A 56308-nucleotide genomic window follows, 5' to 3' on the forward strand; every position below is an offset into this window, starting at 1 on the left:
GGCGTGCTGATCGTCTCGATCGTGGCCGCCCTGGCGCTGTTGCTGTGCGGCGGCGGTGGAACCGCCGCCTTCCTCACCCTGCGCAACGCCGAGAGTGGCGAGGGCGCGAAGGAACCGGCCGAGGCGGTGGACGCCTTCCTCATCAGCGTCTACCGCGAGCGGGACGCGAAGAAGGCCGCCAGCCACGTCTGCGCCGCGTCGCGGGACGACAAGAAGATCGCCGCGAAGGTGGCGGAGGTGCGCGGGTACGTCGAGCAGCACAAGAGCTCCCGGTTCTCCTGGCCCACCCCGAAGGTGGACAACCAGACCGGCGACCGGGCCACGGTCAGCACCAAGGTGACCATGACCACGTCCGACGAGAAGGTCACCGACCAGGACCTCCGTTTCACGGTCGTGCGGAAGACCGGCTGGTGGGTCTGCGAGATCGCCTGACCGCTCGGGCGACGGGGCCGGCCCGGACCACCGGGGGCCGGCCGCCGTCGCCCGGGCCGCCGGGTGGATAGGCTCGACGGGTGCGAGCAGCTGAACGGCGGGCCGACCCGACCGGTGCCGAGTGGCCGGCACGCCTCCACGTGGTGACCGGCAAGGGCGGCACCGGCAAGACCAGCGTGGCGGCGGCGCTGGCCATGGCGCTGGCCACCGAGGGCCGGCGCATCCTGCTGGTGGAGGTGGAGGGGCGGCAGGGCATCGCCCAGCTCTTCGGCACCGACCCGCTGCCGTACGCCGAGCGGCACCTGACCACCGCCCCTGGCGGCGGCGAGGTGTGTGCCCTGGCGGTGGACGCCGAAGAGGCCCTGCTGGAGTACCTCGACATGTTCTACAAGCTCGGCGCCGCCGGCCGGGCGCTGCGCAAGTTCGGCGCGATCGACTTCGCCACCACCATCGCCCCCGGCCTGCGCGACGTGCTGCTGACCGGCAAGGTCAAGGAGGCCACCACCCGCACCGCCGGTCAGCGCCGGGTGTACGACGCGGTGGTGCTGGACGCGCCGCCGACCGGGCGGATCGGCCGGTTCCTCAACGTGACGGCGGAGACGGCCCGGCTGGCCAAGGTGGGCCCGATCAAGACCCAGAGCGAGGGGGTCGCCGCGCTGCTGCGCTCCCCGATGACCACGGTGCACGTGGTGACGCTCCTGGAGGAGATGCCGGTTCAGGAGACCGTCGACGCGATCGCCGAGCTGACCCAGCTCGGCTTCCCGGTGGGCCGGGTGGTCGTCAACGCGGCCCGGCCGCCGCGACCCGCGGGCCGGGCGGTGAGCGCGGCGGAGCTGAAGCGCGGTCTGGTCGCCGCCGGGCTGCCCGCCGACCGGAACACCGTCGCCGGGCTCGCCGCCGAGGCGCGCGACCAGCAGATCCGCCGGGAGTTGGAGGACTCGCTCCGCACCGAACTGGTCGAGTTGGGGCTCACCCTGACCGAGCTGCCGCTGCTGCCCGACGGGGTCGACCGGGCGGGCCTCGAGACGCTGGCCCGGGCGCTCGTCCGGGCGGAGTGACGCACACTGCAGCCAGCACGGCGCGGAGATCCCCCGAAGCCCGATACGCTCGATTGGTGCCTTCCGAAGACGCGGCGCCGCAGCTGGACGTCGACCAGATCCTCGCCGACCCCGGCGTGCGGATCGTGGTGTGCTGCGGGGCGGGCGGGGTGGGCAAGACGACCACCGCCGCCGCGCTCGCGCTGCGGGCCGCCGAGCAGCACGGTCGGCGTACGGTGGTGCTCACCATCGACCCGGCCCGCCGGCTGGCCCAGTCGCTCGGCCTGACCGAGCTGGACAACACTCCCCGCCAGGTCAAGGACATCGACGTCGAGGCCAGCGGGGGCGAGCTGCACGCCATGATGCTCGACATGAAGCGGACCTTCGACGACGTGGTGCTCCAGCACACCGACCCGGCGAAGGCGGCGGACATCTTCGCCAACCCGTTCTACCAGGCCATGAGCTCCACGTTCGCCGGCACGCAGGAGTACATGGCGATGGAGAAGCTCGGCCAACTGCACGCCCGGGGCGAGTGGGACCTGATCGTGGTGGACACCCCGCCGTCCCGCTCGGCGCTGGACTTCCTGGACGCGCCGGCCCGGCTGTCCCGCTTTCTCGACGGGCGGATGCTGCGGCTGCTGCTGGCGCCGGCGCGCAGCGGGGGCCGGAGCATGTTCAGCCTCGTCACCGCGAGCTTCGGCATGTTCTCGAAGGTGGTGCAGAAGGTGCTCGGCGCCCAGCTGCTCACCGACCTGTCCGGCTTCGTGGCCGCGCTGGACTCGATGTTCGGCGGATTCCGGCAGCGGGCCGAGCAGACGTACCGGATCCTGCAGGCGCGGGAGACGGCCTTCCTGCTGGTCGCGGCTCCGGAGCCGGACGCGGTTCGGGAGGCGGCGTACTTCGCCGGGCGGCTGGGCGAGGAGCGGATGCCGCTGGCCGGCCTGGTGCTCAACCGGGTGCATCGGCCGGCGTTCGACACCCTGGACGCGGCGACCAGCCTGGCCGCCGCCGACCGGCTGGCCGAGGCCGGCGGGCACTCCGGGACTGTCGACGTGCTGCGGGCCCACGCCGCGCTGGCCCAGCAGGCGCACCGCGAGCAGCGGGTGGCGGCCCGGTTCAGCGAGGCGTTCCCGCAGGTGCCGGCGGTGTCGGTGACGGCGCAGCCCGCCGACGTGCACGACATCGACGGGCTGCGGACGATCGGCGCGGCGATCAGCCGGCCGTGACCGGCGTCAACCGGCCGTGACCAGGACCTTGTCCTTGCCGGGCTTGTCCTTGGCGTTCTTCTTCATGGCCGCCTCGAACATCTTCCGCCAGCTCGCGACCTGGGGGTGCCGGCGCAGCAGGGCCCGGCGTTCCCGCTCGGTCATGCCACCCCACACCCCGAACTCGATCCGGTTGTCGAGCGCATCGGCCAGGCACTCGTACCGAACTGGGCAGCTCCGGCAGATCCGCTTCGCCACGTTCTGTTCAGCGCCCTGTACGAACAGCGCGTCCGGGTCCCCGTTCTGACACGCCGCCAGCGACGGCCAGTCCGTGATCATGCCCATGTGTACACGTCCCCCCTTGCAGTACCTACCGACGTCGCGCGACCAGCCGTCGAATACTCCTGCCGTCCGCCCGACCCCCCGGGCGGCCCGGACGACGCGTGGCTCGGTCACCGCCACCATCATGCTCTGTAGTCGGCTGATTACGCAACGTTGTCGGCAAAATCCACCATTACGGACACTCCCGGCTTCCCGGGCCTTCGGCCCCCGTCTACCCGGCCGGGGTACGTGAAAACGCCGCGCCGCTCCTCCGATCGGTGAAGACTCGTCGCCGGATCCACGCAACCTCGTACCAGGGTTCGTGCGTTTAGCACAACGAGGTCGGCGCGCGCAGGAAATGGGAGAAAGACGCCCCAGCGCCCCTCATTCCCTACTCGCGTACTCTGTCGAGGTGACCTGGATGCGGAAACGTGACCACAATGTGCTGACCAACGCCGCATCGCTACTCATCTGTGGCCTGCTGGCCGGCGTGGTGGTCGCGGCGGCGGCCTTCCCCGCGGTAGCGATGTCCGGGCTGGCCGCCAAGGCCGGCGCTGAGACCTTCGGAGCGCTGCCCAAGGAGTTGACGGTGGGCCTCCCGCCCCAGATCAGCTACCTGCTCGCCTCCGACCGCAAGACGCCGCTGGCCACCATGTACGACGAGAACCGGCGGAACGTGAAGCTCGCCGACATCTCGCCGTACATGCAGAAGGCGATCATCGCCGCCGAGGACCACGAGTTCTACAAGCACAACGGCGTCGACCTCAACGGCATCGCCCGCGCCTTCGTCAACAACCAGTCCGGCGCCAACTCCCAGCAGGGGGCGTCGACCCTGACGATGCAGTACGTCCGGCTGGCCATCGCGTACTCGGCCACCCACCCGGCCGACGTGGTCGCCGCGACCGAGGACACCAGCGCCCGCAAGCTCAAGGAGATGCGCTACGCCCTCCAGGTCGACAAGGAGCTCTCCAAGGACGAGATTCTGGAGCGCTACCTGAACATCGCCTCCTTCGGCAACGGCGCGTACGGCATCTACGCCGCCAGCCAGGTCTACTTCGGCAAGCCGCCGAGCAAGCTCAGGATCGACGAGGCGGCCATGCTGGCCGGCATGGTGAAGGCCCCGACCACCAACGACCCGACCACCAAGGCCGGGTACCCGCTGGCCCTCGCCCGGCGTGACTACATCATCGGGAACATGGTCGACATCGGTGCCATCACCAAGGAGGAGGGCGAGGCCGCCAAGGTCACCAAGATGGTGGTCAAGGACAAGAAGACCCCGAACGGCTGCGTCGCCACCAACAAGAAGGAGTGGGGCTTCTTCTGCGACTACTTCTACCGCTGGTGGCTGCAGCAGGAGACGTTCGGCTCGACCTCGTACGACCGGGAGCGGCGGCTCAAGAGCGGCGGCTACACCATCGTCACCAGCCTCGACGTGCAGGCGCAGAACGGCGCCGACAAGGCGGTCCGCAAGGGCCTCGGGGTCAACAGCAAGGCGGCCCGGATGGTCTCGGTGATCGAGCCAGGCACCGGGCGGGTCCGGGCGCTCTCGGTGAACCGGAACTTCAAGCTCGACGACCCGAAGAAGCCGCAAAACAAGATCAACAGCGACCCGAAGAAGGCCCAGAAGAAGATCCGGGGCAGCTACCCCAACACGGTGAACCCGCTGCTCACCGGCGGTGGCGACATCAGCGGGTATCAGGCCGGCTCGACGTTCAAGATCTTCACGATCGTCGCCGCTCTGGAGAAGGGCATCCCGCTCAGCTACACGATCAACTCGCCGAAGCAGTTCAAGTCGGAATACATCATCGACAGCGGCAGCAACGCGGCCTGCCCGGGCACGCACTTCTACTGCCCCACCAACTCGGTGGAGTCGATGGCCGGCGTGCACAACATGTGGAGCGCGTTCGGCAGCTCGGTGAACACCTTCTTCGTCCCGCTCCAGCAGCAGGTCGGCTCGGAGAACGTGATCAAGGCGGCGCAGAAGTTGGGCATCCAGTTCCGCTCGGCCGAGGACGCCAGGTTCGCCGGCAACAAGGAGGCGGCGCACCAGTGGGGTGCGTTCACCCTGGGCGTCTCGGCCACCACGCCGCTGGACCTGGCCAACGCGTACGCGACCCTGGCGGCCGACGGCAAGTACTGCGAGCCGATACCGGTGCAGGAGATCAAGGGCCCGGACGGCAAGAAGCTGGACATCGCCAACCCGCGCTGCGAGCAGCGGATCAGCACCGAGGTCGCCCGGGCCGCCGTGGACGCGGCCCGCTGCCCGGTCGGCGACCGCTCGTCGACCTCCAAGTGCGTCGGCGCGACCGCCCGCAACGTGCGCAGCACCGTCGGCAAGCCGGTGGCCGGCAAGTCCGGCACCACCGACTCGGAGAAGACCTCCTCCCTGGTCGTGATGACCAAGCAGTACGCGGTCGCCGGCATCCAGGCCGACCCGGACTGGCCGCAGACCAACCAGAAGATGGGTCACAACGTCCCGACGGGCATCAACCCCCCGGTGTACGAGACGCTGCGTGACGCCATGAAGGGCAAGAAGGGCATCGAGTTCACCCCGCCCAGCGGCAAGATCATGGAGGGTGACCAGCGCTCGATCCCCGACGTGAAGTGCCAGGACCTCGAGACCGCCAAGGACCGGCTCAAGGGCGTCGGCTTCGACGTCGTGGTCTCCTCCAGCCGGGTGCCGTCGAGCTGCGGTGCCGGCAAGGCCGCCGGCACCAGCCCGAACGGCCGCACCATCAAGGGCGGCGTGGTGACCATCGAGGTCAGCAGCGGCAGCAACAAACCGGTCACCCCACCGAACAACGACGGCACCGGTAACGCGCCCGGCCAGGGAGGCCGCCCGGGTCGTCCCGGCTGACCCCACCGGACCTGGGCCACGATGCGACGGGCGGGCATCCCTTCGGGGGTGCCCGCCCGTTCCCGTTCCGTCACTGACCATGGATTTGGATCACTGCAACCGGGACACCACCCAGCAGGGGCGCAACCACGACAGTCCCGGCCGGTGCGACCCGGACGGGCTCAGCTGTCCCGTAGCGCGTCCTGGACAGCAGGGTCTGCGGGCGAGCGGACCGCCGGCGGCCTGCGCCGCGCAGCGTCCCACGCCGCCTTCCCGCTGGCGAAGTAGTCGCGGGCCGCCTTCTCCGCGAGCAGAGTGGCAGCGCAGCCGGCACAGCGGGCGGCCACCCCGTCGACGTCGAGGCCGAGGCGCCGGCACAGCGTCACCGCCCGCGACAGGTGGTAGGACTGCGTCACGATCAGCGCCCGGGTGACCCCGTACACCTCACGCGCCCGGGCACAGCTGTCGTAGGTGTCCAGGCCGGACGGGTCACCCACGACGCGCCGCGGATCGACGCCGAGCTCCGTCAGGTACGACGTCATCACCGCCGGCTCGTCGCCGGACGCGCCGCCGCCGTCCCCGGACACGAGGATCACCCGGGCCCGCCCGCCGCGCACGAGCGCGGCGGCGGTCTCCAGGCGGCCGGCGAGCCGTTCCGCCGGTCTGCGGCGGTCCGCCGCCACCTCGGTCCCCAGGACGATGACGACGTCCGCGGCCGGCGCATCGGCCTCGCCGTACACGTGACCGTGCGCGGCAATCTTCGTCCACAGCCAGGGGGCGCTGACGAGAAGCAGTACGACGACGCCTGCGGCGGCCAGGCGCGTCAGGCGTCGCCGTCCCCCGAGCAGACGACGCGCCCGGCCGATCCGCGCGGCCGGGGGCGCCACGTCAGAGGCCGAGCTGGCGGCGCACCTCGGCGGCCACCCGGCCCCCCTCGGCCCGGCCCGCCACCGAAGCTTGGGCCGCCTTCATGGCCTGGCCCATCTGGGCCTTGCCGCTGAACCCGCCTGCGGCGAGCGCCCCCGCGACCAGCTCGGCCAACTCCTCGTCGGAGAGCTGCTTCGGCAGGTAGCGCTCCAGCACGTCGCCCTCGGCGATCTCCTTCGCGGACTGCTCGGCGCGGCCCGCGTCGCCGAAGGCTGTGGCGGCCTCGCGCCGCTTCTTCGCCTCCTTGGTCAGCACCGCGAGCACCTCGTCGTCGGTGAGCTCGCGCTTGACCTTGCCGGCGACCTCGGCGGTGCCGACGGCGGCCAGGGCCATCCGCAGGGTGGAGGTGGTCAACTCGTCGCGTGCCTTGAGTGCGGCGCGCATGTCGGCGGTGAGGCGGTCCTTCAGCGTGCTCATGAACGGTGAAACTACCCTGGTTGGCATGCGAAAGCGCACACTATTCCGGTTCGCCCTCGGGACCGCCGCCGCCGGAGCGGCAACCCTGGCGTACGCGTCACTCGTCGAGCGCAACATGTTCACCCTGCGTCGGTTCGATGTCCCGGTGCTGCCGGCCGACGCCGAGCCGCTGCGGGTCCTGCACCTGTCGGACCTGCACATGATGCCGGAGCAGCGACGCAAGCAGGAATGGGTGGCGTCGCTCGCGGCGCTGGACCCGGACCTGGTCGTGGTCACCGGGGACAACATGGCCGACCCGGGCGCGGTGCCCGGCGTGCTGCGGGCCCTGCACCCGCTGCTGGACCTGCCCGGCGCGTTCGTCTTCGGCTCGAACGACTACACCGGGCCGGTGTTGAAGAACCCGTTCAGCTACCTCCTTCCCGACCGGGAGTACACCGAGGGCGTCGAGCTGCCGTACGAGGAGTTGCGTCACGTCTTCACCGGGGCCGGCTGGGCGGACCTGAACAACGCCCGGACGACGGTCAAGGCGGGCGGCCGGCTGATCGAGCTGGTCGGGGTCGACGACCCGCACGTCGCGCGGGACGACTACCCCGCCGTCGCCGGCCCGGTCTCCGCCTCGGCGGACTTGTCGATCGCCCTGGCCCACTCCCCCGAGCCGGCCGTGCTCGACCGGATGGCCGCAGACGGCTTCGGCCTGCTGCTCGCCGGCCACACCCACGGGGGCCAGGTCTGCGTGCCCGGCTACGGGGCGCTGGTGACCAACTGCGGGCTGCCCCGGTCGATGGCGAAGGGCCTGCACCGCTGGCCCGGCTCCGACTCCTGGCTGCACGTCTCCGCCGGCCTGGGCACCCACCCGACCGCACCAATCCGGTTCGCCTGCCGCCCGGAGGCAAGCATCCTCACCCTGATCCCCCGCTGATCCCCCGCTGACCCACGGCCCAGCCCGGCCCGACCCGGCTCGACCGGCCCGGCCCGACCCGGCCCAGCCCGGCCCAGCCCGGTCGCCGAGCCGGGTCAGGGTCCGGGTCCGGGTGTGATCTGCGCCCCTTTGGAGCTGCCCCGCGTGCGCTACCGCCGGCCGGTCCGGGCACCGCCTCGGGCTGTCCGGCGGGCGGTCAGGCAGGGGTTCGCCGGGCGCATCCGCTGCCCTGCGCGGCGGGCCGACGAGGGTACGAGGCTGGTTGGCGCGCCCTTGGAGCTGAGTCGCCTGCGACATCGGCTCCGGTCAGCCCAGGGCCCGGCGGGGTGCCGGGCTGCGGACGGGGTACCGAGTTTGACCACCGGACGGGGTGGGCTACTATTTGTCCGCACGCCTCGGGGTGTGGCGCAGCTTGGTAGCGCGCTTCGTTCGGGACGAAGAGGTCGTCGGTTCGAATCCGGCCACCCCGACAGAGGTCAGAGGGCACATCCGATCGATGGATGTGCCCTCTCGTGTTTCCGTACAGCAGTCGAGTACAGCAGCGGCCTATCGCAGGCTCTCGCCGAGGCGCTTGAGGGCGTCGCGGGTGGCGTCCGAGGACGCCTGGGAGTAGATCTCCATCGTGACCGAGACCTCGGCGTGCCGGAGCACCTGCATGATGACGCGCGGGTGGACGTCCAGGTCGACGAGCAGGGTCACGCAGGTACGCCGGGCGTCGTGCACGGTGATCTTCCGGACGCCGGCTCGGGCGCAGCGGGCGTCCCAGGAGCGGTTGAAGTTGCGCGGCCACACGGGCGTTCCGTAGCGGGTGGTGAACAGCAGCCGGGAGCCCTGCCAGGCGATGCCCGCCTGATCGCGGTCGTTCTTCCTCGCACTCTGGCGGAGGTTGAGTGCCGCCGTGCAGATGTCCGGCAGCGGAAGCGTGGCGTCCGAGGTCGGCGTCTTGGTCTCGCGGTGCAGCAGTTGGCCGCCGACCCGTGTGATGCCGGGACGGGTGGGGTGCCTGGTCGTCGGCATCCGGCGAGTTGCCGCAGGCAATCCCCACCCGTCGAGGTGTGCGAATCCGGGCCATCGTGGACGGCAGACAGGCCGTGCTGGGCCGCTCAGCGGATTCCGGGGGAACCGGCACGGTGGCCGGTGCGATCGAGAGCCGGCGGGACGTGGCCCGCACCAGCGGCAGGAAGGCAGCGACGGGATCGGACGGTTGCTCGACAGCGCAGCTTCACTGAAGCTCGCAGCCACGGAGCGTCAAGGGGCCACGTAGCTTTCCGAAGCTCGATCGCCGGTCACCGGAAAGTCATATTCGGCGCGGTGCGGCTCCCTCCTGCGGTAGAGGTCGCGCAGCAGGGAAATCTCGGCACCGTGATGGATCAGCTCCCTGTTGACGTGCAGGATTCTGTTCGCCATGGGAAACCGTTCGGGACCCAACGTGGGCGGATTCTCCAGGTCAGCGTCCGAGAGGTCGCGGACCCCCGCGTTCCATTTCCCATACATTTCATCGAGCTGTTTCAGCGCCTCGTCAGCGGTCCCCGCGTAGGCGAATGTCTCGGAGTCGACGTCCTGGCCGCCGAAGTACCATCCGACCCGATAGCCCAGGCACGAGACGATAATGTGCGCCAGCCGCCAGGCAATTGTGGTCACTGGCGCCGGATCGGGGCCAGGGAACACGTAGTCCATCGTCCATTCCCGCAAACCTTCCGACATCGTTGCGGCCGACGTGCCACGTGGACGGATACTCCAGCAGCCGCGCACCGGCTCCCAGAAGTACTCCTCGTCGGTAAGACCCTCCAGCCGTGGCCGCAGGTTCTTGCGCCAGTACCAGTCCAACTGCTCCGAGAGCTGCTCGCTGCTTGTCACTTCTGCACACTACATACGACGGAGACCCTGACTGCGACCCTCGCGGACGCCAGGCCATTGTCTGCCGCGTGCCCGGTCCGTGCCCGATGCAGGGGGCAAGATGGGTCAACGGCGGCGCGGTCTGCAGCCGCGTGTGCCCGCCCCGTGCCGGACCGAGGCGTTCGTGGCCACCCAGCGTGTAGATCAACACGATTCCCAAGCTGCCATTTCGGCCGAAGTCTCTGCATGCTGACAGCCCGGATTGACGCCCGCTACTGGAGCGATACGCTGTGTGACTGTCGTCAGGGTTCGTTCAACTTGGAGGGAGGCCGCTGGTGGGTTGGGGACAGTGGTTGATCTTGGGGGCGGTGATCCTTCTCGTCGGGTGGGGCGTCACCTTTTGGGTCATCGAACGTCAGGCAGGCACTCACAAGGCGCGCTACTCGGATGGCTGCGCCAAGCCCTTCGCCGAGAAGGCATTCCGCGCCGATGGGTCTCGCAAGAACATCCTGCCGCGACCCGGGGACGGAGAGGTCGACGATCTAGAGCACCTTCTCGAACATCGAAGGGACCATGGGTGACTAACTGAGTGACGATCGGGGTGTACCTGGCCGCACGGCTGTGGACGGCTGTGGACGCAAGTGCCGGCATGCAACGCGGAGCCTGGCAGGTTGATGCATCCTGATCGTTTGCCTGGGGGTCAAGGAGTCAGGGCCTGGCTTGCCGTCGGGCGCGCGGTCGTTTGGATGGCAGCCGCTGGCTGTCCTTAGGATCGGATTATGCCCGTGCCGATAGATGAGCTGATCGCTTACAGCGAGGGACGCTTGGACGACAGGGACGTTAGCCGTTTCCTGAGGGCCTACGAGCGCGATTGCGGCAAGCTGAGCTGGGTTGGCGAGAAGGCGGAAGCGTTCGACGAGGTCGACCGGGATGGCGCGCGCCAGATCGGGCTTACACACGCGTTTCTAGCGCCGGGACCATGGGTGACGCCTGCAGTGGAACGGCAATTCTTTGCCGAGGTCCGGTGGCTGATGTCCTGGCTGGAGGAGATCTCAGGCAAGCTTGGACTGGTGTTTGCGCTTCGCTATCACGACCGTGATCTCGGTTGGATACGCAGGGGCGTCACCGACAACGCGATCAGCGAAGGGCTGATCGCCGTTTGGGAGCGCGACTTGGAGCGCCTGGAACGCGACTCCCCGAGGCGCTGAGTAAGGCCCTCGGCTCGTGCGGTCAGGGCTGGTATCGACGATCGCGGGCAGTCACCCCACACCCGTGAGGTGGCTGTCGACAGCAACGGTGACAGCAACGAAGCGGGAGGAGGACAGCCGCCGACAGCCGTGCGCGGACAGTGGCCCGAGGTCGCAGATGCGGATGGACCCTGCCAGACGAAGCGCCCAGAACTTACAAGCGAGGGTTGAGAACGGTATTCGCTGAGGTCGGAGACACCTTGTGTATGCATGGCACTACGTACTGTGATCTGGTTGGGGTGTACCGTCCGATGTGGTGGCTGGTCGCCTAGAGGCCGGCAGGACGCCAGCTAGCCCTCTACCTGGGAGCATCGCTGATGCCTCGTCGCGCCATACCTGTTGACCCGTCGATCGGTGACCGCATCCGGGCTCGTCGTGGGCTGCGCGGCTGGAGCATTCGGCACGCCGCCAGCCGGGCCGGCATCTCCCACACGTCGTGGTCGCGGATCGAGCGTGGCCAGCAGCGTACCGACCGGTACATGATGGTGGACTTGGCCGCTGCCCTGGAGTGTTCGGTGGTCGACCTGACCGGACAGCCGTACACGCCTGCGGATCGGCAGCTCGACGCTGCCCGGATCGATGCGGAGCGGGTGTGGCGGATCATGATGAACACGCCGATGGCCACCCGGCGTGATGCTCCCGCCACGGTCGAGCAGGTGCGCCGGGAGGCCGGGCTCGTGCGTGGCCTGTACGGACGGTGTGACTACGCGGGTGCCCTCCGCCGGCTCGTCGACCTGGTGCCGGCGATACACAGTCTGACTGACCGGCGTGCGGCGCTGGCGGAGATGGTGCCGGTGTACGGGGTGGCGATGGGTTCCCTGCTCAACGTCAGTCATCCGGCTCATGCCTGGCTCGCGGCGGAGCGCTGTGCGGAGGCGGCCGGGCTGCTCGACGATCCCGTTGCGGCAGGGGTGGCGGCGGCGAACCGGGCTCGGGTGTCCGCCTACTCCGGGGCGTACGGGCCGGCGCGGGCGCTGTGTGACGCGGCGGGTGCCGACCTCGCGGGCAGCGGGGCGGATGACGCCTTGGACGTGCTCGGCTTCCTGCACCTGGCGCGGGCGCATCATTTCGCCGGGCTGCGTGAGCAGGCTGGTGCCGAGGATCATCTTGCCGAGGCAGCGCGGATCGCCGTGCACACCGGCGAGACGGAGAGCTGGGACCTTGCCTGGGGCCCACGGAATGTGGCTCTGTGGCGGATGGCTTTTCAACTTGACACGGGTCGCCCGGAGGCGGCGATGCAGACGGCTGCGGGTGTGGACCTGACCGGGCTGCCGGCGGTGCGGCAGGTGTACTTCTGGCTCGACCTGGGCCGGGCCGCTGAGGCTGTCGGCCGGGACCGGGAAGCGGTGCGGATGCTGCTCGCGGCGGAACGGGTCGGCCCGCAGCACGCCCGGTCGTCGACGTCGGCCCGAGAGACGGCGCGGGCGTTGCTGCGTAGGGGTGCCACCTCGCCAGAGTTACGCGGACTATGCGAGCGGATGAGCATGGTCGTGCGGTAGTCGGCCGATAGTGGTGCGTAAGCGTTCCAGCGACCGCAAGTGCTTTCCGTAGCGTTCTGATCACGGACGCGGCTGCACGAATCCGTACTGGTACGACTGCCGCCGCGCCCCTGAGCCGGCGCGGCGGTGGCGGTCCTTCCCAGAGCCCACCGCCGCGCCCTTTCTCAAAGGGGTTGCAGGTGGGCGGTACGCAGCGCGATCGGGGGCCGAGCCGGAGCGAGCAGGCCGAAGCAGAGGAGCGGGAGGCGGCGAAGCAGCGGCTTCTTGCGCAGGCCGAGGCCGATCGGATACCGGCTGAGGGGACCACTCGGGCGGTGCCGGACCGGCGGTGGCGTCGTGGACAGTGACCTGCTTCCGGTGGGTCGTCGGGTGGCGTACTGGCGGGGGCGGCGGAAGTTGTCGCAGCAGGTGTTCGCCGACCGGCTGGGTAAGTCCAAGAGCTGGGTGGACAAGGTTGAGCGTGGTGTCCGCTCCCTGGACAAGGTGTCCACGCTCCAGGACATCGCCGCCGTCCTGCGCATCGACACGGCGATTCTGCTCGGCCAGGACGCGCAACCCGCCGACGTATCGCAGCGGGCAGAGGGTGTCGAGCGGATCCGCATGGCTCTGTCGGCGTACGAGATCGCCCTCGGCCGGCAGGCGGCCCGCCGGCCTGTCCTGCCGGCCGACCGGCTGGCGGGGAAGGTCGGCCACGCGTGGATCACCTACCAGCACGCCCGCTACCCCCAGTTGATCGACTTGCTGCCGCCATTGTTAGCCGACGCCCAGCGCACCCACGCCCATGACCCTGGGGCGGGGCGGGTGCTGCTGGTGGAGGCGTGCCGGGTGGCGGCTGCGCTGTTGTTGAAGCTCGGCGAGGACGATCTGGCGTGGTTGGCCGTCGACCGGGCGATGGCTGCCGCCACCGGACATCCGCTGCTGGTGGCCACCACGGCGGTGCAGCTCGGTCAGGTGCTTCGGGCCTCGGGCCGGGCGTCAGCGGCGAAGTCGGCGACGCTGACCGCCGCGTACCGGATCGCCCCACCCGACCCAGACGAAGGCCCACCACCGGTGCTGTCGCTGTGCGGGACGCTCCTGGTCCAAGCGGCCATGTCGGCGGCACGGTACGGCGACGACCAGGCCGCCGCCGACCTGATCGACGAGGCTGCCGGCATGGCCGTCCGGGTGGGTGAGGGCCGCGACCACCACCGGACCGGCTTCGGGCCGACAGTGGTCGACCTGGCCCGGGTCACCGCCGCTCTCGACTTGGGCGACGCACACGCCGCGATCGTCTGGCACGAACAGACCGCCACGGGCGACGGCTGGCGGTGGCTGTCCGCCGAACACCGGGCCGCGCACCTGATCGAGGCCGCCCGCGCCTACCTTCACGCCGACGACCCCACCAACGCCGGACTAACCCTGATCGACGCCGACCGCACCGCACCTGCAGAAATCCGCCACCGCCCCGCCGCCCGGCAGGTGCTCGCCCAGGTGGCCCGCGACCGGCGCGCCCCGGTAACGGTGATCGAGCTCGCCATCACGCTTGGGATCACCTGAGCATGACCGCGCCGTTCATGTCCCTGGCGCAGATCCGCAACCGGCTGATCCTCACGGCCCGCGCGATCCTCCGCGACCACCGTCCCGGACCCGATGGCTGCTGCCCGATTTGCCGGACACTGGACTGCCCGGTAGCGACCTCCGCCCGCAACGTCCTCCACACCGCCGAGGAAGTACAGCAGCGAAGTACAGCAACCCAGCCGGCCACACCCGACCGTGACGAGCCGCAGCAGGCCGAATGACCTCGAACGACACCCGATCCGACCGGCTCGCCGAGAGTTCGCGGACGAAGAGGTCGTCGGTTCGAATCCGGCCACCCCGACAGAGGTCAGAGGGCACATCCGATTGATGGATGTGCCCTCTAGTGCTTCCTGAGTGACTAACTGAGTGACTACCGGTCCGGGGTCAGCGCAAAGATGCGATCCATGGCGACCGCTCCGCTCAGCAGTACCGGCCGCAGTTGGTGCCGGTAGACCTTCTCCGTGACCGTGGTGCCGGAGTGCCCGCACAGGTCGGCAAGGTCCTCCAGACTCACGCCGCTACTCGACAGCACCGAGACGAAGCTGTGCCGCAGCTCCCGGGGCGTCCAGTCGGCAGCGTTACGTCCGGCCTGGGTGGCGACCCGCCGGAACGCTCGCCGGACGTTGGCGAAGTCCAGGGCGCCACCGACCGAACTCGTGAACACTAGGTCCCCCGGCTGCCAGCCCTTCCCGGCATTCTTCCGGTCCCGATCTTGCAGCGCCCGGTGTTGCCGGAGCGCGGTCACGCACCGGAAAGGCAGGGCGAGGGTACGACGGGACTTCCTGGTCTTCGTGTCGCCACCGGCCCGAACGGAGTGCCATACCGCGATCGATGGCGGGACAGGCGGGTCGGCGTCGGGTCAGCCGTCCAGGTCGACATGCTCCCAGGTGAGCGCGCGCGCAGTTCCTCGGTCCGTACGCCGGTCAGCAGCCTGTTCGCCGCGCTCGAGGTCGCCACCGGAAAAGATCACCGCCGACGCCTGCTACGAGCGGCACCGCACCAGCGAGTTCCTCGCCTTCCTCAAACAGATCACCAAGGCGCACCCGCGAGGGAAACTGCATGTTGTGGCCGACAACTACGCCACCCACAACCACCCGAGCGTCAAAGCCTGGTTCGCCAAGAACCCACGGATCACCATGCATTTCACTCCGACCAGCGCATCCTGGATGAACATGGTCGAGATTTTCTTCGGCATCATCACCCGCCAGGCCATCCGCCGCAGCACCTTCACCAGCGTCAGCGACCTCATAACCGCGAACCGCACATTCATCGACGCCTACAACCAGCGCTGCGAATCGTTCCGCTGGAGCAAAACCGCCGACCATATCCTCAGCAAAGCCAGCCGTCGAAGAACTCAGATATACGAAGCTAAAAGGCAACCACGTACTGGATGAAACCGCGGTTTTCGGCGACCTGGTCGTACAGCCGCCGGGCCGTGTGGTTGTCCTGCTTTGTATTCCAGTACAGCCGATCACAGCCTTGCTGGCGAGCCCACGCCTCGGTGGCCCTGATTAGCGCCCGGGCAACTCCCTTGCCACGCGCGTCGACAGCTGTGAACAGGTCTTGCAGATAACACACGTCGGGCGAGGTCGTGCTGGCGTGGACCAAGAAGTGGGCAATACCGACCAGCCGACCATCCAGCCGCGCCCCAAGCGCGTGCACTCGGTCACCGCGCCGGAATTCCTGCCAGGCATTGTCATACCGCTCCGCGGGCCACGTGCGTCCATAGAAGGCGTTGTAGCCGCAAAACAGCTGCTCCCACACCGGACGGTCATCTGACTGGAGCGTGGTGACGCTGATCATCGGTCCCCCTCATCCAGGGAACAGGGGCGTGATCCCGTCAGCTCGTGAGCTCGTGGCCGCTCCGCGCATCATCGTCCGGGACGCAGCACCACCTGTGTGGCAACCGGACCGTACAGTGCCCCACGTTTAGCGTCAAAACATTTCAGGCACACGACACTAGCCTTTAGGCCCTCGGCCTCGCCGAGATCGTCGACGGCGGAGTCAAGGTGGATCTGCTGCGGCACGAGTTTGTCGGGCCAGGTCGATGCCCGGTAGTCGTCGACCCGTTGCAGGCCGATGAAGAGTCCGCCTCGCCGATCAGTCCGACGAAGTCGTCACCGGACTTGGCGTGGATGTCGGGCCCCGCCTTTCCGGCCCGGCGCTTCACGCCGGGCCGCCGCCGCCACCCGGTCGCGCCGCCGAGAGGTGGCCGGTGACGGCCGGCAGCCGCGACAGGTTCCGGGCCACCGCCGGCAGTTTCTGGCCCACCCGCCCCGTCTGACGGTGCCGCCATGGCTGGCGGGCCGGCGACCTGACGGGTCAGTACGCGTACGTGACCGAGATGGTGACGTTGGAGCAGGAGTTGGCCAGGCTGGTCAGGGCGTTCTTCTCGGCCGTGTCGACGGTGAGCCGCCAGCGGGTCTTGGTGGCCACCCACTCCTTGACGTAGCGGCACCGGGCGGAGCTGTACGACGGCATCCAGGTGGCTGGGTCCTGATCGCCCTTGGACTGGTTGACGTTGTCGGTCACGGCGATCAGCGGGCGGGAGTCGCCCAGGTCGTTGGCGTACGCCTGGCGGCGGCTGGTGGACCAGTTGCGGGCACCGGAGTCCCAGGCCTCGGCGAGCGGGACCATGTGGTCGATGTCGACGTCGCCGGTGGCCGTCCAGTAGGCGTTGTCGTAGTAGGAGTACCAGCGCCCGCCGGAGAGGGTGCACGTGCCGGTGATCGTCGGCGCGGAGACCGCCTCGGCGAGCAGCACCTCGTTGCGGGTGTTGCAGCGGTCGCCGTCGGCGTCGATCCAGTGCGGGAAGAGGTCCCGGCTGTAGCCGGTGCGTACCTCGGTGGCCACGGGCAGGGCCGCGACCGCGGTCCGCAGTGGGGCGGAGTAGCTGGCGGCCCAGGCGGGGTTGGCCAGTCCGACGGTGGCGGCGAGAGTGGCGGCGGAGGTGGTCGCGGCCACGCGAAGCGTACGGTTCATGGTGCTCCGTCCGGATCGGGAAGCTATCGTCCGTCATTTATATAGACAGGCATGGCATTCCCACAACCAGGACTCCCAGGCGAACGTTCCGCGGACCCGCCGTGTGGCATCGCCCCGACCGGGACCGGTCACCTGGTCAGAGGTCGATCACCCAGTGCCGGGTACGGAAGACCCGGCCCCGGAACGGCGTCTCGCGCTCACCGAGGAGAACGAACCCGAGCGACCGGCAGATGCCGTTCGAGGGACCGTTGCCGACCTCGGGGAAGGCGTGCACCCGCGACCAGCGCCCGTCCTCGCGGGCCTCGTCGAGCAGCAGCCGGACCGCCCGCTTGGCCACTCCCCGCCCCTGGTGCTCCGGCAGCACCATCCAGCCGATCTCGCCGCCGGGCTCGCCGTCGATCTCGTGCCGGTGGAGGGTCACCGTGCCGGCCACCGTCGACGGGTCGGCCGGGTCGGGCACGATCATCCTGATCAGCCCGACGCCCCGCGCCATGAGGTCGATGTCGTGCCGGAGTTGGCCCGGCACGGACTCCGGCGGCATCGGCCCGCCGAGGTCGGCCATCATCACCGGATCGCAGCGCATCCGGCGGTACGCCTCGGCGTCCCCCTCGTGGACGTCGCGGAGCAGCACGGGTCCTCCCGCAGGGCGGTTCGGCCGGTACCCCGACGGTAGTGGATCGGAAGAGACAGGGCAGGGCCCCCGGCTCCGGCTCAGTCGTGCAGCTCCGTGCGCCGAATCTCGGCGAACGCGGCGGTCAGCCAGCCGTCGAGCGGCCGGTCGGTCCCGGTCAGCAGGTCGGCGAGCAGCAGCGGGGCGTGCCGGGCCAGCGCGGCCGGGTCGGGCGGGGTGGCGTCGTCGTCCGGGTCGTACACGCCGAGGGCGCCGGCCAGCAGCACCAGCACCACGTGCGGGTCGACGTCCGGCCGCCAGCTCGCCGCGCCCCGCACGCAGGCCTCCAGCACCTGCCGGATGTCGTCGCCGTCCAGCCCGTCGGGGTGGGTCTGCTCCAGCAGCAGCCGGACCACCGCGCCCAGCACCAGGCCGGACCGGTCCGCCCCCGCGAGCCGGTCGACCGCCTCGTCGTACGCCTCCCGGTCGCGGGCCCGGGCCGCGTCCACGGCTTCGGTGGCCGCCACGGCGATCTCGCGGGCCGGTGCGGGCAGGTGTCGCCAGGTCGTCGTCATCCCAACCAGGATCGCAGACCAGCCAGCGGGCGTCGTGCACCCGGTCCGGCGGGAGCCCCGGCCGCCGCCGGCACCGCCGGTTGTGGGCCGCACGTCAGCCTGCAGGGCGGGTGCCCCCGGAGCGGCTCGCCTCCGAGCTGCGCCGCAGCCTGCTCGGCTGAGACGACGGTACGGCGGTCGGCCCCCCCCTCACGAGAGCCGACCGCCGCACCGACCGGACGGGTCCGGCCCCCGCGGTCAGCAGTTGGTGTAGCTGCCGCTACTCCCCCACGAGCAGGAGTCGATCAGGGTGCCGGCGGAGTTGCGTACGTACGCGGTGTCCCCGGTGTTGTTCCAGATGTACGCACCCGACCCCCAGTAGCGGTCGGTCGAGGTGTTTGTGCCCTTGCCGGTGTGGAGGTAAACACTGGCGCCGGCGGCGAGCCGAAAGTCGCTGGTGAACTTGTAGACGTGACTCGACTTGTCGCGCAGGGTCCAGGACTTCAGGTTGACGGTCGAGGACAGGCGGTTGGTCAGCTTCACGTACTCGGCGTTGAGGCTGCTGTTCGACCGGTTGTCGGTGCCCGGCGAGTTGTAGTACGCCTTCGTGATCTGGAGGGCCGGGGTGGCGGCCTGCGCGGGCCCGGCCACTGCGAGCGAGCCACCGAAGGCGACGGCGACAGCCATGGCGATACCGGTCAACCTCTTCTTCAACACGATCCCCCACCTGTTGACGGCCGGCCTCTGGCGGTGCCGGCGTGGAACGTGCACGAGGCTACCGACTCGTCCGACCACTGTGGACTGTGCGAAGCCCCGCACCGCCAACTACCGGCCGCGGGTCGACCGATCGCGGCCGAATGGCGTCCCCGGCCGGCGCGAACGGCGCCCGGGCCCGACGCGAACGGCGCCGCGCGTCACCCGTCGAGTGCCCCGGCGACCAACGACTCGACGGCGGCAAGCTCCCACCGGCCGGTCACCCCGGGCCGGTCCGCCAGGTAGCCGGCGATCCGCGGCGCGTCCCAGCCGTGCGCCTCGCGTAGCCCTCCGGCGAGCATCGCGAGGTACACCGGCGCGGGCGCGTTCCACTCGACGTCCGCCGCCCGCCCCGGTGCCGTGAAGGTCAGCATCGGCACGCCGTCCCGGACGCCGGTGCGAACCAGCGTCTCGTACCGGCCGGGGCCGAGGGTCGCCCGCCCCCGCGCGACTGCGACCTCGATCAGGTCGAGGTCGGCGCCGGGTTCCCGGTACATCTCCTGCGCGGCGAGGTCGGCGAACTGCTCCGTGGTGAGCAGCCATGCCCGGGCCGCGGCCACCCCGGGCAGCTCCGGGTCGTAGAAGGCCATCCCGCCGGTCCAGGCCCGGGACTCCCCGGCGAAGTAGATCCCGCCGGGCACCAGCACCGCCGCCGACCGGCGCGGCGGCCGACAGTCCCGGCAGCCGGGGTACGTCCGCAGCCCGCCCGGAGGGCGGCCCCCGCCCAGGTACCAGTTCAGCCGGTCGGCGTGCATGTTGGACCCGTATGCGACGTACCAGAGCAGGGCGTCCACGGCCGTCAGCACGCCCCGGTCGGGTGGATGTCGCTGATCTGGGCGATGAGCATCGGGTCCTCCACGTCGACCGGAGGGTCCAGGCTAACGCCGGCCGCCCTAATCCACAGGCTCCGTCCACACCCTGTGGATAGCACATGTGTACGACGGAATTGATCTTGAAAGACCACCCCTGAGCTGCGGTGAGTACGCTTGATCGGACAGCCACCCCTCCCCTGTCTGGAACCACGTGCGCGTAGATCACCACCGGCTCGTCCGGGACGTCACGGTCCGCCTGCCGATGGCGTCGACCGCCGTCGAGGCGTGCCGGTGGACCGTCACCGTGCTCGCCCGGTACGCGCCGGCCACCATCTCCGTCCTGCTCCCCGGGCCGGACCGGCTCCGCTGCGTCGCGGCAACCGGGGCCTGGCAGGTCTTCTCGACCGTCCCGCCGGAGGCCGGCATCGTCGGCCGGGTGTACGCCTCCGGCATCGGCGCCACCGTCCCCGACGTCGCCGCCGCCCCCGACTCCCTCCCGGCCCGCCCCGACGTGACCGCCGAGATCTGCGTGCCGGTACTCGACCCGGCGGGCCGCCCGGTCGGAGTGCTCGACCTCCAGTGGAGCGGGCCGGTCGAGCTGGCCTCGTGGCGGCAGACCGCCGAGCGCGTCGCCGGCCGGCTCGGTGCCCGGATCACGGCGCTGGGCGGCCCGCCAGCGGAGAGCCGGAGCGAGAAGCTGCTGCGGCACGCCGCCGCGCTGACCACAGCCCCCACCGAGTGGGACCTGATGACCGCGGCGATCTGCGCGGCCCGGGAGGTCTCCACCCTCTCCGCGGCGGTGCTGCTGCTGGCCGGCGAGGCCGGCACCCGGCTGGGCGCTCCCACCGGCGCGACCGGCGAGCTGGAGTCCCGCGTCCGGGCCGAGCTGACCGAGGTGGGCGCCCCGGCGCTGCACGGCATGATCGCCCGGGCCCACCGGCACGGCTCCGGCTACACCCTCGGGGAGACGGGGCACCCGCCCACGGCGGAGTACCGCCCGCTCGCCGACGCCGGAGTGCGCACCCTGGTGGCGGTGCCGGTCGGTTCCCCGGACTCCGGCGGGGTGCTGCTGGTCGCCGATGAGCGGCTGTTGCGGCCCGACCCGACCACCGTCAACCTGATGGAGTTGCTCGCCGGGCAGGCGTGGACCTGCCTGGACCGGCTACGCACGCTGGCCCGGCTGCGCGAGCAGGCCAGCTCCGACCCGCTCACCGGGCTGCGGCACACCGGGCCGTTCGGGCAGCGGATCGCTCGTGCCACGCCGGGGCGTACGGCCCTGCTGGCGATCGACGTGGACGGTTTCAAGGCGGTCAACGACACGTACGGTCACCAGGCCGGCGACCGGTTGCTGGTCGGGCTGGCCCGGGCGCTGGAGGCGGCGCTGCGCCAGGGCGACGAGTTGTACCGGATCGGCGGGGACGAGTTCGTCGCGGTGATCGAGGTGAGCCGCCCCGAGGAGGCGGCCCGGATCGCCGAGCGGCTGGCCGAGGCCGCCCGGGGCACCGGTTGCACGATCAGCGTCGGCGTCGCCCTGTCCCACCCCGGCGAGTCGCCCGAGCAGACCCTCCGCCGCGCCGACCAGGCCCTCTACGCGGTCAAGCGCCAGGGCCGCGACGCCGTCCACCTGGCCACCACCTGACCCCACTCCCCTGCCCCCGCACGCTCGGACAATGCGTGGCCATCCGCCGCGTCAAAGGCGCTCTTTCTCTGCAAAGTGCGGGGGCGGGAGGGGTCAGGGGCGGGGGGTCAGTTCCTTGGCCAGGAGTTCGGCGATCTGGGCTGTGTTCAGGGCGGCACCCTTGCGGAGGTTGTCGCCGGTGACGAAGAGGTCGAGGGCACGCGGGTCGTCGACGGCGCGGCGGATGCGGCCGACCCAGGACGGGTCGGTGCCGACGGCGTCGATCGGCATCGGGAACTCCCCGGTGGCCGGGTCGTCGACCAGGATCACGCTGGGGGCGTTGCGTAGCACCTCGCGGGCGCCCTCGGCGTCCACCTCGGTCGCGAAGACGGCGTGCACGGCCACCGAGTGCCCGGTCACCACCGGCACCCGGACGCAGGTCGCGGAGACCTTCAGGTCGGGCAGCCCGAGGATCTTGCGCGACTCGTTGCGCATCTTCAGCTCCTCGGACGACCAGCCGTCGTCGGCGAGCGAGCCGGCCCAGGGCACCACGTTGAGCGCCACCGGGGCCGGGAACGGCCCCATCTCGTCGCCGACGGCCTGCCGCACGTCGCCCGGCCGGGAGCCGAGCGCCCGGTCCCCGGCGATCTTGGCGAGCTGGAGGTGCAGGGCGTCCACCCCGGCCCGCCCCGCCCCGGAGACCGCCTGGTACGAGGCGAGCACCAGCTCGCGCAGGCCGTACTCGCGGTGCAGCGGGGCGATCGCGACGATCATGGCGAGGGTGGTGCAGTTGGCGTTGGCGATGATGCCCTTCGGCCGGTTACGCACCTGCTCGGGGTTGATCTCGGGGACCACCAGCGGGACGTCCCGATCCATCCGGAACGCCCCGGAGTTGTCCACCGCCACCGCGCCACGGCTGACCGCGACCGGCGCCCACTGCGCGGAGACGTCGTCCGGCACGTCGAACATCGCCACGTCGACGCCGTCGAACGCCTCCGGGGTGAGCGCGCCGACGGTCGACTCCTCGCCCCGGCAGCGCACCTGCCGCCCCACCGACCGCTCGGAGGCGAGCAGCCGGATCTCGCCCCAGACGTTGCGCCGGGACGACAGCAGCTCGCACATCACGGTTCCTACGGCACCTGTCGCCCCGACCACGGCAAGGGTGGGCAGCGACGGCATCGCCGCTACCGCCCGGTCCCCGCGTACACGACGGCCTCGGAGTCGCCGCCCAGCTCGAAGGCGTCGTGGATGGCCCGGACCGCCTTGTCGAGGTCGGTGTCCCGGCAGACCACGGAGACCCGGATCTCGGAGGTGGAGATCATCTCGATGTTGACCCCGGCGGTGCCGAGGGCGGCGAAGAAGCCGGCCGCCACACCCGGGTGCGACCGCATCCCCGCGCCGACCAGCGAGATCTTGCCGACGTGGTCGTCGTAGAGCAGGCCCTTGAACTTGACCGGCTCCTGGATCTTGCTGAGCGCGGCCATGGCGGTCGGGCCGTCGGTCTTCGGCAGGGTGAACGAGATGTCCGTGCGGCCGGTGCCCTCGGTGGAGACGTTCTGCACGATCATGTCGATGTTGATCTCGGCACCGGCGACGGTGTCGAAGATCCGCGCGGCGGCGCCCGGCTCGTCCGGGACCCCGACGATGGTGATCTTCGCCTCGCTGCGGTCGTGGGCGACCCCGGTGATCAGTGCCTGTTCCACGGGAAGGTCCTCCATCGATCCGGTGACCATGGTGCCGGTGTTGGTCGAGTATGACGAACGGACGTGGATCGGCAACCCCGCGCGCCGGGCGTACTCGACGCTGCGCAGGTGCAGCACCTTGGCGCCGCAGGCGGCCAGCTCCAACATCTCCTCGTAGGTGATGTCCCGGATGTGCCGGGCGTTGGGCACGATCCGCGGGTCGGCGGTGAACACGCCGTCGACGTCGGTGTAGATCTCGCACACGTCGGCGTGCAGCGCGGCGGCCAGCGCCACCGCCGTGGTGTCCGAGCCGCCCCGGCCGAGCGTGGTGACGTCCTTGGTGTCCTGCGAGACGCCCTGGAAGCCGGCCACGATGACGACCGCGCCCTCGTCGAGCGCGCCCTTGAGCCGCCCCGGCGTGACGTCGATGATCCGCGCCCGGCCGTGCACCGAGGTGGTGATCACGCCGGCCTGCGAGCCGGTGAACGAGCGGGCCTCGTACCCCAGGTTGTGGATGGCCATGGCGAGCAGCGCCATGGAGATCCGCTCCCCGGCGGTGAGCAGCATGTCCAGCTCACGACCCGGCGGCAGCGGGCTGACCTGGTTGGCCAGGTCGAGCAGCTCGTCGGTGGTATCACCCATCGCGGAGACGACCACGACGACGTCGTCGCCGGCCTTGCGGGTGGCGACGATCCGCTCGGCCACCCGCTTGATCCGCTCGGCGTTCCCGACGGAGGACCCGCCGTACTTCTGCACCACGAGTGCCACGACGGCGCACTCCCTCCCAGCAGTCCCTGAGCGTGCCGACGCCGCCGGGAAACCGGTCGGCGGCGCGTGTCAGACCACATCAGGGTATCCGGCGCCCCACACGGCCGGGTCGGGTGATCCCACCATCCGGCCGGCGCGGGCCGGCCCGGCCGCCGTCCCACCAGGTCGGCAGGGGGTACGCGACACGCCGGCCGACCGGCGTCGCAGGGGTCCCCGGGCGGGGGTGGCACACCGCAGAATGACCCGGTGCATGCCCACCTCCGCGTGGCCCGGCGCCTGATCGGCGTCCTCACGCTCACCCTGCCGGCCCTGCTCGCCGCCTGCGTCGGCGACCCGCCCGCCGCGACGACCTCGCCGCCGTCGAGCGACCCAGCGCCCGCCGCCATCGACTCCGCCCGTGAGGAGTTGGCCGCCCTGGCCGCCGCGGCCCAGGACCGGCACTTCACCGCCCGGTACACCCTCACCGGCGACGGCCCCGACCGCACGATCACGGTGACCAGCGCGAACGACGGCACCTGGCGGGTCGACGTCCCGGGTGGGGCGCTGGGCGGAACTGCGGACGTCTCGTTCGCCGGCACCACCGACGGGCTCTTCCAGTGCGGCCTGCCGTCGGCCTCCCGCCCCGAGCCGGCGAGCTGCGTACGCCTCGGCGACCCGGACGACGCCGTCCCGAGCCGGCTGGATCCCCGGGTGCAGCACCCGTTCACCGACTGGCTGGAGGTGCTCACCGACCGGTTGGCCCCGCTGGCGGTCTCCCCGGCCCGGCCGCCGGCGGGGGCGACCGGGGCCTGCTACTCGGTCGACTCGACCTCGGCCTCGCTGAACCCCCCGCTGGACGTCGGGATCTACTGCTACGCCCCGGACGGCACGCCGACCGCCGTGCGGACCGTGACCGGCACCCTCGTCCTGGCCGGTCCGGCCGCACCGGCCCCGGCGACCGTGCAGCTCGCCGGGCCGGTGACCGACGGTGAGCCGCTCGGTGTCGCGGCACCGAACGTGGACGAGCCGACGCCCCGGTCCACGGGAACGCCCTGACCCCGCGTCCCGTTACGGGTGGTTCTGACCACATTCTTCCACCCCCGACCCCTGGGCAAAATGCCCGATACAGGACGCTTGCCCCATGGCCGACCTAACCCCGCTGCTCGCCTTCCGCTGGAGCCCTCGGGCATTCGACCCGACCGCCGCGCTGCCCTCCGCCGAGGCGGACTCGCTGCTGGAGGCGGCCCGCTGGGCGCCCTCCGCCGGCAACCGCCAGCCGTGGCGGTTCGCCCTCGGGCACCGCGACGACGAGACGTACAAGCGGATCCTGGTCAACCTGCCGGCGGCCGAGCAGCGGTGGGCCCGGCACGCCGCCGCCCTGCTGCTCGGCGCCCACCTGACGGCCGACCCGGCCGTCGCCGCAGCCCCGGGGTGCCCCGCCGCCGGGCCGGCCCCGTCGGCCGGGGGCGGCGGCGGTCGTGGGCCGGCGGCGCCCGGTCCCGCCGGCCGAGCCGCGTACGACCTGGGGCAGGCGGTGGCGCACCTCACCGTGCAGGCCACCGCGCTCGGGCTGTACGTGCGTCAGCTGGCCGCCTTCGACGCCGCCGGGCTCGCCGCCGACCTGGACCTGCCGGCCGGGATCCGCCCCCTGGTGGTGGTGGCGGTCGGCCGGCTCGGTGACCCGTTCAGCCTGCCCGAGGAGCTGCGTCGGCAGGAGACCGGCCTGCGCCGCCGCCGCCCGCTGGCCGAGCTGCTGCTGCGCTGACCGGCCCTGACCCGGCCGGGCCCTGATCCGGTCGGCGCTGATCGGCCGGCGGCTGCGACGTCGATCTCAAACTCCGGACCGACCTTTCCACCCCTCACCTCATCACGTAGGGTCACTCTGTCATGTGGCAGGCGCACCTTCTCCTTGGTCGCCGCGACGAGGCCTGACCGGCCGGCACCTCGTCGCGGAGTCGAACCGCGCCGTCCAGCACATTCGAGCTTTCTCATCGGCGCCTCGCGCCGACCCGGCATCGTCGCCGACCTTCCGATTGCTGACGCCACATGTTCAGGGGAGCACTCCGTCATGGCTCAACCCACCGGCACCACCGACGCTGACACCGATCCGATCGCCCAGCAGCGTCCCAGCCGGATGCCGTACCACCGGTACCAGCCGTACCAGCAGCAGTTCCGGATCGACCTGCCGGACCGCGCCTGGCCGACCCGGCACGTCGAGGCGGCGCCCCGCTGGTGCGCCGTCGACCTGCGCGACGGCAACCAGGCGCTGATCGACCCGATGTCCCCGGAGCGCAAGCGCCGGATGTTCCAGCTCCTGGTGCAGATGGGCTACAAGGAGATCGAGGTCGGCTTCCCGTCGGCCAGCCAGACCGACTTCGACTTCGTGCGGCAGCTCATCGAGCAGGACCTGATCCCCGACGACGTGACCATCCAGGTGCTCACCCAGTGTCGGGAGCACCTGATCGAGCGGACCTTCGAGTCGCTGCGCGGCGCGAAGCGGGCGATCGTGCACTTCTACAACTCGACCTCCACCCTTCAGCGTCGGGTGGTCTTCGGGCTGGACCGGGACGGCATCACCGACATCGCCACCACCGGCGCGCGGCTCTGCCAGAAGTACGCGGAGATCCACACCCCGGACACGGACATCTACTACGAGTACTCTCCGGAGTCGTACACGGGCACCGAGCTGGAGTACGCGCTGGAGGTCTGCTCGGCGGTGATCGACGCGATCGACCCGACGCCGGACCGGAAGCTGATCATCAACCTGCCGGCGACCGTCGAGATGGCCACCCCGAACGTGTACGCCGACTCGATCGAGTGGATGCACCGGCGCCTGCCCCGGCGGGACAGCCTGGTGCTGAGCCTGCACCCGCACAACGACCGGGGCACCGGCGTGGCCGCCGCCGAGCTGGGCCTGCTGGCCGGCGCCGACCGGATCGAGGGCTGCCTGTTCGGCAACGGCGAGCGCACCGGCAACGTCGACCTGGTGACGCTGGGGCTCAACCTGTTCTCCCAGGGCATCGACCCGATGATCGACTTCTCGAACATCGACGAGGTCAAGCGGGCCGTGGAGTACTGCAACCAGCTCCCGGTGCACGAGCGCCACCCGTACGCGGGCGACCTGGTCTACACCGCGTTCTCCGGCTCCCACCAGGACGCGATCAAGAAGGGCTTCGACGCCCTGCACGCCGACGCGGCGACGGCCGGTGTGCCGGTCGACCAGCACACCTGGGCCGTGCCGTACCTGCCGATCGACCCAAAGGACCTGGGCCGCACCTACGAGGCGGTCATCCGGGTCAACTCGCAGTCCGGCAAGGGCGGCGTCGCGTACATCATGAAGAGCGAACACCAGCTCGACCTGCCGCGCCGGCTCCAGATCGAGTTCTCCGGCGTGGTCCAGCAGGTCACCGACCACGACGGCGGCGAGGTCGGCCCGGGCACCATGTGGGAGATCTTCGCGGGCCACTACCTGATCGACCACCAGCCCGATCCGGCCGTCACCCTGGCCGGCTACGCCATCGGCACCGCCGACGGCAAGGTCGAGATCGAGGCCCGGGTGGGCGTCGGCGGTGAGGTCCGGTCGCTGGCCGCCGTCGGCAACGGCCCGATCGACGCGTACGTCAACGCGCTCGGATCGGTGGGCGTGGCGGTACGGGTGCTCGACTACCACGAGCACGCCCTCTCCTCCGGCGGGGACGCGCAGGCCGCCGCGTACGTCGAGTGCGAGGTCGACGGCCGCACCGTGTGGGGCGTCGGGGTGGACGCGAACATCGTCACCGCCTCCGTGAAGGCGGTCACCAGCGCCGTCAACCGCGCCCGCGCCTGAGGTCGCCCGGCGGCGTCCGGCACCCGCCGGGCGCCGCCTACCGCCTGTCGGGTGAGGTCGAGGCGGGTAGCGTCGGACGCGGCTGCGAGCCTGGTGCCTCGCGGGGCGGGCGGTGGATCAGCAGACCGGCCAGCACCGCCCCGGCCAGCAGCCCGCCGGCGCACCAGAGCAGCGCGCCCCGGAACGCGTCGGTCAGCGCCGCCTTCTGCTCGTACCCGGTGCCGCTGAGGCCGACCAGCAGGGGCAGCGCGGCCACCGCGAGCAGACCGCCGGCCCGGGACGCCGCGTTGTTGAACCCGCTGGCCACCCCCGCGAACCGGTCCGCCACGGCGGCCAGCACCGAGGCGGTCAGCGGCGCCACCACCAGGGTCAGGCCCAGGCCGAAGAGGGTCACCCCGGGCAGCACGTCCGTCCAGTACGACGCGCCCGGTCGCACCCCGCGCAGCAGCAGCAGGCCGATCGCGGCCACCACCGGGCCCACGGTCAGCGGCAGCCGGGGGCCGATCCTGGCCGACAGCGCTCCGGCGCGGGACGAGCCGACCAGTAGCAGGACCGTCATGGGGACGGTGGCCAGGCCGGTGAGCAGCGCCGACCAGCCCACCACGTTCTGCAGGTACACGGCGAGGAAGAAGGTGAACCCGCCCAGCGCCGCGTACACCATCACCGTGAAGACGTTCAGCACCGAGAAGAGCCGGCTGCCGAACAAGGCGGTGGGCAGCATGGCGGTGTCGCCCCGGCGCCGTTCCACCAGCACGAACGCGACGGCGGCGAGCACCCCGACCAGCGCCGACGCCAACACCGGCAGCGAACCGCCCCGGGCCGGCGCGTCGATCAGGGCGTACGTGACGCCGCCCAGGCCGAGCGCGCCGAGCAGCGCGCCGGCCACGTCGAACCGCCGCCGCCCGGCCCCGGTACGCGAGGCGTCCTCGTCGCGGCTCTCCGGCACCCAGCGCAGCGCGGCCAGCACCACCGGCAGGGCCAGCGGCAGGTTGATGAAGAAGATCCACCGCCAGGACAGGGCGTCGATCAGCCAGCCCCCGACGAGCGGGCCGAGCGCGGTGGAGACCCCGGCCAACCCGGACCATGCCCCGATCGCCCGGCCCCGGTCGTCGGGGTGAAAGCTGGACTGGATGACCGACAGCGAGCCGGGGGTGAGCAGCGCACCCCCGACGCCCTGGAGGAACCTGGCCGCGACCAGCCAGCCGGTGCCCTGGGCCAGGCCGCACAGCGCGGAGGCGACGGCGAACCAGACGACCCCGATCAGGAACACCCGCCGCCGCCCGAACCGGTCGCCGAGCGCCCCGCCGAGCAGCACGAACGCGGCCAGCATGAGCAGGTACCCGTTGACAGTCCACTGGAGACCGGCCACCGTGGCGCCGAGTTCCGTGCCGAGGCGGGGAAGGGCCACGTTGACCACGGTGCTGTCCAGGAAGACCATGCCGGAGGCGAGAATCGCGGCGAGCAGCGTCCCCCGGGCGGCGGGGGTGCCCATCCGGAGCGCGGGCGTGGGTGCGGATTCGGTCACGGGTATCCATCCTCCTCCGGTCGATTTGCCGGACGCCACGATTCATGGAAACGGTGCCGGGGTACTGTGCGCAATCGCCGGGAGCCCGCAAGCTGGAGAGGTGTCGTCTGTGCGAACCAGATCAGGATGTCGTGTGGCCGGGGCTGCCGTGCTTGCCGCGGCGCTCGCCCTCGTGGCCGCCGGCTGCTCGGCTGTCGACGAGCCCGAGGCCCCGCCCAGTGGCGGCGGCGGCAACGTCAGCGAGCAGTTGGGCCAGCTGACCGTCGCCAGCGCCGGCTCGATGAAGGGCTACAGCCGCGACCACTTCCCGCACTGGCGGGACACCGGCAAGAACTGCGACGTGCGGGACAGCGTCCTCAAGCGCGACGGTAAGGACATCCGGCTCTCCGGCTGCAACGTCGTCGCCGGCCACTGGGAGAGCGTGTACGACGGCCGGGTCTTCACCGACCCCTCGGACGTGGACATCGACCACACCGTGCCGCTGGCCAACGCGTGGCGCTCGGGGGCGGACGAGTGGGACGACGCCAAGCGGGGCGACTTCGCGAACGATCTCACGAGACCGCAGCTCTTCGCGGTTTCCGCCTCCTCCAACCGGGCAAAGGGTGACCAGGACCCGTCCCAGTGGAAGCCGGCGAACCGATCGTACTGGTGCAAGTACGCCGAGAACTGGGTGACGGTCAAGCACCACTGGCGGCTGACGGTGACCAGTGCCGAGAAGGCCGCCCTGACCGACATGCTGGAGGGCTGCACATGGGCGAGCAAGCCGTGACCGGGGCCGGAACGAGCGAGGGTGCCACCACGGCCGGGATGATCGCGGACGGCGCCCCGACGGGTCCGGCCGACGTCTCGGGCGCCGGCATGTCCGCCGACGCGGGGGCCACCAGCGCCGCGGCGTCCCCACCCACGGGCGCTCCGGCCGGCGGCGGGGCGCAGAACCGTACCGCCGATGTCGTCCCCGGCCCGGGCGGCGTGATGACCGACGAGGCCGGCGTGGTGACCGGTGAACTGACCCTGCGCACGGAGTACGCCGACGGCCAGGTCGTCCTCCGCGTGCAGTACCGGGAGGCCGACGAGTGGTACGTCGTGACCGGCGGGACGGCCCCGCTGGCCGACCCGGCCGGGCTGGACGCCGTACACACGATCGCGGTCGGCCTGCTCAACCGCCCGGAGGGCTGACCTGGCCGGGGCCCCCGCGACGCGAGCCGCGCCGACAAGGGCCCCTCGCTCACACGTACGAGCCGGGCTCGGTGGGAGCGGAGACGACGGCCGGGGCCGCGCCCTCGTCCTCGGGCCGGACGATCTGCACGCTCACCTTGTGCGGGCGCAGCTCGCCGCTGGCGATCTGCTCCGCGAAGTGGCAGGCGACCCGGCTGCCGCCGATGTCCCGCAGCGCCGGCCGCTCGTCGGCGCAGCGGGTGGGCTGGGCCCACGGGCAGCGGGTGTGGAACCGGCAGCCCGACGGCGGGTTGGCCGGCGACGGCAGGTCCCCGGCGAGCAGGATCCGCTCCCGCCGGTCCTCCACGTCCGGGTCCGGCACCGGCACGGCCGACATCAGCGCCCGGGTGTACGGGTGCAGCGGCTCGCTGTACAGCCGGTCGCTCGGCGCCTCCTCGACCAGCGCGCCCAAATACATCACGCCGACCACGTCGGAGATGTGCTTGACCACGGCAAGGTCGTGGGCGATGAACAGGTAGGTCAGGCCGAGGTTGTCCTGAAGCTCGTCGAGCAGGTTCACCACCTGGGCCTGGATGGAGACGTCCAGGGCGGAGACCGGCTCGTCGGCGACGATCAGCTCGGGGCCGAGCACCAGGGCCCGGGCGATGCCGATGCGCTGCCGCTGGCCACCGGAGAACTCGTGCGGGTACCGGGACAGCGCCCAGCGGGGCAGCCCCACCGCGTCGAGGGTCTCGCCGATGATCCGCCGCCGGTCGTCCCGATCGGTCCCGATGCCGTGGGTCTGCAACCCCTCGACCAGGATCGACTCGACGTTCTGCCGGGGGTCCAGGCTCGACATCGGGTCCTGGAAGATCATCTGCATCCGGCGGCGCATGGTGCGCAGCTTCCCGGCCGGGAGCGTGGTCAGCTCGACGCCGTCGAAGCGGACCTCGCCGGCGGTGGGCGGGGTGAGCTGGAGCAGGGCCCGGCCGAGCGTGGACTTGCCGCAGCCGGACTCGCCGACCAGTCCGTACGTCTTCCCGCGCGGGATGTTCAGGTCGACCCCGTCGACCGCCTTGACGTGGCCCACCACCCGGTCGAGGAGGATTCCCCGCTTGATCGGGAAGTGCACCTTCAGGTCGCGGACCTCGACGAGGATGTCGCTCTCGGTCACGGCTTCTCCTCCTCGCGCGGGGCGGGCACCGAACCCGCGGTCGCGTCGTCGGCCGCCGCACGGGCGGCGGCACCGGCCGCCGGGGCGGTCGCGGCCCGGCCGCCGGTGACGCCCGGGGGCACGGTGCCCGGGACCGGAGCCGGGTTGAGGCACCGGTAGCTGCGGCCATCGTGGGCGAGCACCAGCTCCGGCGGCTCCCCCACGCACTCGTCGATGCGGCGGGCGCAGCGTGGGGCGAAGGCGCAGCCGTCCGGCCAGGCCAGCAGATCCCGGACCGAGCCGGGGATCGGGTTCAGCCGCTCGCCACGCCCGGCGTCCAGGCGCGGCACCGAGCCGAGCAGACCCACCGTGTACGGGTGCCGCGGCTCGCGGAACAGCGGGCGGCGGCGGGCCGTCTCCACCACCCGGCCCCCGTACAGCACGTTGATCGTCTCGCACATGCCGGCGACCACCCCCAGGTCGTGGGTGATCATCACGAGCGCGGTGCCGGAGTCCCGGACCAGGTCCTTGAGCAGCTCCAGGATCTGCGCCTGGATGGTGACGTCCAGCGCGGTGGTCGGCTCGTCGGCGATCAGCAGCCGGGGCTGGCAGGCCACCGCCATGGCGATCAGGGCGCGCTGCCGCATGCCGCCGGAGAGCTGGTGCGGGTACTCCTTGAGCCGGCGGCGCGGGTCGGGGATGCCGACCCGATCGAGCAGGTCGGCGGCCTCCTTCTTGGCAGCCTCACCCCTCATCCCCCGGTGCCGGGTCAGCACCTCGGTCACCTGCAACCCGATCGGGATCACCGGGTTCAGCGAAGAGAGCGGATCCTGGAAGATCATCGCGACGTCCCGGCCCCGGATGTCCCGGCGGGACCGGTCGTCGAGCTGGAGCAGGTCCGTGCCGTCGAAGACCGCCTTGCCGCCGACCCGCAGGCCGGGCTGCTTGGGCAGCAGGCCCATGATGGCCAACGAGGTGACGCTCTTGCCGCAGCCGGACTCGCCGACCAGGCCGACCACCTCGCCGGCGTCGACCGCAAAGGACACTCCGTCGACGGCGTGCACGGTGCGTTGACCGCGCCGGGCGAACGTGACGGAGAGGTCGTCCACTTCGAGCAGTGCCATTACCGACCTTCCGTTCGCGACTGCGGGGCTCGCAAGCTCACTCCTCGCGCTTCACACACGACAGCCGGCCTACTTCCGCAGCTTCGGGTCGAGGGCCTCGCGCATTGCCTCGCCGAGCAGGGTGAAACCGAGCGCGGTGACGATGATCGCGAGGGCGGGCAGGACGGCCAGCCGGGGCGCGGCGTCGAGGTAGCGCTGCGCGTCGGCGAGCATGACGCCCCACTCCGGGATGGACGCGTCGTTGTTGCCGAGACCGAGGAAGGAGAGCGCGGCGGCCTCGATGATCGCGGTGGCCAGGGTCAGCGTCGCCTGGACGATCACCGGGGCGAGCGAGTTCGGCACCACGTGGGTCAGCGCGATCTTCGGCTTCTTCACGCCCAGCGACGTCGCGGCCAGCACGTAGTCGCTGTTGGCCTGGGAGATCATCGAGCCGCGCAGCAGCCGGGCGAAGACCGGCACGGAGACCACGCCGACCGCGATCATCACGGTGGTCAGACCGGAGCCGAGCAGCGCGGCGATGCTGATCGCGAGCAGCAGGCTCGGCATGGCCAGCAGCATGTCGACGAAGCGCATGATGGCGTTGTCGAGGGCCCGGCCCCACTTGCCGCCGAGACCGGCCGCGGCGCCGGCGACGCCGCCGAGCATCGACCCGACGGCCAGCCCGATCAGGGTGGAGATGATGCCGACCAGCAGGGTCTGCCGGGCACCGACGATCATCCGGCTGAACTCGTCGCGGCCGATGTGGTCGACGCCGAACCAGTTCTCCGCTCGGGGGCCCGGGAAGTAGCCGATGTTGTCCCGGATCTCGCCCTTCCAGAGCTGGGCGTCCGCCGGGTGCGGGACCAGGAACGGCCCGACGATGGCGACCAGCAGGAACAGGCCCAGGATCACCGCGCCGACGATGGCGGCCGGGTTGCGCCGCAGCCGGCGGAACGCCTCCTGCCAGAGGCTCACGCCGCGCTCGTCGTCCCGGGCGGCCAACTCGGCGAGCCGGTCGATCTTCTCGCGCTTCTTGCCGCTGATGGCCGTCATCGCACCCTCACCCTCGGGTCGATCACGCTGTATGAGAGGTCCACCAGGAGGTTCACCAGCACGTACACCACCGCGATGATCAGGATGAAGCCCATCAGGACGGGATAGTCGCGCTGGCCGATCGCCTCGGCGACGAACGCCCCGATGCCGCTGAAGGCGAAGACGGTCTCGGTCAGCACCGCGCCGGAGAGCAGGCCGCCGGTGAGCAGGCCGATCGAGGTGACCACGGGCAGCATGGCGTTGCGCAGCACGTGCCGGCGGCGGACCGTGTTCTCGGTCAGGCCCTTGGCCTCGGCCGTGCGGACGAAGTCCTCGTTGAGCACCTCCAGCACGCTGGCCCGGGTGATCCGGACGATGATCGCCAGGGGGATGCTGGCCAGCGCGAGACCCGGCAGCACCAGGTGCCAGAGCGCGTCGGCGGCGGCGTCCCACTCCCGGGTCATCAGCCCGTCGAAGACGAAGAAGTTGGTGATCCGGGTCGCCCCGAGGGTCGGATCCTGCCGGCCGCTGGACGGGAACCAGCCGAGGTTCTCCGAGAAGATCGCCTTCAGCACGTACGCCAGGAAGAAGACCGGGATGCAGATGCCGATCAGCGACCCGCCGACCGAGAGGTGGTCGAGCATCCGGCCCCGACGGCGGGCGGCCAGGTAGCCCAGCGGGATGCCGATCCCGATGGCGATCACCATGGCCATCACGGTCAGCTCGACGGTGCCCGGGAACCGCTCGACGAACTCGGTGACGACCGAGCGCTTGGTGGAGGTCGAGGTGCCCAGGTCCAGCTTGATCAGCCGCCGGACGAACCGGCCGTACTGGATCAGGATCGGCTCGTCGAGACCGAAGTTGCGGCGGATGGCGGCGCGCATCTCCGGCGTGCCGCGCTCACCCAGGATGGCGGTCTCGGGGCCGCCCGGCAGCCGGCGCAGCCAGATGAACAGCAGGAGGGAGAGCCCGATCAGCGTCGGTATGAGCTGCAGCAGGCGTCTGACGATGAACCGGAACACGGCGGCCTCGGAAGGGTGTGCGGAGGGGTGCGGGCGGGTGCCGTGGTAACAGCACCCGCCCGCGTTCGTTGCGTCAGATCAGGACTTGAACTCGGCGGTAGCGAACCGCTCGTCGGTGAGCGGGCTCGCCTTGATCCCGGTCACGTCCTTGCCGAACACGATCGCCGGCGGCGAGTGCGAGATCGGCACACCCGGCACGAGCTCCATGATGGCCTTGTTCAGAGCCTTGTACTTCTCCACCCGGGCCGCCTGGTCGGCGGTGGTGTCCGCGTCCTTGAACTGGTCGAACAGGGCCTTGTCGGTGAAGCCCCACTCGTCCTTCGGCCGGTCGAAGAAGGTGCCGATGAAGTTGTAGGCGTCGCCGTAGTCACCGGTCCAGCCGAGGAAGTGGATGTCGTGCTTGTTGCCCGAGGTGGTGGCGTTCAGGTAGTCCGGGCTCCACTTGAGCGGGATGGCCTCGACCTTGATGCCGACTGCCTTGAGGTCCGCCGAGAGCAGCTCGAAGATGTCCTTCGGGTTCGGCATGTACGGCCGGGTGACCTCGGTCGGGTAGTGGAACCGCAGGGTCAGGTTCGACGCGCCGGCCTCGGCCAGCAGCGACTTGGCCTTCTCCGGGTTGTAGTCGTACTTGGCCACGTCGCCGTTGAAGCCCTCGACCGTGTCCGGCATGAAGTTCACGCCGACCTTGGCGCCCGGGGGCAGCTTCGAGTCGACCAGCGCCTGGCGGTTGAGCGCGTACGCGATCGCCTGGCGAACCTTGACGTCGGCGAGCTTCGGGTTCCCCTTCTGGTTGATCGCCAGGTAGAGGACGTTGAACGCCGGGCGGGTGAGCATGTTGAAGCCCTCGGACTTCAGCGGCTCGACGTCGGCCGGGCCAACCAGGTCGTAGCCCTGGATGTCGCCGGAGCGCAGCGCCTGCTTGCGCGCGTTCTCGTCCGAGATGGTCTTGTAGATCAGGGTCTTCAGCTTGGCCTTGTTGCCGTAGTAGTCGTCGTTGCGCTCGATGGTGAGCGTCTTGTTGGCGACGTCCCAGGCCTTGAACTTGAACGGGCCGGTGCCGGTCGGGTGCTCCATCGCGTACGCCGGGTACTTGATGTCCTCGGCGGTGCCACCCACGTTGCTGGCGTCGTACTGCTCCAGCGCCTTCGGGCTGTGGATGGAGAACGAGGGCAGCATCAGCGCGGCCGGGACCTTGCTGGAGACCCGGGTGAACGCCAGGTCGACCGTGGTGGCGTCCTTGGCGGTGCACGACTTGAACAGGCTCGGCGGCAGGTCGGCGCTCTCGTTCTTGGCGAACCCGCCCATGACGTCCTGCCAGTACGCGGTCACGTCCGGGCTCTGCATGAGGCCCTTGGCGTTGTACCAGCGGTTGAAGTTCACGCACACGGCGTCGGCGTTGAAGTCGGCGCCGTCGTGGAACTTCACGCCCGAGCGGAGCTTGAACGTCCAGGTGGTGCCGGCTGCGTCCGGGGTCCACGACTCGGCCAGCCCCGGGGTGACCTTGGTGCCACCCTCCTCCGGCCGGACCAGGGTCTCGAAGACCTGACGCGCCACGCGCAGCGACTCGCCGTCGCTGGCGAAGCTGGGGTCGAGGACCTTCGGGTCGCCGGCTACGCCGAAGACCATAGTGTCCTTCTTGCTACCGCCGGAACTGTCATCGCGGTCGCTCTCGGCGCAGCCTGCTACCGCGAGGGCCGCGACCGCGACGGCCGCAATTGCGACCTTCGGCCTGGGTGCACGCATGGGTGCTTCACCTCGTCCTTGGGGGTACGGACAACGTGGTGACAGGGGTCACCGATGGCCGTGACCTTAGCTGCCGTTCGGACCCCCGGGAAACTGCCGGGGAAGCGGTTGGTATCGGATCGTGTCTTAACCGGTGCGCCTCGCACACGGCGGCCCAGCGGGCCGCCACCAAAGGGGCGATTTGTACTGATTCATAGATGCGAACTTGTTACATCGACCGTCGCCCCCGTCCGACCACATGTCAGACACCCCGCAGTTGATCGGGACGCCGGAAGGACCGACGGCCGACACCAGTTTCCCCGGTGCGGCCGTCGGGTGGCCAAGTACGGGTCAGACGGCGCGGCGGCCCTCGAAGGCGCGGCCGAGGGTGATCTCGTCGGCGTACTCCAGGTCGCCGCCGACCGGCAGGCCGCTGGCGAGCCGGGTCACCGCGATGCCCATCGGCTTGACCATCAGCGCCAGGTACGTCGCCGTCGCCTCGCCCTCGGTGTTCGGGTCGGTCGCGAGGATCAACTCGCGCACCGCGCCGCCACTCAGCCGGGTCAGCAGCTCACGGATGCGCAGGTTGTCCGGGCCGATCCCCTCCAGCGGGTTGATCGCCCCACCGAGCACGTGGTAGCGGCCCCGGAACTCGCCGGTCCGCTCGACCGCCACCACGTCCTTCGGCTCCTCGACCACGCAGAGCACCTCGTCGGTGCGGCGCGGGTCCCGGCAGATCCGGCACTGCTCGGACTCGGCGACGTTGTAGCAGGTGGTGCAGAACCGCACCAGATCCTTGACCTTGCGCAGCGCGCCGGCCAGCCGGTTGACGTCGGCCGGGTCCGCCGACAGGACGTGGAAGGCGATCCGCTGGGCGCTCTTCGGGCCGACGCCCGGCAGCCGCCCCAGCTCGTCGATCAGGTCCTGGATGGCACCTTCGTACATCTGGTCGCCGGCTCAGAAACCGGGGAGGCCGAGGCCGCCCGCGCCGCCCGCGACCGGACCCATCTTCTGCTCCGTCAGCACCCGGACCGCCTCGGCGGCGTTGTGCAGCGCGGCGACCACCAGGTCCTCCAGCGTCTCCACGTCCTCCGGGTCGACCGCCTTCGGGTCGATCTTGATGCTCTTGATGTCGCCGGAGCCGGAGACGGTCGCGGTGACGAGGCCGCCGCCTGCGGTGCCGGTCAGCTCTGCCTCGGCCAGCTCGGCCTTGGCCTTGGTGATCTGCTGCTGCATCTTCTGCGCCTGCTTCAGCATCTGCTGCATGTTCGGCTGTCCACCTGGGCGCACGGATGGCTCCTTCTCGCACTCGTCTGCTCGGCCGCGCCCAGCCTAGTCGGGGGCGTGGCCCGTTCTCCGGTACGGGCGACACCCGCGTCAGCGGGCGTCCACCTCGTCGATCTTCTCGGCGCCGAACGCCTCCCGGAGCAGCTGCACCGCCTGCTCCTCGCTGGACTGCCGGGCGGTCCGCTCGTCGATCACCTCGTCCAGCGGCTCGTCGCCCGGGTCGAAGCCCTCATAGGCCGGGGTGGCCGGCGCCGCCGGACCAGGGCGTCCACCGCCGCGCACCGGCCCGTCGTAGTCGGGGTCGTAGGGCGGCTCGCCGGCCCAGTCCGCGTCCGCGGACCGCCGGGCCCCGTTCTGGGTACGCGGACCGCGGCCGGCCGCCGCCGCCCGCGCGGCGGCGATGGCGCTGCTGACCGGTGCGCCGCCCGCACCGCCACCGTTACCGGCGGAGCCGTTGGCCGGCGGGTCGGTCTGCTCCGGGCCCGCGCCCCGAGCCGGTGCGGGGGCGGGCTCACGCGTCGGGACAGCGGGGGCGGGGGTCCGGGGCGGGGCGGTCGCCCCCGCGCCGTCAGCGGGCGGCCCGGCGGGGTCGGTCCCGCCCGGGCGGGCCGCCTCCGGCCAGTCGTCCTCCTGCGTCGCGTTCGCGGCCGGCGCGGCCCCGCCGGGGCGGGCCGGTTCGGGCCACTCCTCGTTCCCACCGGCCGACGTGGCCGGCCCGCTTGGAGCCGCGCCGGCCCGGCCGTCCGGTACGCCGGACGTCGGGCGGGCGGCGGGGGCGGTCGGTGCCTGTGGGGTCGGGCGGGCCGCCGCGGGAGCCGCCGCCCGAGGGCCGCCGCCGCCCCGCTCGCCGGAGACCTCGCAGCGGATCTGCCAACGCCCGCCGAACTCCTCGTAGAGGGCGTCGGTGAGCACCTGAGCATGGTCGGACATCATCTTGGCCAGCACCGTCGACTTCACGGTCAGCAGCAGCACGTCGCCGTCCAACTCCCGGACCACCGCGTCCCGCATCAGCGCCGCGATCCGCTTGTTGGTCCGGTTGACCTTGCCGACGACGTCCGGCCACGCCCGACGCACCGCCACGGCGTCCAGCGCGCCCGGGGCAGCCGCGCCGGGACGGGGCGGGGCGGGGGTGCCCGGGTCGGGCATGACCGCCTCCGGCGGGACCTCCCGCCGAGGCGCGACCGGGGCGGCCGGAGCCGCCGACACGGGAGCGACGGGCGGAGGCGGGCCACCCGCCGGGGCGGCGGACGCCGCCGCCGGCGCGGACGGCGCGGCAGCCGTGGGCGGGGTGGCCGGCTCGGGGCGTACCGCAGCGGTGGGGGCGACCGGCGCGGGGCCGGCGGCGGCCGGCGGCGGCTCGGTGCCGCCGAGGGTGAGTCGGCGTTCCATCCGCTCCAGGCGCTGGAGCAGGGCACCGGTCGAGTCGTCCGCGCCCGGCAGCAGCATCCGGGCGCAGATCAGCTCCAGCAGCAGCCGGGGCGCGGTGGTGCCGCGCATGTCCACCAGGCCGTTGTGCACGATGTCGGCGCACCGGGACAGGGTGGCCGGGCCGAGCCGCTGGGCCTGGGCGGTCATCCGCTCGATCTCGTCGGCCGGCCCGTCGATCAGGCCCTTGGTGGCGGCGTCGGGCACCTGCTGGAGCACGATCAGGTCGCGCAGCCGCTCCAGCAGGTCCGAGGCGAACCGGCGCGGGTCGTGCCCGGCCTCGGCCACCCGGTCCACGGTCGCGTACGCGGCAGCGCCGTCCCCGGCGGCCAGCGCGTCGCACATCTCGTCGATCAGCGCCGAGTCGGTGACGCCGAGCAGCGCGGCGGCCCGGGCGTAGCTGACCCCCTCCGGACCCGCGCCGGCGATGAGCTGGTCGAGCACGGAGAGGCTGTCCCGGGCGCTGCCGCCACCGGCGCGCACGACCAGGGGGAAGACCGCCGGGTCGACGGTGGCTCCCTCGGCCTCGCAGAGCTGCTCAAGGTATGGCCGGAGCACCTTCGGCGGGATCAGCCGGAACGGGTAGTGGTGGGTCCGCGACTTGATCGTGCCGAGGACCTTCTCCGGCTCGGTCGTGGCGAAGATGAACTTGACGTACTCCGGGGGCTCCTCGACCAGCTTGAGCAGGGCGTTGAAGCCGGCCGACGAGACCATGTGCGCCTCGTCGATGACGTAGATCTTGAACCGGCTGTGGGCCGGCGCGAAGAACGCCTTCTCGCGCAGCTCCCGGGCGTCGTCGACGCCGCCGTGGCTGGCCGCGTCGATCTCCAGCACGTCGATGGAGCCGCCGTCGGTGGCCAGCGAGCGGCAGGACTCGCACTGCCCGCACGGCTCCGGGGTGGGGCCCTGCTCACAGTTCAGCGAGCGGGCCAGGATGCGGGCGCTGGAGGTCTTGCCGCAGCCACGCGGGCCGGAGAAGAGGTACGCGTGGTTGAGCCGCCCGCTGCGCAGCGCCTGCGACAGCGGCTCGGTGACGTGCTCCTGCCCGATGATCTCGGCGAAGGTGCGCGGCCGGTACTTGCGGTAGAGCGCCAGTGCCACCCGTCCCGCCTCCTCTCGACCGAGCCATTCTGCGCCGGTCGGGCACGCGTGACCACCCACCACCCCGTGACCCTGACCTCGGGTACGGTACCGGCGCCCGGAGACAAAAAGGCCTCCCGTGCACCCGGCAGAGCTCGCTTATCCTTGCTGCCTTCCGGCCCTGGGGAGGTTCACGAGATACCGCCGCACGGGAGGTGAGACCCACCCTACCCGACCGCTGGTCGATCTTCGGGGGGTGGTGGGGTGGTGGGGCCGCGACGGACCTGTATCCTGTCCCACGGAGGATTCGCCTAGAGGCCTAGGGCGCACGCTTGGAAAGCGTGTTGGGTTTACACCCTCACGAGTTCGAATCTCGTATCCTCCGCTCGCTGAGCAGCACAAACGCTGGGCCGATCCCCTCACCGGATCGGCCCAGCGTTGTCTGTGTCGGGAAGCACTTGAGCCTGGCCAGGGCCCGCTCGACCTGGGCACGTGCCGTCCGGCGCCGCGCGTCCAGGCCGGCCTGCCGGTCGGGCAGCCCACTGCCGTCGCGGGCCTCGCGGTACGGATGATCACCGAATAGGTACAGGGATGGCAGCAAGCGACTGCGGCCATCCCTGTCAGCTACGGGTTCAGCAGGTGGTGTTGCGGGCCGGAACCCAACCGTCCAGTGACGGATCCTCGGCGCCATGGCCGTAGACCCAGGAGTCGGCGTCGATGGCCCAGACCTGACCGTGCCAGCGGAATCCACGCCCGGCCGTCAGGGTGCGCAGCACAAAGCCGCTCTGGGGCGCGGCGCGGAGCCAGGTGTTTTCCCTGAGGTTGCAGACAATGCCCCACGCGTCGCTGGCCGAGGCTGGCGTGGCTACCACGCCCGTACCGGTAATAACGACAGTCATGGCCGTCAGCGCATGCAGAAGTCGGCGTTTCACTCGTGTCCTTCCGTGTGAGCAGTGACAATTTTTTATCACGGTCAATATACAAACGGCCCGCGTAGTGGTCGCGCTCGCGCTCGCCTGGTCTGCTCCAAGCAGCGCGAACGCGAGTGGCCGCTACCTCGTCAACGGCTCCTGACGTCAGACTGCGCACACCCGGTACCTTCCGGGGCAGCGCCGGCGCTCCACCCCCGGTCGCACACATGTTCCATCCACAGGCTGTGGACACCGGAGGGGTCCGATGAGTTACCAGCTCAGCGCCGTCGTCGCCGACGTCGAGCTGCTCCGCGAGCAGACCGCCGACCTGGATCACGCGGTGCTCGCCGCGCTGCGCCAGGACTTCGCGCTGCTGCCGGTCACCCCGCAGCTCGTCGAGGAGCTGACCGGGGCGCTGCCGGACTTCGTCGTGGACGGGCCCGGTCCCGGCCAGCCGTTCGAGCTGGTGCTCTCGCCGGCCCTGAACGCGCTGTTCGCCGGGTGGTCGCGGCTCGGGCCGGTGGCGTACCTGGAGGCCGGGTTCTCCGGCGGCGTCGGCCGCCAGGCGTCGGTGGTCTGGCTGGCCGGCGCGGTGAGCTGGGGGCCGCACTTCGACGACGTGCTGGGCTCCCCGCGCGAGCAGTGGCCGTTGAACGCCGCGCTGGTCCGCCTCGGCGCGGAGCCGGGCCGGTGGATCGACCCGTTCGCCGAGCTGGGCCTGCACCTGGAGCGGAACACCGACGGCTGGCTGATCCACGGCCGGCGCGGACTGACCGCCGACTACTGGGACGAGCTGGCCGAGGAATGGGAAATCAGGGAATCCGCCGATCGGCAGCAACCTGAGCGCCCCGGTCCCGTTGGGGAGTGGGGGATTCCATGAGATTGCGACAATTCGTTTTCATTGCGACACTACTGGCGGCTGCCTCGATTGCCGGCAGCGGCGCATGTCCACAGGGGCCGATCGAGGTCGGCGGCGACCTTCGCCCGCCCGACCCGCCGTCCGGCGCCGGCCGCTCGGCCCGTCCCGCAGAGGTCGTCAACCTGCGCGGGCTGCGCAATGTCGAATTCGGCGACACCGGGGCGGACCTGACCCGGCGCGGCATACTCCGCGCCGAGGTCGACGCGTGCGGGCCGACGCTCGCCGGGCACGAGGAGACCAGCCCGGTCTTCGTCGACGACCGGCTGGTGCTGCTCTGGCTCGACGACCCGGTCCGCACCCCGGAGGGCGTCACCGTCGGCACACCCGTCGACCAGGTCGGGGCCCGCTACGCGCGGGTCAGCCGGCTGGTCGCTCCACACGGGACGTACCGGTTCGACGGCCTGCTGGCCCGACGCGGCGACCGCGCGTACCTCTTCCTGCACGACGGCCGCACGGTCCGGAAGATCATCGCGGGGTACGCCAACTGGGCCCGCCGCCTCTTCGCCGAGGGCCACGGCCCCTGCTGAGCCGGGCGACCGCCCGCCCGGCGTGAGGGCGTACCCGATCACGGGTTGTGCGCCACGGCGGCGGACGGTAAAGACGACGCATGCGTCGGGTAACCACGGTCGTCCTCACGGTGGTCTGCGTGACCCTGCTGGGGGTCGTCACCAACGTCGCCACGGGGGTGCTGCCCGGCCGCTGGTCCCCGTACCTGTGGATCGCCTGGCCGTTGCTCGCCTTCGTGGCCACGGCGCTGACGGTGGTCGAGATCCGCCGGGCCCGCGAACCCGGTCCGGTCGGCGGCGCGAGCGCGGCGCGGGCCCGCCGGGTGCTGCTCGACCGGGTACGCCGCTACTGGATCACCAGCGTGCTGGACCGCTCGCTGCACGTGGAGGCTCGGCTCCAACTGGGCATCACAGCGTCCGCCGACGACCGCCGGTACCCGTGGACGCTGCGGGCCAGCCGCCGGGACGGCTTCACCGGCGTCCTCGACGACCGGACGTCGGTCGCCGCGCTCTTCGAGCGACTTGACCGGGCCATGGTGATCCTCGGGGCGCCCGGGGCCGGCAAGACGACCACGCTGCTCGAACTCGCGCGGGAGTTGCTCGACGGGGCCGAGGTGGACCGGGACGCGCCCGTCCCGGTGGTCCTGAACCTCTCGTCGTGGGCGACGCGCCGCCAGCCCCTCGCCCAGTGGCTCGCCGAACAGCTCACCGAGCGGTACGGGTTACCGTCGGCCCAGGCCGCGGCCTGGGTCGCGGCCGGCGAGATCCTGCCCCTGCTCGACGGCCTCGACGAGGTGGTCGAGGCGCGCCGCGACGAATGCGTGGCGGCGATCGCCGCGTTCCACGCCCAGCAGCCCCTCACCCCGATCGCCCTCTGCTGCCGTTCGGTGGAGTACCAGAGGCTCCGGACCAGCCTGCCCGTCTACGGAACCGTGACGATCGAGCCGCTGACCCGGCCGCAGATCGAGCGACACCTGGACCGGTCCGGGCCCGCCCTCGCCGGCCTGCGGGCCGCCCTCGCGGCGGACGAGGAGTTGTGGGAGTTCACCGGGTCGCCGCTGCTGCTCAGCATCATGGCGCTGGCGTACGCCGACGGTCCCGGCCCGGAGACCGGCACCGGCAGCCGGCGGAACCGGCTCTTCGCCCGGTACACCGAGACCATGCTGCGGCACCGGCCGCACGCCGGCTACCTTCCCGAGCAGGCCACCCGGTACCTCTCGCTGCTCGGCAGCAAGATGCGCGAACGGCAGCAATCCATCTTCGTCCTGGACCTGGTGGCACCGGACTGGTCGCGGAACTGGCCGCGTAGGGACGCCGACCGGCTCAGCCGGACCGCGTCCAGCTTCGCCGTGGGCCTGCTGGTCGCTCTCTGCGGCGCGCTGCTGGTCGGCTGGCCCGGCGTCACCGCCGGCCCGGTGGCCGCCGTCGTGACTGCGCTCGGCCTCAGGTTCGGCGAGTACGACAACCTCACCCTGATCGCGCGGTGGGGACGACGGCCCGAGGGCCGTCGTGCGATCCGGGTCAACTGGCTGACCGACACGGCCGAGGAGTTCACGGAGATCCTGTACAAGCCGGCCGTCGGCGGACCGATCGCCGCCTGCACGCTCGCGGTCGGGGCGGTCTTCGGCCTCTCCGGCGGCTGGGTGGGCCTGCTCACCGGCCTGGCGTACTGGATCGGTTTCGCGTTGGCCGCGCTGCTCGCCCTGGGCGTCGGCAACACCGTGGCGTTCCACCTCTACGTCGTGGGGCCTCCCGGGGGCGCCCCTCGCCGCGAGATCCCGAGCCCCGCGCTGCGCCAGCGGCTCCGCTTCGCCCTCCGCGTGGCACCCGCCCTCGGCGTGATCACCGGCGCCCCGGCCGGGGTGCTCGTCACCTGGCCACGGACCGACGCCGACGGCGTCCGGTACGGCCTGCTCGTCGGGACGGCTGCGGCGCTGTACCTGCTGGTGTTCGTCGCGGTCGGGCCGATCGTGGAGCAGTGGCTGGTCCGCCGGCAACTCGCCCGCGCCAACGAGCTGCCCCGGCCGCTACGGCCGTTCCTCGACTACGCGGTGCAGTGTCTCTTCCTGCGTGACGTCGGAGACGGGTACATCTTCGTCCACCGGGAGTTGCTCGAGTTCTTCGCGGACCGGGTGCCGGCGGAAACGCTGAGCCCGCTCCGGCCGCCACCCGTCGACAGCATCGCCCTCAAGGATGGCTGAACCGATCCGGAGCCACTGCGGTGCCGGTGCCACTCTGCTGCCAGGCTGAGCCAGATTAGTTGTCCATGGCACCATCCTGTGCCATAGTGGTGCCATGGACCTGACCCCGTACGTGGCCTCTCTCGGTCGTGAGCTGCTGACGGCCGTGGAGACCGGCAATGACAACGACACCGCGTTGATCGAGCGGTTGACCGTGTCGATGGAGTCGGCGATCCGGCTCACCCTGCTCGAAGCACTGTCGGCCGCCGCCGACGAGATCACCAGGGAGCTGGCTCCCGGCTCGGTCCAGGTTCGCCTGCGTGGCCGTGACCCGGAATTCGTCGTGGCACCTCACCAGGTGGAGCAGCCACGGGAAGACCCCACCGACCGGGGCGCGGCGCCGACCGACGATGCCGCGATGGGCTTCGAGGACGGTGCCACGGCGCGCATCAACGTCCGCCTCCCGGAACAGCTCAAGGTCGCGGTCGAGGAAGCGGCCGGCAAGGAGGGCCGATCGGTCAACGCGTGGCTGGTGCGGGCCGCCTCGACCGCGCTGCGCGCCTCGGAGCGCGACCACGGCTCCGACCGGCGCGGCAAGCCCAGTGCGCAGCGCTACACCGGCTGGGCGCGTTAGCCGAGCCCGGCCCCACTTTCCTTTCACGTCCCCTACCAGCGGGGATGCTCTTCCGACTCATCCTGAGGGGACAGCCATGCCTGTTTTCGCCACCCCGGAATCGATCTCCGTCACGATCGATATCTCCGTCGGCAACGTACGGCTCATCGCGAGCGACCGCACCGACACCGTCGTCGAGGTACGGCCGAGCGACGAGTCCGACAACTCCGACGTGGAGGCCGCGCAGCAGACCCGCGTCGAGTACACCAACGGCACGTTGACCGTGCGAGGGCCGAAGGCCCGGGTGTTCGACTTCTCCAAGAAGACCAGGTCGGTCGCCGTGCTCGTCGAACTTCCCACTGGCTCTGCGGTGCACGGTGACGTGTCGGTCGGGGACTTCCACAGCACCGGGATGCTGGGTGAGTGCCGGTTCAAGACGTCCGTCGGTCACTTCCGACTCGACCGGACCGGCCAGCTTCGCCTGGACACCTCCGGTGGCCACATCGCGGTCGACGCGATCGCCGGTAACGCCGAAGTCGCCACCGGCAGCGGACGGGTTCAGATCGGCGAGATCGGCGGGGCCGCCGTCATCAAGAACTCCAACGGCAACACCGACCTCGGCACCGTCACCGGCGAACTGCGGGTGCGTGCGGCCAACGGCGACATCTCCGTCGACCGGGCCGATGCCGGCGTGGAAGCCAAGACCTCCAACGGAACCATTCGCATCGGCGAGGTCACGCGCGGCTCGGTCACGCTGCACACCGCGACCGGCGACCTGGAGATCGGTGTCGCCGCGGGCACCGCCGCCTGGCTCGACCTGAAGACCGGGCACGGGCGAGTGCACAACGCGCTGGACGACATCGCCCGAGGACCGGAGAAGTCCGAGGAGACCGTCGAAGTCCGGGCGAGCTCCTCCTTCGGCGACATCACCGTCCGCCGTTCCTGACCAGACCTCTCGAAGGGGCCTCCCATGACCATGCCAACGGAGTCGGCGATCACGGCGACCGGACTGCGCAGGTCGTTCGGCGACCACGTCGTGCTCGACGGAATCGACCTGAACGTCCCGCGGGGCACCGTCTTCTCGCTGCTCGGCGCGAACGGAGCGGGCAAGACCACCACGGTCAAGATCTTGTCCACGCTGATCCAGGCCGACGGGGGCAGCGCGCGAATCGCGGGCCACGACCTGGCCGCCGAGCCCGACGCGGTCCGCGCCGCGATCGGCGTCACCGGCCAGTTCTCCGCGGTCGACAACCTGCTGACCGGCCAGGAGAACCTGACCCTGATGGCCGACCTGCACCACCTGGGCCGGGCGGCGGGCAGGCGCAGGGTCGCCGAACTGCTCGACCAGTTCGACCTGGTCGACGCGGCCAAAAAGCCGGCCGCGACCTATTCCGGCGGCATGCGCAGGCGGCTCGACCTCGCGATGACCCTGGTCGGCACACCGCAGGTGATCTTCCTCGACGAGCCGACCACCGGGCTGGACCCGCGCAGCCGCCGTGGCATGTGGCAGATCGTGCGGGAGTTGGTCGCCGGTGGCGTCACCATCTTCCTCACCACGCAGTACCTGGAGGAGGCCGACGAACTCGCCGACCGGATCGCGGTACTGGACCACGGCAAGATCGTCGCCGAGGGCACCGCGGACGAACTCAAGCGCCGCATCCCCGGCGGCCACATCCTGCTGCGGTTCGCCGGCCTCGGCGACCTCGAGTCCGCCGTACACGTCGTGGGCCAGGCGTCCCGCGACAGCGACGCGCTCGCCCTGCGGGTGCCGCACGACGGCAGCCTCCGTGCGCTGAAGGCCCTGCTCGACCGGCTTGACGAGAACGCGGTCGAGGTCGACTCGCTGAGCATGCACACCCCCGACCTCGACGACGTCTTCCTCGCCCTCACCGGCAACCCCAGGAACGAAAAGGTGGCAACGCGATGAGCACCATGTCGTACGCACTGACCGACTCGGCGACGATGCTGCGCCGCAACCTCACGCGAATGGTGCGCTATCCGTCCATGACGCTGATGCTCATCGGCATGCCGATCGTCTTCCTGCTGCTGTTCGTCTACGTCCTCGGCGGCACACTCGGCGCCGGGCTCGGCGGCCCCTCCGGCGGACGGGCGGAGTACGTCAACTACGTCACCCCCGCGATCATCCTGATGACGATCACCGCCGCGGTTCAGGGCACCACCATCTCGGTCGCCATGGACATGACCGAGGGCATCGTCGACCGGTTCCGCACCATGGCCATCGCCCGCATTTCCGTCCTGACGGGACACGTCGTCGGCAGCCTCGTCCAGACGATGCTCAGCATCGCAGCGGTCATCGGCGTCGCACTGCTCATCGGCTTCCGGCCGTCGGCAGGTCTCGGCGACTGGCTCGCTCTCACCAGCGTCCTGGTGATGATGGCCTTCGCCTTCATCTGGCTGTCGGTCGCATTCGGTCTGGCCAGCAAGACCGTCGAGTCGTCGAGCAACGTCGGCATGCCGCTGATCCTGCTTCCGTTCCTCGGCAGCGGGTTCGTCCCGACCGACTCGATGCCCACCGCGCTGCGCTGGTTCGCCGAGTACCAGCCGTTCACCCCGCTCATCGAGACCATCCGCGGTCTCCTGATGGGCACCCCGATCGGGAACAGCGCCGTCATCGCCATCGGCTGGTGCGTCGTCATCACCCTCGGCGGCTACCTCTGGTCGAAGAAGCTGTTCAACCGCGAGTCCACCCGATAGATCGAACAATGGTCTGCTCGGCTCATCGCGGTTATGACCAGGTCCGCTCAGTCAACTGAGACCGGACGAGGAAACGCCCGGCGGCTCCGAGCGGAGCTGCCGGGCGTTTCGCCCTGCTATATGGCGGTGGCGGCGGGATTTGAACCCGCGGAGGGCGTAAACCCTCACACGCTTTCGAGGCGTGCTCCTTAGGCCACTCGGACACGCCACCGCCGAGAAGGGTACAGGACGCCGGGTCTGGACGCCGAACCGGTATCGCCCGGACCGGCCTGGCAGGATCTTTGCCATGAGTACGCACATCGGCGCGAAGCCGGGAGAGATCGCCGAACGGGTCCTGATGCCGGGTGACCCGCTGCGGGCCAAATGGATCGCGGAGACCTACCTCGAGGGCGCCGAGTGCTACTCGACGGTTCGGGGCATGCTGGGCTTCACCGGCCGCTGGAACGGCGTGGAGGTCTCCGTCCAGGGCTCCGGCATGGGCATGCCGTCGGCCTCCATCTACGCCCACGAACTGGTCAACGACTACGGCGTTAAGTCCCTGATCCGGGTCGGCTCCTGCGGGGCGCTCGCCGAGGACCTCCAACTGCGGGACGTGGTGGCGGCGATCGGCTCCTCCACCGACTCGAACATGAACCGGATGCGCTTCGACGGGCTGATCGACTACGCCCCGGTCGCCGACTTCGGGCTGCTGCGTACCTCGGTCGAGGTGGCCGAGCGGCGCGGCGTCGCCATGCGGGTGGGCCCAATCCTCGCGGCGGACGCCTTCTACACCGACCGCCCCGACCTGTACGACACGCTCGCCGACTACGGCGTGCTGGCCGTGGAGATGGAGTCCGCGGCGCTCTACACGATCGCCGCCCGGTTCAAGGCCCGGGCGCTGACCATCCTCACGGTCAGCGACCACATCAAGACCGGCGAGAAGACCACCGCGGAGGAGCGCGAGCAGACCTTCTCCCAGATGGTCGAGATCGGCCTGGACACCATCATCGCCTGACCACTCCCGTACCCCAGGGTCGCGCTCGATCCGGGAAACAGTGGCGTCCGGTTGCCCCGGAGGCCACCACATCCGGGATCGAGCGCGACCCTGCCCAATCCCCGGGCCACGCCGCCGGCGGAGGCCGCGCCTCAGCGGAAGAAGGCTCGCAGGACGGCGGAGTTCTCGGCCTCCAGCACTCCCCCGTACACCTCGGGGCGGTGGTTGAGGCGGCGGTCGCGCAGCACGTCCCAGAGCGAGCCGGCGGCCCCGGTCTTGGGCTCCCACGCCCCGAAGACCACGGTCGGGATCCGGGCCAGCACGATCGCCCCGGCACACATCGTGCACGGTTCGAGGGTCACCACCAGGGTGCAGTCGTCGAGCCGCCAGCGGCCCAGGCGCTCGGCGGCCCGGCGCAGCGCCAGCACCTCCGCGTGCGCGGTCGGATCCCCGGTCAGCTCCCGCTCGTTGCGCCCGGCTGCCAGCTCGGTCCCGTCCGGGCCGTAGACCACGGCGCCCACCGGCACGTCGTCCACTGCCGGGCCGATGACGGAAAAATCCGGGCCAGTGACGGAAAACTCCGGGCCGGTGACGGAAGGCTCCGGGCCAGTGACAAGCGGTTCCGGGCCGGTGACGGCCACCTGGAGCGCCCGGCGCATCCACAGCTCATGCCGCTGCCGGCGGCCGGGCCCGTCCAGCTCCGCCAGGCCCTCGTCCGCGCCCGGGCCGACCCGCCCGACCGCGCCCGGGGTCGGCTGGCCCGGTCGCACGGGCCCCAGCGCCGGGTCGGTCGCATCGGCCGGCTCGGCGGCACCCGTCGCTGCCGACCCGCCGCCGGCCAGCCCGGCCCCGCCGGTGGAGGGCGGCGGATCAGACGCCACGCAACTCCTCGACCTCGTCCGCGCATCCGAGGATCTGGCACACCTCGGCGGTGACGTCGGCCGGCAGCATCCCCTCGTGCGTGCAGAGGGCCAGCAGCCGTTGCGCGGAGATGCCCAGGTCGGCCAAGAGGTCCGCGTCGCCGACCGGGTCGGCCTCCGGGTCGACCGCCGGCTGCTCGTTGTCGTCGTCGCCTGCGGTCGCATTCGACCGGGGCTCCTCGGTGTCGTCGAAGTCGGTGACCGACCCCTTGAGGTCCCCGACCAGCAGGGCGCCGAGCCGGGACTCCTCGGCGTAGGCGGAGTCGGAGCCGAAGACCCGCAGGTCCTCGGCCTCGTCGAGGCGCAGGACGACCAGGTAGGCATCGTCGGCCTCGACGAAGAGCAGCGACAGGTCGGCGTCCGGCTCGACGTCGCGCAGCCGGTCGGCGACCTCGTCGACGTCGGTGGCGCCGCGCAGGTTCACCTCGGCGGCCGTCCAGCCGCCCTCGTCGCGCACCACCGCGGCAGCGAAGTACGACACGGTCCCCCCAAATAGCCTCGGCACTACTCGCCGACTCGTTACGCGTGCACGGTAACCGGTCGGATCGGCAGGCGACCGGTCAACGCCCCGAAGGGCCGGTCAATCCCGTGGAAAGTGTGGTGTGCCGGCTCAGCCGTCGACGCGACGCCGGGTGGCGATCAGCTGCCGCAACTGCTCGGTGCGGGCGCGCTGCGGCCGGTCCTGCCTGCGTACCGCCCGGGCCCCCGCCAGCTCGGCGAGGATCTGCAGGCGGCGGCGGCTCCGCTCGGGGTCGGGGCGGGAGGTGGTCCAGGCCATACCGCCGAGGGTGCGCCGTCGGAGCGGGTACGTCAAGACGGGACTTCCCTGCGTAGCCGGGCCACCACCATCGGTGCTCGGCCGACCCGGCCGGACCGGCCGGCGGGTGCCTGCCACCGGGCTGGTGGTGGCGCGGCGGGGTGCGGTCACCGACCTCGCGCCGCCCGCTGCGGTCTCACCACAGGGGCCAGTCGCCGACGCTCGCCCAGCGCACGGCGACCACGGCGGCGGCGACGCTCCAGCCTCCGGCGGTGACGATGGCGACCCCGGTGGCCACCCCCCGGTCGCCGAACCGGACGAGCGCCAGGGCGGCCAGCCAGGCCAGCCCGCCGGCGAGGACGGTCCACCAGGCGTATCCGGGGACGTCGCGGCCGAGCAGGCCGAACAGCACCAGCCAGGCGGCGGCGAGCGCGCCGCCGGAGGCGACGCCCGCCCCGGTGACGGGGTGCGGTTCGCGCCAGGTCGGCCGGGCCGGCGGCACGGAGGGGAAGAGCCCCGAGGGGGTACGCGAACCGGGACGCCCCGGTTCCGGGTGGGTCGGGAGGGCAGGCTGCCACGTCGTCACCGTCACTCCTTCCGAGCCGGCGCTCCCGCACCGGGCGGTCGGCCAGCCCGGGCGGTCCGGCCGGCGCGCGGGACGGGTGCCGGCGGCGCCCCGGACCGTACCGGCCCAACCGTAACCGTTCTGTCAGGATGAGCGGATGTCCTCGCGCTTCTCGCGCCGGCGCCGCGCGCGTGTGGCGTACCCGGTCCTGCTGCTGCTCGCGCCGGTGCTGGCCGCCGGCTGCTCGGCGCCGCCGTCCGCCGCGCCGAACAGCGGCGGGTGGGTCGGGCCGACGGCCCCGGCCACCGCCGGTCAGCCGGCCACGCCGACGGCCTCGCCGGCACCGACGGCCTCGCCGGCACCGACGGCCGCCCGGGCGTCGGCGTCGGCGTCGCCGACCCGGGCCGGCCTGCGGCACGTCTTTCCGGTGCGCGCAAGCAACGTCGACTACCACCCGACCCACTCCGCGTACCCGGGCACGGACATCTTCGCCGACTGCGGCGAGCCGGTGGTGGCGGTGACCGACGGGACGATTCTCGAGGTCAGCCGGGTGGACCGGTTCGACCGGCGGGGACCGCTGGGGCCGAACAACGGGGGCCTGTCGGTGTCGCTGCTGGGTGACGACGGGGTGCGCTACTACGGCTCGCACCTCAGCGCGATCACCGCGGGGATCGACGTGGGGGACCGGGTGCGGGCCGGCCAGCAGGTCGGCAGGGTGGGGCGGACGGGCAACGCGAACAACGTCTGCCACGTGCACTTCGGCATCTCGCCTGCCTGCACGGGCCGGGGCGACTGGTGGATCCGGCGCGGGGTGGTCTGGCCGGCCCGTTACCTCGACTCGTGGCGGCGGGACGGCAACCGGGAGCCGGCCGCCGAGGTGGGCGCGTGGCGGCGCAAGCACGGCTGCCCGAAGGCCCCGACGGCCGGCGGCGAAGCCGGCTGACCGGCCCGGACGGGCCGCCCGCTGGGAGCGGACCCGACCCTCGGCCAATCGCGACATCACGGCTTAACCGGTCCGACACATTGACGCATGTCTCGGCAAGCGGTTAACGTCCTTTCGTGAGAGAGCGCTCTCACAGAAGACGAACCTCCCGATTACCACCAAACGCCGCCGCCGGCCGGTCCGGCGTCCCCGCGCGATGGAGGCACCCGTGACACCTCCCGCACCACACCGCCACCGCCTCTGGGCCCTCGCCTCGACCACCGTCCTCGCCCTCGTCGCCGGCGGCCTCGCCGTCGCCGCCAACACCGCCCCCGCCGAGGCCGCCCCGGTCGGCGCGGGCAGCTACACCACCACCCCGGTCGGCCCGTTGCCCTCCGGGTGCGGCCAGCTCTCCACCAACCCCCGGCAGTTCGTCACCGCCGACGCGCCCGCCGGTGCCGTGCCCACCAACGACTGGTGGTCGTCGCTGCTGTTCAAGCGCACCGACTGCGCCTACAGCGAGCCGCTGCACGCCCACCCGCTCTCCTACGACACGTTCACCGACGGGCTGGGCTTCTCCGCCAACTCCACCCCGGCGATCAGCGGCACCGCCACCGGCGTCGGCGAGTTCCACTACCCGTACGTGCAGGACATCCGCGTCGGGGTGGCCGGGCTGGCCGCGCCGACCGTGAAGGTGGCCAACTGGACCGACTGGACCGTCACTCCGTACTGGAGCGATGGGGCCCGGACCATGCGCGCCACCATCGGCCACGGGCTGCCGCTCGCGTACTTCCAGACCACCGGCGGCGACGCGGTGGTCAGCGCCAACAGCACCCCGACCGTCTGGTCGAACAGCGGCGCCACCATCGGCTTCACCGTCGCCGGCCACGACTACGTCGGATACGCCCCGACCGGGGCGAGCTGGACGGTCAGCGGCGGCCGGATCTCGTCCACGCTGGCCGGCAAGGGCTACTTCTCCCTCGCCCTGCTGCCCACCACCGCGAGCAGCACCGCGCAGGAGCGCGCCGACCTGGCCGCCTCCTACGGCCGGTACGCGCACGCCCACGTCACTGGCACCCGGGTCTCGTACGCCTACGACCAGGCGAGCAGCCGGATGACCACCACGTACGCGTTCACCACCACGGCCCGGGAGGGCACCGCCACCCAGACCGTGGTGAGCCTCTACCCGCACCAGTGGAAGGCGCTGACCGGGTCCACCCCGATCACCCAGAGCTACCCGTCGGCCCGGGGCCGGATGAAGGTGCTCACCGGCGTCAGCCAGTTCCGCACCGCGATGACCTTCCAGGGGGTGCTGCCCGAGCTGCCCGCCGTCGGCGACGGCTCCGGCGCCGACCTGACCACGCTGCGCGACCAGCTCGCCGCCGTCCGGGGCAACCCGATGGACCAGCGCGGCGGGGACACGTACTGGACCGGCAAGGGCCTCGGCCGGGCCGCCCGGATCGCCGAGGTTGCCGACCTGGTCAACGACACCGCCACCCGGGACAGCGCGCTGAACGCCATCCGGGCCACCCTCACCGACTGGTTCACCGCCTCGCCCGGCAAGGCCGCGAAGGTCTTCTACTACGACCAGAACTGGGGCACCCTGATCGGCTACCCGGCGTCGTACGGGTCCGACCAGGAGCTCAACGACCACCACTTCCACTACGGCTACTTCATCGCCGCGGCGGCCACCCTGGCCAAGTACGACCCGCAGTGGGCCACCGACGCCCGCTACGGCGGCATGGTGGACCTGCTCATCCGGGACGCCGACAACTACGACCGCAACGACACCCGGTTCCCGTACCTGCGGGACTTCGACATCTACGCCGGCCACGACTGGGCCTCCGGGCACGGCTCGTTCGGCGCCGGCAACAACCAGGAGTCCTCGTCGGAGGGGATGAACTTCGCCAACGCCCTGATCCAGTGGGGCCAGGCCACCGGCGACACCGCCGTCCGCGACGCCGGCATCTTCCTCTACACCACCCAGGCGGCGACGATCCAGGAGTACTGGTTCGACCACGCCAACGAGAACTTCCCGGCCGCCTTCGGGCACTCCACGGTCGGCATGGTGTGGGGCGACGGCGGGGCGTACTCGACCTGGTTCAGCGCCGAGCCGGAGATGATCCAGGGCATCAACCTGCTGCCGGTCACCGGCGGCCACCTCTACCTCGGCTACGACCCGGCGTACGTCCGGACCAACTGGGCGGAACTTGTCCGCAACAACGGCGGGCAGCCGACGGTGTGGCAGGACATCCTCTGGCAGTTCCAGGCGCTCGGCGACGGCAACGCGGCGCTGTCGAGCCTGCGGGCGAACCCCGGCTACACGCCGGAGGAGGGCGAGAGCCGGGCGCACACCTTCCACTGGATCCGCAACCTCGCCGCGCTCGGCACCGTCGACACCACGGTCAGCGCGAACCACCCGCTGAGCGGCGTCTTCATCCGCAACGGGGCACGGACGTACGTGGCGTCGAACATCACCGCGGCGCCGATCACCGTCCGGTTCTCCGACGGGACCACGCTCGCGGTGGCGGCCGGGAAGACGGCCACCACCGGGGCGTACACCTGGAGCGGCGGCAACGCGACCGGCGGCGGCCCGGGGCCGTCACCGACCCCGACCCCCACCGGCCCGTCGCCGACCCCGACCCCCACCACCACCCCGCCGCCGGCCGGCTCGTCGACGCGGTACCTGCTCACCGGCGGCGGCCTCGGGGCGGTCGGCAGCGCGGCCACCACGACGGTGGCGGCGGCGAACGGCAACCACGACGGCACCCCGACCAACGCCCGGGTGTTCACCGCGACCGGCCTCAACTTCGGGTACGCCGGTGGGCAGACGTCGTTCGACCTGTTCCTCGACGCCGGCGCCGCAGTCGGCAACGGGGTGCAGGTGCGGGTCTCCTACGACCTGACCGGCAACGGGAGTTGGGACCGGGTGGAGACGTACCGCTACTTCGCCACCGACCCGGTCGCCGGGTACGAGCACTACACCCAGGCCGCCGGGTTGGCCTCCAGCAGCGGGACGCTCGGCAACCTGACCGGCGGCACGGTCAGGGTGGAGGTCTGGTCGGCGATCGGCAACAACCCCACCACCCTCGGACTCGGCAACCAGTCGATCGTGAAGCTGCCGTACTCCTGACCCGACGCACCACCATCCCCGCGCCGCCGGTCGTCCCCGACCGGCGGCGCGGGCGCGTAGGTTGCAGGGCATGACCGCCCGGGACCCCGTCGCCGACCTCCGCCGCATCGCCTTCCTGCTGGAACGGGCCAACGAGGCGACGTACCGGGTCCGGGCGTTCCGGTCGGCGGCGAAGGTCCTGGCCGCGCTGCCGGCGCAGGAGGCCGCCGAGCGGGCCCGCGCCGGGACGCTCACCGACCTGGCCGGGGTCGGCGACGTCACCGCGCGCTGCGTCGCCGAGTCGCTGGCCGGCGAGGAGCCGGTCTACCTGCGCCGACTGGTCGCCACGGAGGGCACCGACCTGGACGCCGCGGCCACCGCGCTGCGCACGGCGCTGCGCGGCGACTGCCACACCCACTCCGACTGGTCTGACGGCGGCTCGCCGATCGAGGAGATGGCGCTCGCGGCGGTCGAGCTGGGCCACGAGTACGTCGTGCTGACCGACCATTCCCCCCGCCTGAAGGTGGCGCGGGGGCTGACCGCGGACCGGCTGCGCAAGCAACTCGACCACGTGGCGGCGGTCAACGCGGCACTGCCCGAGGGGTTCCGCATCCTCACCGGGATCGAGGTGGATATCCTCGCCGACGGCTCGCTGGACCAGGACGAGGAACTACTGGCCCGCCTCGACGTGGTGGTCGGCTCGGTGCACAGCGGGCTGAGCGACGAGCGGGGCAGGATGACCCGGCGGATGCTGGCCGCGATCGCCGACCCGCACCTGGACATCCTCGGCCACTGCACCGGCCGGATGGTCTCCTCCCGGCCCGCCGGGGTGAAGGGGCCGGGCGACCGGGCGCACCGGCCGCGTACCCGGGCCGAGAGCGACTTCGACGCGGA

General features: G+C 71.4%; 53 protein-coding genes, 3 tRNA genes, 1 other RNA gene and 3 pseudogenes (2 of these 60 only partly in view). 30 read left to right on the forward strand and 30 right to left on the reverse strand.

Annotation, left to right across the window (positions count from 1 at the left end; genetic code table 11):
- From ACQPZO_RS29260 to ACQPZO_RS29270, 3 genes are all read left to right on the forward strand, one after another.
- On the forward strand, positions 1-432 hold the final stretch of the coding sequence (locus ACQPZO_RS29260) for an Rv0361 family membrane protein (protein ID WP_433345285.1). Its footprint begins 552 nt before the window's first position; only the last 432 of its 984 coding nucleotides appear in the window; the start codon falls outside the window, past its left edge; its stop codon occupies positions 430-432.
- 80 nt (positions 433-512) lie between these two features.
- Positions 513-1490, forward strand: coding sequence for an ArsA-related P-loop ATPase (locus ACQPZO_RS29265; protein WP_433345287.1), 978 nt, complete (start codon positions 513-515; stop codon positions 1488-1490).
- A 53-nt stretch (positions 1491-1543) separates the two neighbouring features.
- Positions 1544-2695 (forward strand): ArsA family ATPase, encoded by a 1152-nt coding sequence (locus tag ACQPZO_RS29270; RefSeq protein WP_433345289.1) that lies wholly within the window; start codon positions 1544-1546, stop codon positions 2693-2695.
- Between the two features lie 6 nt (positions 2696-2701).
- Here ACQPZO_RS29270 and ACQPZO_RS29275 read toward each other — a convergent pair whose 3' ends face one another.
- Positions 2702-3019: a WhiB family transcriptional regulator gene (locus ACQPZO_RS29275; protein WP_350881258.1), complete on the reverse strand. Its 318-nt coding sequence runs from the start codon at positions 3017-3019 to the stop codon at positions 2702-2704.
- 397 nt (positions 3020-3416) lie between these two features.
- On the opposite strand from ACQPZO_RS29275, the gene ACQPZO_RS29280 reads away from it, so the two are divergent.
- Positions 3417-5852 (forward strand): transglycosylase domain-containing protein, encoded by a 2436-nt coding sequence (locus tag ACQPZO_RS29280; protein WP_433345291.1) that lies wholly within the window; start codon positions 3417-3419, stop codon positions 5850-5852.
- Between the two features lie 161 nt (positions 5853-6013).
- Here the strand turns inward: ACQPZO_RS29280 and ACQPZO_RS29285 are convergent, their stop codons facing one another.
- Together ACQPZO_RS29285 and ACQPZO_RS29290 are read right to left on the reverse strand one after the other, a co-directional pair.
- The gene (locus tag ACQPZO_RS29285) at positions 6014-6718 is read right to left on the reverse strand and encodes a SanA/YdcF family protein (protein WP_433345293.1); all 705 of its coding nucleotides are present in this window, start codon (positions 6716-6718) and stop codon (positions 6014-6016) included.
- A 1-nt stretch (position 6719) separates the two neighbouring features.
- A complete protein-coding gene (locus ACQPZO_RS29290) occupies positions 6720-7175 on the reverse strand; it encodes a GatB/YqeY domain-containing protein (protein ID WP_433345295.1) in 456 nt (151 codons plus the stop codon).
- A gap of 25 nt (positions 7176-7200) precedes the next feature.
- Between ACQPZO_RS29290 and ACQPZO_RS29295 the strand changes: the two genes are divergently transcribed.
- A complete protein-coding gene (locus ACQPZO_RS29295) occupies positions 7201-8094 on the forward strand; it encodes a metallophosphoesterase (protein WP_433345297.1) in 894 nt (297 codons plus the stop codon).
- A gap of 396 nt (positions 8095-8490) precedes the next feature.
- Positions 8491-8564 (forward strand) — tRNA-Pro (locus ACQPZO_RS29300).
- A 76-nt stretch (positions 8565-8640) separates the two neighbouring features.
- Here the strand turns inward: ACQPZO_RS29300 and ACQPZO_RS29305 are convergent.
- Together ACQPZO_RS29305 and ACQPZO_RS29310 are read right to left on the reverse strand one after the other, a co-directional pair.
- Positions 8641-9078: pseudogene (locus tag ACQPZO_RS29305) on the reverse strand (tyrosine-type recombinase/integrase); the annotation flags it as partial.
- 264 nt (positions 9079-9342) lie between these two features.
- Positions 9343-9951: a DinB family protein gene (locus ACQPZO_RS29310; RefSeq protein ID WP_433345299.1), complete on the reverse strand. Its 609-nt coding sequence runs from the start codon at positions 9949-9951 to the stop codon at positions 9343-9345.
- 347 nt (positions 9952-10298) lie between these two features.
- Here ACQPZO_RS29310 and ACQPZO_RS29315 point away from each other — a divergent pair, with 347 nt between their 5' ends.
- From ACQPZO_RS29315 to ACQPZO_RS29335, 5 genes are all read left to right on the forward strand, one after another.
- A complete protein-coding gene (locus ACQPZO_RS29315; protein ID WP_433345301.1) occupies positions 10299-10511 on the forward strand; it encodes a hypothetical protein in 213 nt (70 codons plus the stop codon).
- A gap of 198 nt (positions 10512-10709) precedes the next feature.
- Complete coding sequence (locus ACQPZO_RS29320; RefSeq protein WP_433345303.1) at positions 10710-11138, forward strand: hypothetical protein; 429 nt, start codon at positions 10710-10712, stop codon at positions 11136-11138.
- 389 nt (positions 11139-11527) lie between these two features.
- Positions 11528-12676: a helix-turn-helix domain-containing protein gene (locus ACQPZO_RS29325; RefSeq protein ID WP_433351328.1), complete on the forward strand. Its 1149-nt coding sequence runs from the start codon at positions 11528-11530 to the stop codon at positions 12674-12676.
- A gap of 336 nt (positions 12677-13012) precedes the next feature.
- A complete protein-coding gene (locus ACQPZO_RS29330) occupies positions 13013-14212 on the forward strand; it encodes a helix-turn-helix domain-containing protein (protein WP_433345305.1) in 1200 nt (399 codons plus the stop codon).
- A gap of 2 nt (positions 14213-14214) precedes the next feature.
- A complete protein-coding gene (locus ACQPZO_RS29335; protein WP_433345307.1) occupies positions 14215-14454 on the forward strand; it encodes a hypothetical protein in 240 nt (79 codons plus the stop codon).
- A 149-nt stretch (positions 14455-14603) separates the two neighbouring features.
- Here ACQPZO_RS29335 and ACQPZO_RS29340 read toward each other — a convergent pair.
- Positions 14604-15163 (reverse strand): annotated as a pseudogene (locus ACQPZO_RS29340) (tyrosine-type recombinase/integrase); the annotation flags it as partial.
- Here ACQPZO_RS29340 and ACQPZO_RS29345 point away from each other — a divergent pair.
- Positions 15162-15627: pseudogene (locus ACQPZO_RS29345) on the forward strand (transposase); the annotation flags it as partial. The pseudogenes ACQPZO_RS29340 and ACQPZO_RS29345 overlap by 2 nt on opposite strands.
- On the opposite strand, the gene ACQPZO_RS29350 reads toward ACQPZO_RS29345, so the two are convergent.
- The 6 genes from ACQPZO_RS29350 to ACQPZO_RS29375 all read right to left on the reverse strand — a co-directional run bounded on the left by ACQPZO_RS29350 (position 15602) and on the right by ACQPZO_RS29375 (position 19938).
- The gene (locus tag ACQPZO_RS29350) at positions 15602-16036 is read right to left on the reverse strand and encodes a GNAT family N-acetyltransferase (protein WP_433345309.1); all 435 of its coding nucleotides are present in this window, start codon (positions 16034-16036) and stop codon (positions 15602-15604) included. The pseudogene ACQPZO_RS29345 and the gene ACQPZO_RS29350 overlap by 26 nt on opposite strands.
- Positions 16037-16555: 519 nt before the next feature.
- A complete protein-coding gene (locus ACQPZO_RS29355; RefSeq protein ID WP_433345311.1) occupies positions 16556-17215 on the reverse strand; it encodes an HNH endonuclease family protein in 660 nt (219 codons plus the stop codon).
- 136 nt (positions 17216-17351) lie between these two features.
- Positions 17352-17846 carry a GNAT family N-acetyltransferase gene (locus ACQPZO_RS29360; protein WP_433345313.1) on the reverse strand — a complete coding sequence of 165 codons (495 nt, stop codon included), beginning with the start codon at positions 17844-17846 and terminating at the stop codon, positions 17352-17354.
- A gap of 80 nt (positions 17847-17926) precedes the next feature.
- Positions 17927-18400, reverse strand: coding sequence for a hypothetical protein (locus ACQPZO_RS29365; RefSeq protein WP_433345316.1), 474 nt, complete (start codon positions 18398-18400; stop codon positions 17927-17929).
- 237 nt (positions 18401-18637) lie between these two features.
- Positions 18638-19096 carry a lamin tail domain-containing protein gene (locus tag ACQPZO_RS29370; protein WP_433345319.1) on the reverse strand — a complete coding sequence of 153 codons (459 nt, stop codon included), beginning with the start codon at positions 19094-19096 and terminating at the stop codon, positions 18638-18640.
- Between the two features lie 197 nt (positions 19097-19293).
- On the reverse strand, positions 19294-19938 hold the full coding sequence (locus ACQPZO_RS29375) for a histone deacetylase (protein ID WP_433345321.1): 645 nt from the start codon (positions 19936-19938) through the stop codon (positions 19294-19296).
- A 268-nt stretch (positions 19939-20206) separates the two neighbouring features.
- On the opposite strand from ACQPZO_RS29375, the gene ACQPZO_RS29380 reads away from it, so the two are divergent.
- Positions 20207-21583, forward strand: a complete 1377-nt coding sequence (locus ACQPZO_RS29380; protein ID WP_433351330.1) for a diguanylate cyclase domain-containing protein — start codon at positions 20207-20209, stop codon at positions 21581-21583.
- A 93-nt stretch (positions 21584-21676) separates the two neighbouring features.
- On the opposite strand, the gene ACQPZO_RS29385 is transcribed toward ACQPZO_RS29380, so the two are convergent.
- A complete protein-coding gene (locus ACQPZO_RS29385; RefSeq protein WP_433345323.1) occupies positions 21677-22741 on the reverse strand; it encodes an aspartate-semialdehyde dehydrogenase in 1065 nt (354 codons plus the stop codon).
- 5 nt (positions 22742-22746) lie between these two features.
- A complete protein-coding gene (locus ACQPZO_RS29390) occupies positions 22747-24012 on the reverse strand; it encodes an aspartate kinase (protein WP_396670674.1) in 1266 nt (421 codons plus the stop codon).
- A gap of 246 nt (positions 24013-24258) precedes the next feature.
- Here ACQPZO_RS29390 and ACQPZO_RS29395 point away from each other — a divergent pair, with 246 nt between their 5' ends.
- The 3 genes from ACQPZO_RS29395 to leuA all read left to right on the forward strand — a co-directional run bounded on the left by ACQPZO_RS29395 (position 24259) and on the right by leuA (position 27817).
- The gene (locus ACQPZO_RS29395; protein WP_433345325.1) at positions 24259-25047 is read left to right on the forward strand and encodes a hypothetical protein; all 789 of its coding nucleotides are present in this window, start codon (positions 24259-24261) and stop codon (positions 25045-25047) included.
- A gap of 85 nt (positions 25048-25132) precedes the next feature.
- Positions 25133-25756 carry a nitroreductase family protein gene (locus ACQPZO_RS29400; protein WP_433345327.1) on the forward strand — a complete coding sequence of 208 codons (624 nt, stop codon included), beginning with the start codon at positions 25133-25135 and terminating at the stop codon, positions 25754-25756.
- 303 nt (positions 25757-26059) lie between these two features.
- Positions 26060-27817, forward strand: a complete 1758-nt coding sequence (gene leuA / locus ACQPZO_RS29405) for a 2-isopropylmalate synthase (RefSeq protein WP_433345329.1) — start codon at positions 26060-26062, stop codon at positions 27815-27817.
- 37 nt (positions 27818-27854) lie between these two features.
- On the opposite strand, the gene ACQPZO_RS29410 is transcribed toward leuA, so the two are convergent.
- Positions 27855-29309 carry an MFS transporter gene (locus tag ACQPZO_RS29410; RefSeq protein WP_433351332.1) on the reverse strand — a complete coding sequence of 485 codons (1455 nt, stop codon included), beginning with the start codon at positions 29307-29309 and terminating at the stop codon, positions 27855-27857.
- A 166-nt stretch (positions 29310-29475) separates the two neighbouring features.
- Between ACQPZO_RS29410 and ACQPZO_RS29415 the strand changes: the two genes are divergently transcribed.
- Complete coding sequence (locus tag ACQPZO_RS29415) at positions 29476-30111, forward strand: HNH endonuclease family protein (RefSeq protein WP_433345331.1); 636 nt, start codon at positions 29476-29478, stop codon at positions 30109-30111.
- On the forward strand, positions 30093-30518 hold the full coding sequence (locus ACQPZO_RS29420) for a hypothetical protein (RefSeq protein WP_433345333.1): 426 nt from the start codon (positions 30093-30095) through the stop codon (positions 30516-30518). Before ACQPZO_RS29415 ends, ACQPZO_RS29420 begins: the two co-directional genes overlap by 19 nt.
- Positions 30519-30567: 49 nt before the next feature.
- On the opposite strand, the gene ACQPZO_RS29425 is transcribed toward ACQPZO_RS29420, so the two are convergent.
- From ACQPZO_RS29425 to ffs, 9 genes are all read right to left on the reverse strand, one after another.
- Complete coding sequence (locus tag ACQPZO_RS29425) at positions 30568-31671, reverse strand: ABC transporter ATP-binding protein (RefSeq protein ID WP_433345336.1); 1104 nt, start codon at positions 31669-31671, stop codon at positions 30568-30570.
- Positions 31668-32774 (reverse strand): ABC transporter ATP-binding protein, encoded by a 1107-nt coding sequence (locus ACQPZO_RS29430; protein WP_433345338.1) that lies wholly within the window; start codon positions 32772-32774, stop codon positions 31668-31670. Before ACQPZO_RS29430 ends, ACQPZO_RS29425 begins: the two co-directional genes overlap by 4 nt.
- Positions 32775-32843: 69 nt before the next feature.
- Positions 32844-33806 carry an ABC transporter permease gene (locus ACQPZO_RS29435; protein WP_433345341.1) on the reverse strand — a complete coding sequence of 321 codons (963 nt, stop codon included), beginning with the start codon at positions 33804-33806 and terminating at the stop codon, positions 32844-32846.
- A complete protein-coding gene (locus ACQPZO_RS29440) occupies positions 33803-34807 on the reverse strand; it encodes an ABC transporter permease (RefSeq protein WP_433345343.1) in 1005 nt (334 codons plus the stop codon). Before ACQPZO_RS29440 ends, ACQPZO_RS29435 begins: the two co-directional genes overlap by 4 nt.
- Positions 34808-34885: 78 nt before the next feature.
- Complete coding sequence (locus ACQPZO_RS29445) at positions 34886-36550, reverse strand: ABC transporter substrate-binding protein (protein ID WP_433345345.1); 1665 nt, start codon at positions 36548-36550, stop codon at positions 34886-34888.
- A 330-nt stretch (positions 36551-36880) separates the two neighbouring features.
- Positions 36881-37474, reverse strand: a complete 594-nt coding sequence (recR, locus tag ACQPZO_RS29450) for a recombination mediator RecR (protein ID WP_350881190.1) — start codon at positions 37472-37474, stop codon at positions 36881-36883.
- Between the two features lie 12 nt (positions 37475-37486).
- Positions 37487-37795, reverse strand: a complete 309-nt coding sequence (locus ACQPZO_RS29455) for a YbaB/EbfC family nucleoid-associated protein (RefSeq protein ID WP_433351334.1) — start codon at positions 37793-37795, stop codon at positions 37487-37489.
- A gap of 111 nt (positions 37796-37906) precedes the next feature.
- Positions 37907-40342 (reverse strand): DNA polymerase III subunit gamma and tau, encoded by a 2436-nt coding sequence (locus tag ACQPZO_RS29460; RefSeq protein ID WP_433345348.1) that lies wholly within the window; start codon positions 40340-40342, stop codon positions 37907-37909.
- Positions 40343-40449: 107 nt separating this feature from the next.
- An RNA gene (ffs, locus tag ACQPZO_RS29465) (signal recognition particle sRNA small type) lies at positions 40450-40539 on the reverse strand.
- A gap of 82 nt (positions 40540-40621) precedes the next feature.
- Between ffs and ACQPZO_RS29470 the strand changes: the two genes are divergently transcribed.
- A tRNA-Ser gene (locus tag ACQPZO_RS29470) sits at positions 40622-40706 on the forward strand.
- 247 nt (positions 40707-40953) lie between these two features.
- Here the strand turns inward: ACQPZO_RS29470 and ACQPZO_RS29475 are convergent.
- Positions 40954-41253: a hypothetical protein gene (locus tag ACQPZO_RS29475; RefSeq protein ID WP_433345350.1), complete on the reverse strand. Its 300-nt coding sequence runs from the start codon at positions 41251-41253 to the stop codon at positions 40954-40956.
- A 244-nt stretch (positions 41254-41497) separates the two neighbouring features.
- Here ACQPZO_RS29475 and ACQPZO_RS29480 point away from each other — a divergent pair, with 244 nt between their 5' ends.
- The 7 genes from ACQPZO_RS29480 (at position 41498) to ACQPZO_RS29510 (ending at position 48165) form a co-directional block, all read left to right on the forward strand.
- Entirely contained in the window at positions 41498-42112 is a 615-nt protein-coding gene (locus ACQPZO_RS29480) for a hypothetical protein (RefSeq protein ID WP_433345352.1), read from the forward strand.
- 32 nt (positions 42113-42144) lie between these two features.
- The gene (locus tag ACQPZO_RS29485) at positions 42145-42678 is read left to right on the forward strand and encodes a hypothetical protein (protein ID WP_433351336.1); all 534 of its coding nucleotides are present in this window, start codon (positions 42145-42147) and stop codon (positions 42676-42678) included.
- 80 nt (positions 42679-42758) lie between these two features.
- The gene (locus ACQPZO_RS29490; protein WP_433345354.1) at positions 42759-44858 is read left to right on the forward strand and encodes an NACHT domain-containing protein; all 2100 of its coding nucleotides are present in this window, start codon (positions 42759-42761) and stop codon (positions 44856-44858) included.
- 94 nt (positions 44859-44952) lie between these two features.
- Positions 44953-45471 carry a hypothetical protein gene (locus tag ACQPZO_RS29495; RefSeq protein ID WP_433345356.1) on the forward strand — a complete coding sequence of 173 codons (519 nt, stop codon included), beginning with the start codon at positions 44953-44955 and terminating at the stop codon, positions 45469-45471.
- Positions 45472-45547: 76 nt separating this feature from the next.
- Positions 45548-46396, forward strand: coding sequence for a DUF4097 family beta strand repeat-containing protein (locus tag ACQPZO_RS29500; protein WP_433345358.1), 849 nt, complete (start codon positions 45548-45550; stop codon positions 46394-46396).
- A 24-nt stretch (positions 46397-46420) separates the two neighbouring features.
- Entirely contained in the window at positions 46421-47377 is a 957-nt protein-coding gene (locus ACQPZO_RS29505; protein ID WP_433345360.1) for an ATP-binding cassette domain-containing protein, read from the forward strand.
- A complete protein-coding gene (locus ACQPZO_RS29510) occupies positions 47374-48165 on the forward strand; it encodes an ABC transporter permease (protein ID WP_433345362.1) in 792 nt (263 codons plus the stop codon). Before ACQPZO_RS29505 ends, ACQPZO_RS29510 begins: the two co-directional genes overlap by 4 nt.
- Before the next feature lie 121 nt (positions 48166-48286).
- On the opposite strand, the gene ACQPZO_RS29515 is transcribed toward ACQPZO_RS29510, so the two are convergent.
- A tRNA-Ser gene (locus ACQPZO_RS29515) sits at positions 48287-48376 on the reverse strand.
- Positions 48377-48451: 75 nt separating this feature from the next.
- Between ACQPZO_RS29515 and deoD the strand changes: the two genes are divergently transcribed.
- Complete coding sequence (deoD, locus tag ACQPZO_RS29520) at positions 48452-49159, forward strand: purine-nucleoside phosphorylase (protein WP_433345364.1); 708 nt, start codon at positions 48452-48454, stop codon at positions 49157-49159.
- 131 nt (positions 49160-49290) lie between these two features.
- On the opposite strand, the gene ACQPZO_RS29525 is transcribed toward deoD, so the two are convergent.
- The 4 genes from ACQPZO_RS29525 to ACQPZO_RS29540 all read right to left on the reverse strand — a co-directional run bounded on the left by ACQPZO_RS29525 (position 49291) and on the right by ACQPZO_RS29540 (position 51401).
- Complete coding sequence (locus ACQPZO_RS29525) at positions 49291-49797, reverse strand: nucleoside deaminase (RefSeq protein ID WP_433351338.1); 507 nt, start codon at positions 49795-49797, stop codon at positions 49291-49293.
- 211 nt (positions 49798-50008) lie between these two features.
- The gene (locus tag ACQPZO_RS29530) at positions 50009-50539 is read right to left on the reverse strand and encodes a tRNA adenosine deaminase-associated protein (RefSeq protein ID WP_433345366.1); all 531 of its coding nucleotides are present in this window, start codon (positions 50537-50539) and stop codon (positions 50009-50011) included.
- Between the two features lie 129 nt (positions 50540-50668).
- Complete coding sequence (locus tag ACQPZO_RS29535) at positions 50669-50872, reverse strand: hypothetical protein (protein WP_433345368.1); 204 nt, start codon at positions 50870-50872, stop codon at positions 50669-50671.
- 139 nt (positions 50873-51011) lie between these two features.
- Complete coding sequence (locus tag ACQPZO_RS29540; RefSeq protein WP_433345370.1) at positions 51012-51401, reverse strand: hypothetical protein; 390 nt, start codon at positions 51399-51401, stop codon at positions 51012-51014.
- A 136-nt stretch (positions 51402-51537) separates the two neighbouring features.
- Here ACQPZO_RS29540 and ACQPZO_RS29545 point away from each other — a divergent pair, with 136 nt between their 5' ends.
- The 3 genes from ACQPZO_RS29545 to ACQPZO_RS29555 all read left to right on the forward strand — a co-directional run.
- A complete protein-coding gene (locus tag ACQPZO_RS29545; protein ID WP_433345372.1) occupies positions 51538-52323 on the forward strand; it encodes a M23 family metallopeptidase in 786 nt (261 codons plus the stop codon).
- 208 nt (positions 52324-52531) lie between these two features.
- Positions 52532-55435, forward strand: a complete 2904-nt coding sequence (locus ACQPZO_RS29550) for a glycosyl hydrolase (protein ID WP_433345374.1) — start codon at positions 52532-52534, stop codon at positions 55433-55435.
- Between the two features lie 70 nt (positions 55436-55505).
- Positions 55506-56308 carry the 5' portion of a PHP domain-containing protein gene (locus ACQPZO_RS29555; protein WP_433345376.1) on the forward strand. Its footprint extends 262 nt past the window's final position, so only the first 803 of its 1065 coding nucleotides appear in the window; its start codon is at positions 55506-55508; its stop codon lies beyond the right edge, outside the window.

Source organism: Micromonospora sp. CA-111912, from assembly GCF_050948415.1.
In the GTDB taxonomy this organism is placed as follows: domain Bacteria; phylum Actinomycetota; class Actinomycetes; order Mycobacteriales; family Micromonosporaceae; genus Micromonospora.

Excerpts from the sequence above, each read along its gene's own strand:
- ACQPZO_RS29275 (WP_350881258.1), bottom strand. The coding sequence starts at position 3,019 with ATGGGCATGATCACGGACTGGCCGTCGCTGGCGGCGTGTCAGAACGGG.
- ACQPZO_RS29280 (WP_433345291.1), top strand. The coding sequence starts at position 3,417 with ATGCGGAAACGTGACCACAATGTGCTGACCAACGCCGCATCGCTACTC.
- ACQPZO_RS29290 (WP_433345295.1), bottom strand. The coding sequence starts at position 7,175 with ATGAGCACGCTGAAGGACCGCCTCACCGCCGACATGCGCGCCGCACTC.
- ACQPZO_RS29295 (WP_433345297.1), top strand. The coding sequence starts at position 7,201 with ATGCGAAAGCGCACACTATTCCGGTTCGCCCTCGGGACCGCCGCCGCC.
- ACQPZO_RS29320 (WP_433345303.1), top strand. The coding sequence starts at position 10,710 with ATGCCCGTGCCGATAGATGAGCTGATCGCTTACAGCGAGGGACGCTTG.
- ACQPZO_RS29335 (WP_433345307.1), top strand. The coding sequence starts at position 14,215 with ATGACCGCGCCGTTCATGTCCCTGGCGCAGATCCGCAACCGGCTGATC.
- ACQPZO_RS29350 (WP_433345309.1), bottom strand. The coding sequence starts at position 16,036 with ATGATCAGCGTCACCACGCTCCAGTCAGATGACCGTCCGGTGTGGGAG.
- ACQPZO_RS29355 (WP_433345311.1), bottom strand. The coding sequence starts at position 17,215 with ATGAACCGTACGCTTCGCGTGGCCGCGACCACCTCCGCCGCCACTCTC.
- ACQPZO_RS29365 (WP_433345316.1), bottom strand. The coding sequence starts at position 18,400 with ATGACGACGACCTGGCGACACCTGCCCGCACCGGCCCGCGAGATCGCC.
- ACQPZO_RS29380 (WP_433351330.1), top strand. The coding sequence starts at position 20,207 with ATGGCGTCGACCGCCGTCGAGGCGTGCCGGTGGACCGTCACCGTGCTC.
- ACQPZO_RS29385 (WP_433345323.1), bottom strand. The coding sequence starts at position 22,741 with ATGCCGTCGCTGCCCACCCTTGCCGTGGTCGGGGCGACAGGTGCCGTA.
- ACQPZO_RS29400 (WP_433345327.1), top strand. The coding sequence starts at position 25,133 with ATGGCCGACCTAACCCCGCTGCTCGCCTTCCGCTGGAGCCCTCGGGCA.
- leuA (WP_433345329.1), top strand. The coding sequence starts at position 26,060 with ATGGCTCAACCCACCGGCACCACCGACGCTGACACCGATCCGATCGCC.
- ACQPZO_RS29410 (WP_433351332.1), bottom strand. The coding sequence starts at position 29,309 with ATGGGCACCCCCGCCGCCCGGGGGACGCTGCTCGCCGCGATTCTCGCC.
- ACQPZO_RS29420 (WP_433345333.1), top strand. The coding sequence starts at position 30,093 with ATGGGCGAGCAAGCCGTGACCGGGGCCGGAACGAGCGAGGGTGCCACC.
- ACQPZO_RS29430 (WP_433345338.1), bottom strand. The coding sequence starts at position 32,774 with ATGGCACTGCTCGAAGTGGACGACCTCTCCGTCACGTTCGCCCGGCGC.
- ACQPZO_RS29435 (WP_433345341.1), bottom strand. The coding sequence starts at position 33,806 with ATGACGGCCATCAGCGGCAAGAAGCGCGAGAAGATCGACCGGCTCGCC.
- ACQPZO_RS29445 (WP_433345345.1), bottom strand. The coding sequence starts at position 36,550 with ATGCGTGCACCCAGGCCGAAGGTCGCAATTGCGGCCGTCGCGGTCGCG.
- recR (WP_350881190.1), bottom strand. The coding sequence starts at position 37,474 with ATGTACGAAGGTGCCATCCAGGACCTGATCGACGAGCTGGGGCGGCTG.
- ACQPZO_RS29455 (WP_433351334.1), bottom strand. The coding sequence starts at position 37,795 with ATGCAGCAGATGCTGAAGCAGGCGCAGAAGATGCAGCAGCAGATCACC.
- ACQPZO_RS29480 (WP_433345352.1), top strand. The coding sequence starts at position 41,498 with ATGAGTTACCAGCTCAGCGCCGTCGTCGCCGACGTCGAGCTGCTCCGC.
- ACQPZO_RS29490 (WP_433345354.1), top strand. The coding sequence starts at position 42,759 with ATGCGTCGGGTAACCACGGTCGTCCTCACGGTGGTCTGCGTGACCCTG.
- ACQPZO_RS29495 (WP_433345356.1), top strand. The coding sequence starts at position 44,953 with ATGGACCTGACCCCGTACGTGGCCTCTCTCGGTCGTGAGCTGCTGACG.
- ACQPZO_RS29500 (WP_433345358.1), top strand. The coding sequence starts at position 45,548 with ATGCCTGTTTTCGCCACCCCGGAATCGATCTCCGTCACGATCGATATC.
- ACQPZO_RS29505 (WP_433345360.1), top strand. The coding sequence starts at position 46,421 with ATGACCATGCCAACGGAGTCGGCGATCACGGCGACCGGACTGCGCAGG.
- ACQPZO_RS29510 (WP_433345362.1), top strand. The coding sequence starts at position 47,374 with ATGAGCACCATGTCGTACGCACTGACCGACTCGGCGACGATGCTGCGC.
- deoD (WP_433345364.1), top strand. The coding sequence starts at position 48,452 with ATGAGTACGCACATCGGCGCGAAGCCGGGAGAGATCGCCGAACGGGTC.
- ACQPZO_RS29525 (WP_433351338.1), bottom strand. The coding sequence starts at position 49,797 with ATGCGCCGGGCGCTCCAGGTGGCCGTCACCGGCCCGGAACCGCTTGTC.
- ACQPZO_RS29545 (WP_433345372.1), top strand. The coding sequence starts at position 51,538 with ATGTCCTCGCGCTTCTCGCGCCGGCGCCGCGCGCGTGTGGCGTACCCG.